The organism is Actinoplanes flavus (assembly GCF_017592555.1).
GTDB lineage: Bacteria > Actinomycetota > Actinomycetes > Mycobacteriales > Micromonosporaceae > Actinoplanes > Actinoplanes flavus.
The window spans coordinates 67,765-123,775 of record NZ_JAGFNS010000026.1; the positions used below are offsets into that span (position 1 = coordinate 67,765).

Annotated in this window: 58 protein-coding genes, 1 tRNA gene and 1 pseudogene (1 of these 60 cut by a window edge); 25 read left to right on the forward strand and 35 right to left on the reverse strand. The window is 72.2% G+C overall.

The window, feature by feature from the left end; genetic code table 11:
* Positions 1-222: 222 nt before the first annotated feature.
* The 9 genes from J5X75_RS32040 to J5X75_RS32080 form a co-directional block, all read right to left on the reverse strand.
* Positions 223-2,973, reverse strand: coding sequence for a DUF5682 family protein (locus J5X75_RS32040; protein ID WP_208471338.1), 2,751 nt, complete (start codon positions 2,971-2,973; stop codon positions 223-225).
* Positions 2,970-4,082: an ATP-binding protein gene (locus J5X75_RS32045; protein ID WP_208471339.1), complete on the reverse strand. Its 1,113-nt coding sequence runs from the start codon at positions 4,080-4,082 to the stop codon at positions 2,970-2,972. The genes J5X75_RS32040 and J5X75_RS32045 overlap by 4 nt, the downstream gene beginning before the upstream one ends.
* Before the next feature lie 17 nt (positions 4,083-4,099).
* The gene (locus J5X75_RS32050; RefSeq protein WP_208471340.1) at positions 4,100-5,422 is read right to left on the reverse strand and encodes a VWA domain-containing protein; all 1,323 of its coding nucleotides are present in this window, start codon (positions 5,420-5,422) and stop codon (positions 4,100-4,102) included.
* Entirely contained in the window at positions 5,419-6,789 is a 1,371-nt protein-coding gene (locus J5X75_RS32055) for a hypothetical protein (protein ID WP_208471341.1), read from the reverse strand. The genes J5X75_RS32050 and J5X75_RS32055 overlap by 4 nt, the downstream gene beginning before the upstream one ends.
* Complete coding sequence (locus J5X75_RS32060) at positions 6,789-7,289, reverse strand: hypothetical protein (RefSeq protein WP_208471342.1); 501 nt, start codon at positions 7,287-7,289, stop codon at positions 6,789-6,791. Before J5X75_RS32060 ends, J5X75_RS32055 begins: the two co-directional genes overlap by 1 nt.
* A gap of 93 nt (positions 7,290-7,382) precedes the next feature.
* On the reverse strand, positions 7,383-7,697 hold the full coding sequence (locus tag J5X75_RS32065; protein ID WP_208471344.1) for a hypothetical protein: 315 nt from the start codon (positions 7,695-7,697) through the stop codon (positions 7,383-7,385).
* On the reverse strand, positions 7,697-8,854 hold the full coding sequence (locus tag J5X75_RS46165; protein ID WP_307798387.1) for a WXG100-like domain-containing protein: 1,158 nt from the start codon (positions 8,852-8,854) through the stop codon (positions 7,697-7,699). The genes J5X75_RS32065 and J5X75_RS46165 overlap by 1 nt, the downstream gene beginning before the upstream one ends.
* Positions 8,851-9,162 (reverse strand): type VII secretion target, encoded by a 312-nt coding sequence (locus J5X75_RS32075; RefSeq protein ID WP_208471345.1) that lies wholly within the window; start codon positions 9,160-9,162, stop codon positions 8,851-8,853. The genes J5X75_RS46165 and J5X75_RS32075 overlap by 4 nt, the downstream gene beginning before the upstream one ends.
* 124 nt (positions 9,163-9,286) lie before the next feature.
* Complete coding sequence (locus J5X75_RS32080) at positions 9,287-10,813, reverse strand: histidine kinase N-terminal 7TM domain-containing diguanylate cyclase (protein ID WP_208471348.1); 1,527 nt, start codon at positions 10,811-10,813, stop codon at positions 9,287-9,289.
* A gap of 295 nt (positions 10,814-11,108) precedes the next feature.
* Between J5X75_RS32080 and J5X75_RS32085 the strand changes: the two genes are divergently transcribed.
* Positions 11,109-12,107, forward strand: coding sequence for a helix-turn-helix domain-containing protein (locus J5X75_RS32085; protein ID WP_208471349.1), 999 nt, complete (start codon positions 11,109-11,111; stop codon positions 12,105-12,107).
* 57 nt (positions 12,108-12,164) lie between these two features.
* Here the strand turns inward: J5X75_RS32085 and J5X75_RS32090 are convergent, their stop codons facing one another.
* On the reverse strand, positions 12,165-12,605 hold the full coding sequence (locus tag J5X75_RS32090; protein ID WP_208471350.1) for a hypothetical protein: 441 nt from the start codon (positions 12,603-12,605) through the stop codon (positions 12,165-12,167).
* Positions 12,606-12,817: 212 nt separating this feature from the next.
* On the opposite strand from J5X75_RS32090, the gene J5X75_RS46170 reads away from it, so the two are divergent.
* Positions 12,818-13,666 carry an NBR1-Ig-like domain-containing protein gene (locus J5X75_RS46170; RefSeq protein ID WP_208471351.1) on the forward strand — a complete coding sequence of 283 codons (849 nt, stop codon included), beginning with the start codon at positions 12,818-12,820 and terminating at the stop codon, positions 13,664-13,666.
* 46 nt (positions 13,667-13,712) lie between these two features.
* Here J5X75_RS46170 and J5X75_RS32100 read toward each other — a convergent pair whose 3' ends face one another.
* The 4 genes from J5X75_RS32100 to J5X75_RS32115 form a co-directional block, all read right to left on the reverse strand.
* Positions 13,713-14,117: a spore-associated protein A gene (locus J5X75_RS32100; RefSeq protein WP_208471352.1), complete on the reverse strand. Its 405-nt coding sequence runs from the start codon at positions 14,115-14,117 to the stop codon at positions 13,713-13,715.
* 12 nt (positions 14,118-14,129) lie between these two features.
* Positions 14,130-14,540 (reverse strand): spore-associated protein, encoded by a 411-nt coding sequence (locus J5X75_RS32105; protein ID WP_208471354.1) that lies wholly within the window; start codon positions 14,538-14,540, stop codon positions 14,130-14,132.
* A 364-nt stretch (positions 14,541-14,904) separates the two neighbouring features.
* A tRNA-Val gene (locus J5X75_RS32110) sits at positions 14,905-14,979 on the reverse strand.
* Positions 14,980-15,031: 52 nt separating this feature from the next.
* Entirely contained in the window at positions 15,032-15,406 is a 375-nt protein-coding gene (locus tag J5X75_RS32115) for a TIGR02611 family protein (RefSeq protein ID WP_208471355.1), read from the reverse strand.
* Positions 15,407-15,715: 309 nt separating this feature from the next.
* Here J5X75_RS32115 and J5X75_RS32120 point away from each other — a divergent pair, with 309 nt between their 5' ends.
* The 4 genes from J5X75_RS32120 (at position 15,716) to J5X75_RS32135 (ending at position 17,982) form a co-directional block, all read left to right on the forward strand.
* Entirely contained in the window at positions 15,716-16,147 is a 432-nt protein-coding gene (locus J5X75_RS32120) for an SsgA family sporulation/cell division regulator (RefSeq protein ID WP_014446635.1), read from the forward strand.
* A gap of 190 nt (positions 16,148-16,337) precedes the next feature.
* Complete coding sequence (locus J5X75_RS32125) at positions 16,338-17,222, forward strand: helix-turn-helix transcriptional regulator (protein ID WP_208471356.1); 885 nt, start codon at positions 16,338-16,340, stop codon at positions 17,220-17,222.
* Positions 17,223-17,288: 66 nt separating this feature from the next.
* A complete protein-coding gene (locus J5X75_RS32130; protein ID WP_183215729.1) occupies positions 17,289-17,744 on the forward strand; it encodes an RrF2 family transcriptional regulator in 456 nt (151 codons plus the stop codon).
* Positions 17,745-17,799: 55 nt separating this feature from the next.
* Positions 17,800-17,982, forward strand: coding sequence for a DUF4236 domain-containing protein (locus J5X75_RS32135; protein ID WP_043522949.1), 183 nt, complete (start codon positions 17,800-17,802; stop codon positions 17,980-17,982).
* On the opposite strand, the gene J5X75_RS32140 is transcribed toward J5X75_RS32135, so the two are convergent.
* Positions 17,979-18,869 carry a hypothetical protein gene (locus J5X75_RS32140; protein WP_307798391.1) on the reverse strand — a complete coding sequence of 297 codons (891 nt, stop codon included), beginning with the start codon at positions 18,867-18,869 and terminating at the stop codon, positions 17,979-17,981. The genes J5X75_RS32135 and J5X75_RS32140 overlap by 4 nt on opposite strands.
* 75 nt (positions 18,870-18,944) lie before the next feature.
* Between J5X75_RS32140 and J5X75_RS32145 the strand changes: the two genes are divergently transcribed.
* From J5X75_RS32145 to J5X75_RS32155, 3 genes are all read left to right on the forward strand, one after another.
* The gene (locus tag J5X75_RS32145; RefSeq protein WP_238490279.1) at positions 18,945-20,516 is read left to right on the forward strand and encodes a fibronectin type III domain-containing protein; all 1,572 of its coding nucleotides are present in this window, start codon (positions 18,945-18,947) and stop codon (positions 20,514-20,516) included.
* A 93-nt stretch (positions 20,517-20,609) separates the two neighbouring features.
* A complete protein-coding gene (locus J5X75_RS46175) occupies positions 20,610-22,184 on the forward strand; it encodes a GGDEF domain-containing protein (protein WP_208471358.1) in 1,575 nt (524 codons plus the stop codon).
* A gap of 565 nt (positions 22,185-22,749) precedes the next feature.
* Positions 22,750-23,271 (forward strand): mycothiol transferase, encoded by a 522-nt coding sequence (locus J5X75_RS32155; protein ID WP_208471359.1) that lies wholly within the window; start codon positions 22,750-22,752, stop codon positions 23,269-23,271.
* A 412-nt stretch (positions 23,272-23,683) separates the two neighbouring features.
* Here the strand turns inward: J5X75_RS32155 and J5X75_RS32160 are convergent, their stop codons facing one another.
* From J5X75_RS32160 to J5X75_RS32175, 4 genes are read right to left on the reverse strand one after another with little or no spacing between them, the layout of a single operon-like run.
* On the reverse strand, positions 23,684-24,697 hold the full coding sequence (locus J5X75_RS32160) for an endonuclease/exonuclease/phosphatase family protein (RefSeq protein WP_208471360.1): 1,014 nt from the start codon (positions 24,695-24,697) through the stop codon (positions 23,684-23,686).
* Positions 24,694-26,169, reverse strand: a complete 1,476-nt coding sequence (locus J5X75_RS32165; protein WP_208471361.1) for a phosphatase PAP2 family protein — start codon at positions 26,167-26,169, stop codon at positions 24,694-24,696. The genes J5X75_RS32160 and J5X75_RS32165 overlap by 4 nt, the downstream gene beginning before the upstream one ends.
* Before the next feature lie 33 nt (positions 26,170-26,202).
* On the reverse strand, positions 26,203-27,219 hold the full coding sequence (locus tag J5X75_RS32170; protein ID WP_208471362.1) for a YihY/virulence factor BrkB family protein: 1,017 nt from the start codon (positions 27,217-27,219) through the stop codon (positions 26,203-26,205).
* Positions 27,216-28,187, reverse strand: coding sequence for a diacylglycerol/lipid kinase family protein (locus tag J5X75_RS32175; RefSeq protein WP_208471364.1), 972 nt, complete (start codon positions 28,185-28,187; stop codon positions 27,216-27,218). The genes J5X75_RS32170 and J5X75_RS32175 overlap by 4 nt, the downstream gene beginning before the upstream one ends.
* 77 nt (positions 28,188-28,264) lie before the next feature.
* On the opposite strand from J5X75_RS32175, the gene J5X75_RS32180 reads away from it, so the two are divergent.
* From J5X75_RS32180 to J5X75_RS32190, 3 genes are read left to right on the forward strand one after another with little or no spacing between them, the layout of a single operon-like run.
* Complete coding sequence (locus tag J5X75_RS32180; RefSeq protein WP_208471366.1) at positions 28,265-28,765, forward strand: DUF1990 domain-containing protein; 501 nt, start codon at positions 28,265-28,267, stop codon at positions 28,763-28,765.
* Positions 28,762-29,538: an MBL fold metallo-hydrolase gene (locus tag J5X75_RS32185; protein ID WP_208471367.1), complete on the forward strand. Its 777-nt coding sequence runs from the start codon at positions 28,762-28,764 to the stop codon at positions 29,536-29,538. The genes J5X75_RS32180 and J5X75_RS32185 overlap by 4 nt, the downstream gene beginning before the upstream one ends.
* A complete protein-coding gene (locus tag J5X75_RS32190) occupies positions 29,535-30,125 on the forward strand; it encodes a DedA family protein (protein WP_208471368.1) in 591 nt (196 codons plus the stop codon). The genes J5X75_RS32185 and J5X75_RS32190 overlap by 4 nt, the downstream gene beginning before the upstream one ends.
* Here J5X75_RS32190 and J5X75_RS32195 read toward each other — a convergent pair.
* Entirely contained in the window at positions 30,103-31,017 is a 915-nt protein-coding gene (locus J5X75_RS32195; RefSeq protein WP_307798393.1) for a serine hydrolase, read from the reverse strand. The genes J5X75_RS32190 and J5X75_RS32195 overlap by 23 nt on opposite strands.
* A gap of 134 nt (positions 31,018-31,151) precedes the next feature.
* On the opposite strand from J5X75_RS32195, the gene J5X75_RS32200 reads away from it, so the two are divergent.
* Complete coding sequence (locus tag J5X75_RS32200) at positions 31,152-31,865, forward strand: hypothetical protein (protein WP_208471369.1); 714 nt, start codon at positions 31,152-31,154, stop codon at positions 31,863-31,865.
* A gap of 8 nt (positions 31,866-31,873) precedes the next feature.
* Here J5X75_RS32200 and J5X75_RS32205 read toward each other — a convergent pair whose 3' ends face one another.
* The 3 genes from J5X75_RS32205 to J5X75_RS32215 form a co-directional block, all read right to left on the reverse strand.
* A complete protein-coding gene (locus J5X75_RS32205) occupies positions 31,874-33,022 on the reverse strand; it encodes a cytochrome P450 (RefSeq protein WP_208471370.1) in 1,149 nt (382 codons plus the stop codon).
* A gap of 113 nt (positions 33,023-33,135) precedes the next feature.
* Positions 33,136-34,176, reverse strand: coding sequence for a S1 family peptidase (locus J5X75_RS32210; RefSeq protein ID WP_208471371.1), 1,041 nt, complete (start codon positions 34,174-34,176; stop codon positions 33,136-33,138).
* Between the two features lie 219 nt (positions 34,177-34,395).
* Positions 34,396-34,920, reverse strand: coding sequence for a winged helix-turn-helix domain-containing protein (locus tag J5X75_RS32215; RefSeq protein ID WP_208471372.1), 525 nt, complete (start codon positions 34,918-34,920; stop codon positions 34,396-34,398).
* A 192-nt stretch (positions 34,921-35,112) separates the two neighbouring features.
* On the opposite strand from J5X75_RS32215, the gene J5X75_RS32220 reads away from it, so the two are divergent.
* A complete protein-coding gene (locus J5X75_RS32220; RefSeq protein ID WP_208471373.1) occupies positions 35,113-35,595 on the forward strand; it encodes an NADPH-dependent FMN reductase in 483 nt (160 codons plus the stop codon).
* A gap of 4 nt (positions 35,596-35,599) precedes the next feature.
* On the opposite strand, the gene J5X75_RS32225 is transcribed toward J5X75_RS32220, so the two are convergent.
* From J5X75_RS32225 to J5X75_RS32240, 4 genes are read right to left on the reverse strand one after another with little or no spacing between them, the layout of a single operon-like run.
* A complete protein-coding gene (locus tag J5X75_RS32225) occupies positions 35,600-36,229 on the reverse strand; it encodes a response regulator transcription factor (RefSeq protein WP_208471374.1) in 630 nt (209 codons plus the stop codon).
* Entirely contained in the window at positions 36,226-37,380 is a 1,155-nt protein-coding gene (locus J5X75_RS32230) for a sensor histidine kinase (RefSeq protein WP_208471375.1), read from the reverse strand. The genes J5X75_RS32225 and J5X75_RS32230 overlap by 4 nt, the downstream gene beginning before the upstream one ends.
* Before the next feature lie 5 nt (positions 37,381-37,385).
* A complete protein-coding gene (locus J5X75_RS32235) occupies positions 37,386-37,811 on the reverse strand; it encodes an ABA4-like family protein (RefSeq protein WP_208471376.1) in 426 nt (141 codons plus the stop codon).
* Entirely contained in the window at positions 37,808-38,707 is a 900-nt protein-coding gene (locus tag J5X75_RS32240; protein ID WP_208471377.1) for a hypothetical protein, read from the reverse strand. Before J5X75_RS32240 ends, J5X75_RS32235 begins: the two co-directional genes overlap by 4 nt.
* 111 nt (positions 38,708-38,818) lie before the next feature.
* On the opposite strand from J5X75_RS32240, the gene J5X75_RS32245 reads away from it, so the two are divergent.
* The 5 genes from J5X75_RS32245 to J5X75_RS32265 all read left to right on the forward strand — a co-directional run bounded on the left by J5X75_RS32245 (position 38,819) and on the right by J5X75_RS32265 (position 44,248).
* A complete protein-coding gene (locus tag J5X75_RS32245) occupies positions 38,819-40,246 on the forward strand; it encodes a hypothetical protein (RefSeq protein WP_307798395.1) in 1,428 nt (475 codons plus the stop codon).
* Positions 40,243-40,788 carry a nucleotidyltransferase family protein gene (locus J5X75_RS32250; protein WP_307798396.1) on the forward strand — a complete coding sequence of 182 codons (546 nt, stop codon included), beginning with the start codon at positions 40,243-40,245 and terminating at the stop codon, positions 40,786-40,788. The genes J5X75_RS32245 and J5X75_RS32250 overlap by 4 nt, the downstream gene beginning before the upstream one ends.
* Before the next feature lie 193 nt (positions 40,789-40,981).
* The gene (locus tag J5X75_RS32255) at positions 40,982-41,785 is read left to right on the forward strand and encodes a pectate lyase (protein ID WP_307798397.1); all 804 of its coding nucleotides are present in this window, start codon (positions 40,982-40,984) and stop codon (positions 41,783-41,785) included.
* Positions 41,786-42,774: 989 nt separating this feature from the next.
* Positions 42,775-43,359 carry an isochorismatase family protein gene (locus J5X75_RS32260; protein WP_208471378.1) on the forward strand — a complete coding sequence of 195 codons (585 nt, stop codon included), beginning with the start codon at positions 42,775-42,777 and terminating at the stop codon, positions 43,357-43,359.
* Positions 43,360-43,366: 7 nt separating this feature from the next.
* Positions 43,367-44,248 (forward strand): GlxA family transcriptional regulator, encoded by an 882-nt coding sequence (locus tag J5X75_RS32265; RefSeq protein ID WP_208471379.1) that lies wholly within the window; start codon positions 43,367-43,369, stop codon positions 44,246-44,248.
* Here the strand turns inward: J5X75_RS32265 and J5X75_RS32270 are convergent.
* Positions 44,245-45,837, reverse strand: coding sequence for a DUF6194 family protein (locus J5X75_RS32270; RefSeq protein ID WP_208471380.1), 1,593 nt, complete (start codon positions 45,835-45,837; stop codon positions 44,245-44,247). The genes J5X75_RS32265 and J5X75_RS32270 overlap by 4 nt on opposite strands.
* Positions 45,838-45,901: 64 nt before the next feature.
* On the opposite strand from J5X75_RS32270, the gene J5X75_RS32275 reads away from it, so the two are divergent.
* Positions 45,902-46,663: a TioE family transcriptional regulator gene (locus J5X75_RS32275; protein ID WP_238490336.1), complete on the forward strand. Its 762-nt coding sequence runs from the start codon at positions 45,902-45,904 to the stop codon at positions 46,661-46,663.
* Here the strand turns inward: J5X75_RS32275 and J5X75_RS32280 are convergent.
* The 4 genes from J5X75_RS32280 to J5X75_RS32295 form a co-directional block, all read right to left on the reverse strand.
* Positions 46,642-47,052 (reverse strand): PRC-barrel domain-containing protein, encoded by a 411-nt coding sequence (locus tag J5X75_RS32280; protein WP_208471382.1) that lies wholly within the window; start codon positions 47,050-47,052, stop codon positions 46,642-46,644. The genes J5X75_RS32275 and J5X75_RS32280 overlap by 22 nt on opposite strands.
* A gap of 65 nt (positions 47,053-47,117) precedes the next feature.
* Positions 47,118-48,044 carry a sugar kinase gene (locus tag J5X75_RS32285; RefSeq protein ID WP_208471383.1) on the reverse strand — a complete coding sequence of 309 codons (927 nt, stop codon included), beginning with the start codon at positions 48,042-48,044 and terminating at the stop codon, positions 47,118-47,120.
* Positions 48,041-48,679, reverse strand: coding sequence for a bifunctional 4-hydroxy-2-oxoglutarate aldolase/2-dehydro-3-deoxy-phosphogluconate aldolase (locus tag J5X75_RS32290; protein WP_208471384.1), 639 nt, complete (start codon positions 48,677-48,679; stop codon positions 48,041-48,043). The genes J5X75_RS32285 and J5X75_RS32290 overlap by 4 nt, the downstream gene beginning before the upstream one ends.
* 56 nt (positions 48,680-48,735) lie before the next feature.
* Positions 48,736-49,581 carry a hypothetical protein gene (locus tag J5X75_RS32295; protein WP_208471385.1) on the reverse strand — a complete coding sequence of 282 codons (846 nt, stop codon included), beginning with the start codon at positions 49,579-49,581 and terminating at the stop codon, positions 48,736-48,738.
* Here J5X75_RS32295 and J5X75_RS45670 point away from each other — a divergent pair.
* Positions 49,529-49,921, forward strand: coding sequence for a DUF1707 SHOCT-like domain-containing protein (locus tag J5X75_RS45670; protein WP_208471386.1), 393 nt, complete (start codon positions 49,529-49,531; stop codon positions 49,919-49,921). The two genes, J5X75_RS32295 and J5X75_RS45670, sit on opposite strands and share 53 nt — an antisense overlap.
* Here J5X75_RS45670 and J5X75_RS32305 read toward each other — a convergent pair.
* Together J5X75_RS32305 and J5X75_RS32310 are read right to left on the reverse strand one after the other, a co-directional pair.
* Complete coding sequence (locus tag J5X75_RS32305) at positions 49,893-50,444, reverse strand: hypothetical protein (protein ID WP_208471387.1); 552 nt, start codon at positions 50,442-50,444, stop codon at positions 49,893-49,895. The genes J5X75_RS45670 and J5X75_RS32305 overlap by 29 nt on opposite strands.
* A 68-nt stretch (positions 50,445-50,512) precedes the next feature.
* Positions 50,513-51,553 (reverse strand): SAM-dependent methyltransferase, encoded by a 1,041-nt coding sequence (locus J5X75_RS32310; RefSeq protein WP_208471388.1) that lies wholly within the window; start codon positions 51,551-51,553, stop codon positions 50,513-50,515.
* Positions 51,554-51,608: 55 nt separating this feature from the next.
* Between J5X75_RS32310 and J5X75_RS32315 the strand changes: the two genes are divergently transcribed.
* Positions 51,609-52,514, forward strand: a complete 906-nt coding sequence (locus tag J5X75_RS32315; protein WP_208471389.1) for an NADP-dependent oxidoreductase — start codon at positions 51,609-51,611, stop codon at positions 52,512-52,514.
* On the opposite strand, the gene J5X75_RS32320 is transcribed toward J5X75_RS32315, so the two are convergent.
* On the reverse strand, positions 52,498-53,388 hold the full coding sequence (locus tag J5X75_RS32320; RefSeq protein ID WP_208471390.1) for a TetR/AcrR family transcriptional regulator C-terminal domain-containing protein: 891 nt from the start codon (positions 53,386-53,388) through the stop codon (positions 52,498-52,500). The genes J5X75_RS32315 and J5X75_RS32320 overlap by 17 nt on opposite strands.
* Positions 53,389-53,490: 102 nt before the next feature.
* Here J5X75_RS32320 and J5X75_RS32325 point away from each other — a divergent pair.
* From J5X75_RS32325 to J5X75_RS32335, 3 genes and pseudogenes are all read left to right on the forward strand, one after another.
* Positions 53,491-53,604, forward strand: a pseudogene (locus tag J5X75_RS32325) (FAD-dependent oxidoreductase); the annotation flags it as partial.
* Between the two features lie 227 nt (positions 53,605-53,831).
* A complete protein-coding gene (locus tag J5X75_RS32330; RefSeq protein WP_208471392.1) occupies positions 53,832-54,158 on the forward strand; it encodes a hypothetical protein in 327 nt (108 codons plus the stop codon).
* An 8-nt stretch (positions 54,159-54,166) separates the two neighbouring features.
* A protein-coding gene (locus J5X75_RS32335; RefSeq protein ID WP_208471393.1) for a tetratricopeptide repeat protein crosses the window boundary here: on the forward strand, positions 54,167-56,011 show its beginning. 1,845 nt of this gene lie beyond the right edge of the window; 1,845 of the gene's 3,690 nt are visible here — the first part of the coding sequence; its start codon is at positions 54,167-54,169; the stop codon falls past the right edge of the window.

The window sequence follows — 56,011 nt, forward strand, 5'->3', positions numbered from 1 at the left end:
GCCCGCCCCCCCCCCCCCCCCCCCAAGGCCCCCCCCCCCCGGGGGGGGGGCGGGGGGGGGCCCCCCCGCCCCCCGCGGCCGCATCTCATCCGCCGTCCCTTTCCTCGCCCTCGCTGCCCGCCCTCTCGCCGGTCAGACGCCGACGTCCCTTTCCTCGCCCTCGCTGCCCGCCCTCTCGCCGGTCAGACCTTTCCTCGCCCTCGCTGCCCGCCCTCTCGCCGGTCAGACGCCGATCAGGCCGGCGACGGCCTCGACCGATTCCGGGTACGCCGTGAGCAGGCCCACCAGCGCCTCGTCCCGCACCGGGCCGGACGGTGTCCACTCCCCCTCGCAGCCGAGAAGGGCCGCCACCGCATCCGCCGACGATCGGCCGGACGCCAGGAGAGCCGCCGCGGCGCCCGCCGGACCCGCCGACACGACCGCCGGCCGGGCCGCCCGGGCCGGCGCCTTCCACGGCGGGATCCACGCGTCGAGAGCGGCGAGTGTGCCCGGGAAGGTGCGGCCCGCCTCCCTGGTCAGCACCGGCACCAACTCGGCGGCCTGCTGCCGCAACGTCATGATCAGCTGGGGCAGCCAGGGCAGCAGCACCGGGTCGGGCAGTTCCCCGAACGCCCGGGACAGGGTCTCCACCACGAACGGCGTCAGCCTCGGCACCGGTTCGAGAGCCTGCACGAAGCCGCTCACATACTGCGGGACGGCCGGCACCACCAGCGGGTTGCCGAGCAGCTCGCCGACCCGGGCCCGCAGGTCGGCCAGCGGCAGCGCGCCCAGCTGATGCAGTGCCGCCCAGAGCAGGGCCACCTTCGCCGGGGACTCCGGATGCGACTGCCGGACCGCGATCTCCAGCTGGGTGCGGTCGCAGCCCAGGGACAGGGCGAGGCTCTCCATGCTGAACAGGAACCCCAGCATCGCCCCGACCTGCCGCACCCCGGTCGCCTCGTCGACGAAGGCGGTGGGCAGCAGGGTGCAGTAGTGCGCGTACCCCGTGGTCACGAAGCGTTCGCACCACGCCGGAAGCACCGGCGCGGTGGCGCGGTAGTGGCCGAGCAGCCGGCGGATCCGGCGGAGCACCGCGGGCGCGTCGTCGACCGTGCGCTCCGCCGACAGCAGCTCGATGGCGCGGGCGCCGAGTTCGTCGGTCAGCCGTGGGCTCTCCAGGAACAGCAGGGAGTCCTCCACCGCCTTCAGCGCGATGGCCGCGGTCGCCTTCGGGTCCCAGGCGTCCCGGCGCAGCCGCTGTTCGAGGACCTGCTCGACGGTGACGCCCTCGTAGCCCAACTCGATGACGGAACGCTGGTGGCGGCCGAGGTCGAGGTCCCAGCTCTCCTGGAAGTGCTTCTCACCGAGCCGGCGGCTGCCCATGATCGGTCGGATCGCCGGGGCGGGCAACAGGTACCGCAGCATCCAGAGCAGCTGGGAGCAGGCGGCCAGCTCGGGCCGGGCGTTCAGATCGAGCAGCGCCCGCTGGATGCTGCGCTGCTCCAGGTTGAGGCCGAGCGGTTCGAGCCGGTCGAACACGTCCCGGGCCAGCGGGGGCATGGCCGCGTAGCCGACCCGGCCGATCCGGTCGCCACCGAGCAGGATCTCGCAGAGCCGCCGCACGTCGCGCCGGCCCGGCACGGTGTCCTTCTCGATGCAGGTGACCGCGGCGTCTTGGAAGTCGTACGGCGTCGGCCGTGCCCGCCCCCGCATGCCGGCCAGCAGGACGGACGTCTCGAAGACCGCGATCGCGTCGGCGGTGCTGGCGAGATAGCCGTTGCGGCGGGCCAGCCGGACGATGTCGACGCACCAGCCGCGCAGCTCCTCCTCGTCCAGCCCGTCCAGTGCGGGCGGGCCGGACAGATAGCCGCTGAGGTGGTCGGTCACCGGGCCGGGCGCCGCCGCGACGGGTAGCGCCTTCCTCCGGCCACTGCTCCTCCGACCCTCCAGCGTGAAGGGGGTGAGCCGGTGCTTCGTGAGCTGCTTGCGCCAGGTGGCGGCCGCGATCGACACCGAGCCGGGAGCCAGCCCGAACTGCGCCTCGATCGCCGAGTGGCTGGACGGGATCAGGCCGTAGAGCCAGGTGGTGCCGGTCCGCGGGCTGATCGCGAAATCCGGCGTGCCCGGGGCGGAACCGGCCTCCGGAACCCGGCTGGCCGCGTGGAAGGCGCCGCAGACGTACAGGCAGTCGGCCGGGTCGGCGCCGGTGGCGGCGAGATGCTCGCGGATCCGGGTCCACATGTAGCGTTCCCGGTCCTCGTCGCTCGCGAAGCGCCGGGTGTCGTGCGGGGCCAGCCTCCGGAACAGACTGCCGACCAGCACCATCACCTGCCGGTAGGTCTCGTGGTCGGCGCCGGCCAGGGGCTGTTCGACATACTGGTCCCACCACTCGGACCAGTGCCGGACCCGGCCGTGGTGCAGCAGGTGCTCCTCCAGCTCGGCGAAACGGGGCCGCAGGTCACCGATCTCCACCCCGACCGCGTCGCCGTGCAGGTCCTCCTCCGGCTCGCCGCCGCCGGCCGACGGCACGTCGGGCTCCCACTGGAAGACGTGGTCGGTGGACCGGTCCACCAGGACCAGCTCCACCCCCGGCGTCTCCAGCGCGTAGGAGATCGCCTGGTACTCGGCCGACGCCTCGGTGATCGGCGCGATCACCGACAGCGGCGCGGACTCCTTCGGGAAGCCCGTGAGCTCCGAGGCGAACGCCTGCAACGCCACCGGCAACCGGCAGTTGCGCAGCTCGGTGAGCAGTGGCTGGAGATCCTCGCACAGCTCCAGGTAGACGACCTTGGGCTGCTTCTCGCGCAGCCGCCGGAGCATGGCCAGACCGGAGGTCGGCGAGTGGTGGCAGACCGGGAAGATCTCCAGCGGCTCCCGCAGCGCGTGGTCGACGTCGTCGACGATCCCGGTGAGGATCTCCGGCAGCGCCGCCGGCCCGCCGCCGAGCGACTCGGCGGCGGAGATCAGCTGTTCACGCAACGCATCGAAGGTCACGACAGGGTCGCAATCGCCTGACGGCCGCCCTCCAGGAAGCCGGTCCACTCGCCGCTCTGCTCCCGGCTGCGCGGCTCGATCACGCCGTGCCAGTACTTGTTGAGAATGGCCAGATCCTCCGGGCTGCGCCGGGCCAGTGAACCGACCAGCGAGCCGGCCAGCGCCTCCGCGGTCAGCGCGCTGGCGCCGAAGAAGGTGCTGTGCAGGATGGCGTCCTCCAGGACGCCGATCTGCTCGGCGGTGGAGAGCGCCGACTCCAGCCGCTCGTCGTCGCTCGCCGCCGAGGCGGAGGCGGCGCGCAGGTCGGCGAAGCTCTGCAACAGCACGTCGAGCAGGGTGGGCGGAACCTCCAGCTCGATGTTGTGCCGGCGCAGCAGTTCCTCGGTCCGGAAGCGGACGATCTCCGCCTCGCTCTTCCGGTTGGTCACCACCGGGATGCGGACGAAGTTGAACCGCCGCTTGAGCGCCGACGACAGATCGTTGACGCCGCGGTCCCGGCTGTTCGCGGTGGCGATGACGCTGAACCCGGGCTTGGCGAAGACGATGTTGTCGTCGTCCAGCTCCGGAATCGACACGTACTTCTCGGAGAGAATGGAGATCAGCGCGTCCTGGACGTCGCTGGTGGCCCGGGTCAGCTCCTCGAAGCGGCCGATCACGCCACCCTCCATGGCCGTCATGATCGGCGACGGGATCATCGAGGCGCGGGACTGGCCCTTCGCGATGACCATCGAGACGTTCCACGAATACTTGATGTGGTCCTCGGTGGTGCCGGCGGTGCCCTGCACGACCAGGGTGGAGTTGCGGCTGATGGCGGCGGCGAGCAGCTCGGCGAGCCAGCTCTTGCCGGTGCCCGGGTCACCGATCAGCAGCAGCCCGCGGTCCGAGGCGAGGGTGACGATCGACCGTTCGACGAAGCTGCGGTCGCCGAACCACTTCGGTGCGATCTCCCGGGCCAGGCCGTCGGCGCGTTCCGAGCCGAGGATGAACAGTCGCACCATCTTCGGGCTGAGGCGCCACGAGAACGGCTTGGGGCCGTCGTCGACGGACTCCAGCCAGTCCAGCTCCTCCGCGTACTTCACCTCGGCCGGGGCACGCAGCATGTCAGACATCGGGAAAGTCCTTAACTCTAGGAGGCGACGAAGTTCTTGAGCTCGGTGACGAGCTTGCGGATGTGACCGGAGATCACCGGCGTGCCCAGGTCCTTGAAGCGCTGCCGGAACCAGGGGTTGACGCTCTCGGAGCCGGAGCTGTTGACCGAGCCGACCGGGATGAACTTGACCCCGGACCGGTGCACCGCCTCGATCCCCTCGAACAGCGGCTGCGACCGGTCGAACTCGTAGAAGTCGGAGATCCAGACCAGCACGGTGTTCCGCGGATCGGCGATCTTGGGCCGGGCCAGGGCCATCGCGACCGGCCCGTCGTTGCCGCCCCCGAGGTTGGTGCGCAGCAGCACCTCGAACGGGTCGTGCACCCACGGGGTGAGGTCGAGCGCCCGGGTGTCGTAGGCGATGAGATGCACGTCGACCTTGGGCAGGCCCGCGAAGATCGAGGCGAGGATGGTGCAGTTGACCATCGAATCGACCATCGACCCGGACTGGTCCACCACCACGATGAGGCGGGCCGGCTCGATCCGTTTCGCGGTCTGCCGGTAATAGAGCCGGTCGACGTAGAGCCGCTCGTCCTCGGGGCTCCAGTTCGGCAGGTTCTTCCAGATCGTGCGGTCCAGGTCGAGGTTGCGGTAGACCCGCTTCGGCGGGACCGAGCGGTCGATCGTGCCGGCGCTGGCCTGGGCGACCTGGGTGCGCAGGACCGCGGCCACCTCGTCGACGAACCGCCGGATCAGCGCCTTGGCGTTGGCCAGCGCCGTGCCGTCCAGATTGTGCTTGTCGCGCAGCAGCTGCTCGATCAGCGACATGCTCGGGGTGAGCTGCCGGGCCAGCCGGTTGTCGGCCAGCACCTCGCGCAGCCGCATCCGGCTGACCAGGTCGCCCTCGATGCCGGCCAGCGCCGCGCCGAGGCCGGAGTCGTCGCCCGCGGACCGGCCGCGCAGCTGCCCCGGCTCACCGCCCATCGCCCGCTCGAACCGGCCGGCGTCGGCCTGCCAGCGCTGCAACTGCTCGGCGGTCACGCTGCCGGTGCCGGTGCCGAAGACGTTCAGCAGCAGTTTCGACGCCAGGGCGGCGCGCCGGACCTCGCCGTCGCGGTCGTCGCCGGGGTCGCTCATCAGCCCGTCGAACTCCGGCTCCAACTCGGGGAACCGCTGGATCACGGTGTCCACCGAGACGGCCGGGTCGAGCAGCGCGGCCGGCAGCCCCAGGTCACCGACGATCGCCATGCTCGCCGACTCCAGAGCGGCCTGCTCCTCCGGGTCGAACAGACGGGACAGCAGCCGCCAGTAGAGGACCTGCCGGCGGGTCTCCTCCGGCGCATCGCTCGTCGCGTCGCTCATTTGCGCAGCAGCCTTCCCGCGCGCTCGCGCAGCACGTCGACCGCGGTGCCGGCGGCCGCCTCGGCCTTCGCCGCCCGGGCGTCGGTGGGGCCGAGCGCCCAGTCGGCGGTGTGCGCGGTGACCGGCTTCTTCCGGACCACCGCCTGGACCGCGAGCGGCTGCACCGCCCAGCGGCCGGCATCCCACCGGAGCAGGCCCAGGCAGGCGGTCGAGGCGGCGACCAGCGCCGGGGTCAGCGGACCGGCTTCGGGCAGGCGGTCCACATCGACGGCGAGGGTGACGCCACCGGCCAGCTCGAACGACTCCGCCCCGGCCGTGTAGCCCTCCAGCAGCACCGGCTCGGCGATGACGGCCGGATGACGGTCCAGGGGGGACACCGGCGCCGCGGTCGCCCCGCCCAGACGGACCCGGGCCGTCGCGAACGGGTCGGCCGGCTCGCCCAGGACGGCCCGTGACTCGTCCCAGAGCAGATCGCCGGACGGGGTGAGCGGCATGCCGGAGATCTCGACCACGCGATGCCCGGCCAGGGCGGCCCGGAACACCGGAAACGCGGTGAGCATGCGCCACGCGGACGGGCCGCTGATCGTGTCGACCTTGGCGGCCGCCACGCTCGCCCGGACCAGCCGCACCTGCCCGCCGGGCGTCTCCAGCAGGCCGTGCGCCTGGGCGCGGAACACCGTGGGGTGCTCGTGCAGGTCAGCGCCGAGCAGCAGGAACCGGCCGTCCGCCGGGGTGGCCGGTGGTGCCGGAAAACCGTCCTGGGACAGCAGCACGGACCTGGTCCACAGGTCGGCCCAGCGGCGCACCGGAACCCGGTCGAGGGTGGCCACCGGTGCGGCGCCGCGCAGCTCGGCGGCGAAACCGTCGAGCAGGACGGCGAGTCGCCGGGTGGCCGGGTCGGCGAGCAGCGCCTGCACGGTCTGGGCGGCGCCGCCGGCCAGCTCGTGGTCGACCCCGCGCCACCCGGCGATGGCCAGCTCGCGAAGCCAGGACCGGCTGCCGGCGAACAGGCCACCGGACGGCGACGCGTCACCGGGGACGGCCCACCGCTCGCGGGACCGGCCGAGCGCCTCGTCGAGGCCGGCGAGCAGGGCGTCGTGTGCGGCGCCGAGCAGGGCGGCACGGCCCCCGGCCAGCACGGCCAGGTGCTCGTCGGTGACCCCACCAGCGATGATCTTGTCGACGGAACCCGCGACCCGGTCGGCGAGCGGCGAGCCGGCGAACGCGGCCGCGAAGGCCTCGCACGCGGCCGCCCGCTCCTCGTCGAGCCGGGCGAGGCCGTGCACCAGGGCGTCGTCGAGGCCGTCGATCAGGCCGAGCGCCTCGGTGAGGCCGGCCGGGACGGCCCGCAGGGCGTCGGCGAGCATCAGCGCACCGCCCCGGCCGCCGGGAACCACTGCAACTCGGGCAGCGGATCGGTGGTCGGGGGCACCTCCAGATAGGCCAGGTGGCGCAGGAAGCCGCTGAACACCTCGGCGGCGCGATGCGGCGCGGTCGTCGTGTGCAGCCCGGCCCAGAGGTCCTCGGTGCCCTCCGGCAGCGTCGCCTTCAGATAGCGGGTGACGCGGGCCAGACCGTACTGTGCGACGGCGGCGTCGGCGAGGGCGCGCAGATGGTTGCAGGCGCGCGACCCGCCGGACAGGCCACCGCACGGCCGGTTGTTGTTGGTGTTGCAGCTCAGGCCGTGGTCACCGGCGGTGATGGAGGAGACGTAGACACGCTCCACATCCGACCCGCTGGACACCACTCCCTGGAGCCGGCCGTCGGCCAGCTCCACGAACGGCACCTTGGCCAGCTTGCGCGGCCGGGCGGGCGCGATGACGGGCACTGCGCTGCGCCGCTCATGGACGGCACCCCCGTTGGTCACAACCAGACCTCCTCAGAAACAGGTGCCGAAGTTGTATCCCACGGGTACGACAAAACCGGGTCGCCTCGGTGCGGCGCCCGGTCGCCGGGGTCGTCAGCCGAGGCGCCCGGCCATGTCGGCCAGCTCGCGGAGCCGGTCGAGCACCGCCGCCTTCCCCTCCCCTCCGGGCAGCTCCCGGTCGCCGGCCGGCACCAGCTGGTCGCGCAGCAGCTCGACGGCCTGGGCACGCGCACCCGGCGGCAGCTCGGCCAGCCACAGCGAACCGAGGTTCTCCTGGGAGATCTCCCGCAGGTAGGCGGCCGCCTCCGGATCGGACACCCGGTCGGCCAGGAAGTCGACGGTCCAGTAGAACAGGCCGCCGCTGACGCTCCAGTCCAGATCCGGTCTCAGCACCAGTAGTCCCGCCATCACTTCCCCACCACGAAGACGCGCGGGCCCAGCCCGCGCTGCTCGATGAACTGCTCCACCCTGGCCTTCTGCTCCGGCGTAAACCTTGACACGTCGACCGGCACCAGGTCGGCTTTGTCCAGATGCCGTTCGATCTGGAACTGCAGTTGGGGCCACTGCCGCTCGAAGTGGCGGCTGTCGAAGTTGCCGACCGCGTCGTACGTCCGCCCGGTCTCGTCGACCCAGTCGGCGGACGAGCCCTTCTCGGCCCGGGTGAGCCGGACGCCGGTCTCCTCCTCGATCCGCCGGGCGCTCTCCGACTCGCCCGGGCGGTGCCTGCCGACGGCCGGATCGTCGCCGAGGTCGTGGATCCGCTGGTCGTCGCCGTCCTTCCCGGGCCGCGGCGGCGGGCCGGCGCCGCCGTCCGGCTGCCGGTCGAGCCGCCGCAACTCCTCGATCAGGTCGTCGAGACGCCGCACCCTGGGCAGGAGATTGCGCAGGCTGGCGATGAGGTCGTGCACCCAGCGGGCGATCCGCGCGGCCCAGGAGGCGACGAGCGTGCCGACCTGCTCGACCACCAGCGGGGTCGCCGCGCCGAAGGTGGCGGCCACCTCCGCGGCGTAGGTGACCAGCCGGGACACCAGGGTGGCGATCGCGTCCCGGACCAGCTCGCGGACCCCGGCGACGAGCAGGCCGGCGCCCTCGGTGAGCGCCGCCATCGTGCCGGACGCCGCGGCCAGCGCGGTCAGGGTGCCGTGCTGCTCCCGGGCGGTCGCGCGGTAGGCCTCCCCGGCCGCGCCGGCCCAGCCGGCCACGTCTCCCCGGACCGCGTGGTCGAGCCGGCCGGCCTCCTCCTCGAGAGCCTCGGCGATGTTGCGCCAGGTTCGCGCGTACGCCGTGATCTGCGCGGGATCACCGGCGAGCCGGTCGAGGGTGTCCCGCAGCGGCTCGACGTGCTCGATGATCCAGGAGACGCCGTACTGGAGGAGCACCCCGACCGGGTCGGAGACCAGGGCCAGGGCGTCGAGACCGGCGCTGACCCCGCCGAGGCCGCCCTCCACCCAGTCCCGGTCGCGGACGCCGGCGGCGATCATCTCGATGTCCTCGACGATCCACACCCCGGCCCACGGGTCGGGCGGCTGGTCGACCCGCTCGGCGACGAGTGTGCCGTCACTCACGACCCGGCCCGCCGGGCCGCGGCCACGTCGGCGGCCGCGTAGCGCTCGCCGGTGGCGCGCACCCGCGCGGCCGATTCGAGCAGTGACTCCTCGGCCGCCCGGATCCCGTCGGCGAGGGCGTCGTGCAGCCCGTTCAGCATCGCTGGGACGAGGGCGCACAACTCGCCGTACGCCTGAGCGCCGAGCCGCACCGCCTCGGACGCCTGGCCCACGTCACCGAGCACGTCGGCGATCACACCGATGTGCCCGGCGTGACTGATCAGATCCGCGGGCGTCACCGACACCACGTCGTTTCCCCGGTCGACCACAGCTTCCCCCATCCCGTACAGATGACATAAAGGAAGCTAGATGTCTGGGGAGGCGCTCCTCAACGCCCTCGTCGAACCTGTGGATAACTCCGGTTTCCGCAGCTCAGCGGACCGGCGGCACGAGTCAGCCCGGGATCGACAGCGTGGGCTCGGCGGCCAGGACCCGGTCGCGGCCCGCCCGCTTGGCCCGGTAGAGCGCCTCGTCGGCGAGGTGCAGCAGGTGGCCGGGGTCGCCGGTGGCGGTCAGCTGCGCCACACCGGCGCTGAACGTGACGTTCAGGGCGCCGAGCGGGGTGTCGACCGTCCGGGCGGCGAACCGCCGGCGCCACCGGTCGGCGCGTTCCGCCGCGGCTCGCGCATCGGTCCCCGGCAGCACGACCACGAACTCCTCGCCGCCGTAGCGGGCCACCAGGTCGCACTCCTGGACCGAGCCGGTCAGCTGCCGGCCCAGGTCGACGAGCACCTGGTCGCCGACGGCGTGCCCGTACCGGTCGTTGATGGTTTTGAAGTGATCGACGTCGATCATCACGATCGACAGGGGGTGGCCTTCGGTGGCCGCGGCACGGGCCTGCCTCTCCAGCACCGTGGTCAGGTGCCGCCGGTTGTGCACCCCGGTCAGTCCGTCCCGAACGGCCTGCTCGGTCAGCTCGGCGCGCAGCCGCTCCAGCTCGGTGATGTCGCGCACCACCACGACGGTGCCGGGACAGCTGCCGTCGCCCGCCTCGATCTTGACGACCCGCAGGTCGTACACGTCACCCGAGGCGCCGTGGATGGTGGTCTGGCCGGCGTCGGCGACCATCGGGGTGAAGTGCGGGCCGGCGATCTCCGGCCAGCGCTTGCCGATCACCGAGCCGCCCGCCGGGTGGACGGTGGCGAGCAGTCTGGTCGCCGCCGGATTGACGTCGAGGAACCGGCCGTTGCCGTCCAGCACCATGACGGCGTCGCTGAGCGCCGAGATGACCTGCGCGTAGGTGACCGGCACCCGTTCGGAGTTCACGCCGGAGCGGTCGGTCCACCACCAGACGACCCCGGAGACCAGGAACAGCACCGGGGTCAGGTCGAGCCCCTGCATGTCCACGAAGAGGAAGACCGTCACCAGGTTCCCCGCCGTCGGCGCGAGCGCGCCGACCAGGAACCACCGGTACACCCGCCGCTGGCCGCGGACCGCCCGGCGCATCGCCCGGATCACCAGCACCGTGCCGGTCCCCATCATGACGTAGCCGTACATGAGGTGTGCCCAGTACGCCGGGCCGTGCTGCACCTCGATACCGAGGGCGGCCACCTCGGCCTGCCGGTAGAAGGCGTGGTGCCACGGATCGGTGGCGATGACGGCGACCAGCAGCACCGGGTGGATCACCATCAGCGGGAGCCGTGGCGGCCGAAATCCCGCGGAGACCGTGGTGTGCCAGAAGAAGCCCACGATGACCAGCGCCACGCCGGGGAAGATCGCGTAGTTGAAGGCGAGCGCCGGCCCGCGCGCCGGCGCCACCAGGACGCCGGCGTTGGCCAGCGCCCATTCCGCCGCACCGGCCATGACGAGGCTGAGCGGAAGGGCCAGCGGCGTCTCGGATCGCCGCCGGTACGTCAGTACGGCGTACAGCAGAGCGATCAGGCCCGCGCCGAGGTAGACGGCGGCCATTGCGAGCGGCATTCTCCGCCCCTTCCCACGGTTGGCGCCGGTACGAATCGGTGCCGCGGTGGGCGAGTTGAGGAGTGGCCCGGGACATCACCTCGCCGCGCGCTCACCGCACGGGACGACCCTCCCCATAGGATTCGGCGGTTTGTGCATGTTGCCCGTCGTTCATCCGTTTGGGGTTCGGCAAGCGAGGAGAGACGCCATGGCCCGCCAGGAGCGCCCGGTCGACCCGGCCGAGGGTCCGCTGCAGTCACTTGCGTATGACCTGCGCAAACTTCGCGTCGAGGGCGGTAGTCCACCGTATCGGACCATGGCGCGGAAGACCGGCTACAGCGCGTCCACCCTGTCCCAGGCGGCCAGCGGGACCCGGAAACCGACACTGGACGTGCTTCTGGCGTACGTCGGCGCCCTCGGCGGTGACCAGGACGCGTGGCGGGAGCGCTGGCAGGCCCTGGACGCCGATGCCGCGCCCGCCGCGGAGGCGCCGGTTCCCGGAGGTGACCCCGGGAGACCCACGTCGCGGGTGACCGGCCGGATCGCGCTGGCCGGCTCGCTGGCGCTCGTGGTGATCGCGGCCGGGGCGACGGCGCTGACGCGGCGCGGCGGATCGGACCCGGCGACGAGCCCGACGGTGGCCGCACCGGGCTGCCCGGCCGTCCCGGAGACCGCCACGTTCACCGCTCGGACGTACGGCAGCGGCGCGAAGGTCCGGCAGGGACCGGCCCGGCTGGAACCGGAGATCCACACCGTCCCGCCCGGTTGCACGATCGGGTTGACCGGATTCTGTCTCGGCGAGCGGATCATCGACGCGACCGCGGGCACGCCCGATGTCCGCTGGTTCATGGTCGCCGGGGGCGGCGTCGTGTCCTCGGCGGTGGTGCACGGCAACCCGCCCGCCGGCATGACGGTCAGCCGTTGCCCCGGTGACCGCGCGGCGCCGAGCGCGATCACCCTGGAGGTCACCGCCGATCCGGACGATCCGGGCCAGGTGGTGCTGAACGCCACGGGCAGCGGGGTCGACATCGTCGGATACGCGGCCTACTACGCGCGGGACGCGCACGGCGCCGCGTCGTGGCATCAGATCGGGCTCACCGGTTCCGGCGACGAGGGCTTCGCCATGCGCTGGCGGATCGATCGGCTGCCCGCCGGGGCGAAGCCGATCGTGGCCGCCGCCGCGTGCCTGGGCGGGGAGGCGCCGACCCCGGTCGTCGACCTCGGCACCGTCCCGGCGGGTGGCGCCACCGGGCCGGCCGCCGGGCACCGGAGCGCCGCGGCGGCGACCGCCTGTCTCTACCCGGTGGCGAAATGACGGCCTGATCCGCCGGGTGGCCGCCGTCGAACGGCGGCCACCCGCAACGGTGACGGATCAGCCGCAGTGCTCCCACGGGCTGTTGTACGAGTGGTTGGTGCCGGAGACCACGGCGAAGCCACCCCACGTGATGCACTTGCCCGCGGCGTTGACGTAGACCGGGCCGGCGTAGTACTCGAAGCTGCCGTAGTCCTCGTCCGGGGTACCGGTCTCGGGGATGATGTACACGTCGGTCAGCGTCTTGACGCCGAGGTTCGTCTGCTTCAGGGTGACCGCGCAGTTCTTGCCGGTGCTGCTGCTGTAGAGCAGGTACATGTAGAACTTGCCCTCTTTCACCGCCTTGTCGATGACGGTGTAGCCCGAGCCGCAGATCGCCGACGCCGAGTACGGGTTGACGTCGCTGGCGAGCGCGGGGCTCGGTCCCATGGCCACGGTGGTCACGCCTGCGGCCACCGCCATCGCCCCGGCGCCGATCCGGCCGATCACACTGCTCTTCACGATCTGTCCTCTCGTCGGGAGCGCCGTGCTGGTCACGACGCCCAACCGAGAACCTTCGTACCGGCGTGATTGATTGATCTCGACGCCCTGAACAGGAAATCAATCAATGCGGCGGCCCTCGGGCCCTGCCCCGGTCCGGCGCGAGCGGGCGGGCCGGTAGGGTGACCGACGCATTTACGGGCATTGTGGACGGTTACAGCGAGGTGGCGAAGGTGCGGACGGAATCGGCGCGGCTGCGGCGGGGGCGGCGGTCGGCGCGGCCCGATCCGGCGTCGGGGCCGGTGGGCGCCTTCGCGGACCGGCTGTGGCGGTTGAAGCAGGAGGCGGGCGACCCCTCCTACGAGGTGATGGCCGCGCGGTTCGGTGCGGCGGCCTCGAAGTCGTCGCTGGCGGCGGCGGCACAGGGACGGGTGCTGCCCAGTTGGGAGACGACGTGGGAGTTCGTCCGGGTGCTCGCCGTGGACCGGCTCGGGCGGGATCCCGTCGCCACCGAGAAGGAGTGGCGCGAGCACTGGTCACGAGCCCAGGCCGGCGAGGCGGAGGATGGCCCGGAGCCCGGCCCGCCGGCGGCCCCCGAGGCGGTCGCGCGGGTCTCGCCGCCGGGTGTGCGAGGGCGGTTCCGGCTGGTGGCGGCCGCCGCGGCGGCCGCGGTGATGGGTGTGGTCCTGGGGTTCGTCGTCTTCGGCCGGGAGGACGCCGAGGCGCCGGCGACGGCCGAACGCGACGACTCGCGGTTCGAGGGCGACATCACCTACCCCGACGGGACGCTGGTGCCGCCGAACTCGTCGTTCACCAAGGTGTGGCGGCTGCGCAACACGGGCACGGTGGTCTGGGCCAACCGGTTCCTGGCGCGCGCCAACGAGCAGCCCTGCGAGGCGCCGGCGCTGGTGCCGATTCCGCAGACGGCGCCGGGCGAGACGGTGGACATCTCGGTGGAGGTGCGCACGCCCGGCACGGCCGGGCCGTGCAAGATCTTCTGGAAGATGGCGGACGAGCAGGGACGGACGTTCTTCCCGCTGAAGAGACCGATCTTCCTGGACGTACGGGTGGGCGCACGGTGAAGCCCCGCGGGCGCGACGCCGCCCACGGGGCTTCACCGGCTGACCGTCAGCCGCAGTTGGTGCCGCGCTTCCCGCCCTCGGTGCCGCTGATCCGGCCCATCCAGTCCACACACTTGTCAGCGGCGGACAGGTAGATCGGCCCGGCGTACGAGGTGTAGTAGCCGCCGTCGAACACGGTCCAGTGCGTGCCGACCGGGTTGATGGCCAGGCCGGCCTCGAGCAGCACCGCCGAACCGGAGCTGTTCCGCTTCGCCACCACACAGTTCTTGCCGGTGGCCGAGCTGTACGTGAGGAACACGGTCCCCTTGGTGCCGATGGCCGCGGAGTTCACGACGCTGTAGCCGGAGCCGCATTCGCCGCCGTAGCTGGCCGCGTAGGCGGGGGCGGCGCCGGCCACGGACACGGCGGCCGTGACGGCGGCGGCGGCCACGGCGGTCTTGACGAGCTTCACAGGGTTCCTCTTTCAGCCACAGTTGGTGCCGGTACGGGTCTTCGAGGCGGTTCCGATGGTGCCGCCCCAGTCGACGCACGAGCCGGCTGCGGACACGTACACCGGGCCGGCGTACGTGGTGAAGTTGCCACTGTCCTTGACCCAGGACGAGGTGCCGGAGCGGCGCAGGTACGCCTCCATGAGGGTGGCGGTGCCGGGGTTCTCCCGGATGGTGACCACGCAGTTCTTCCCGCTGGACGCGTTGTAGGTCAGGTACACCGTGCCCCGGGAGTCGGGCAGGTCGATCAGGTTGACGACGCCGTAGCCGGAGCCGCACTGCCCGCCGTAGAGCGCGGCCTGGGCCGGTGCGGCGCCGACCGTGACGCCGGCCGCGGTGGCGGCGGCCGTCAGCCCGAGCGCGGCGATTTTCTGAGAGATACGCACGAGGTGGATTCCCCTTCGGCGATGGATCATTGCGACCCAGACGCTGGCACGGGCCGCCCGCCGCGCACCAGACGATCTATGTCCACTGGCCGTTTTGGATAAAACAACCGCAGGTCAGCGGCCTTGCGCCGGCGAGGTTTCGGACAATCCACTCGGTCTCCCCGAGCAGTGATCCCGACGTCCACCACCCGGTGGGCGCCCTGCGGCAGCGCGGCGCCGAACTGTTCGGCTTCCGCCAGGCGATGATGATCGAGACGCTGGACCGCGGCCAGGCGACACCGCAGGACTGACCGCCCAACGGCCCATAACGAAAAACCCGTCGTCATGAATCATGACGACGGGTGTTTTTGCGGCTAGATAACTATGGTGGGCGATACTGGGATCGAACCAGTGACCTCTCCGGTGTGAACGGAGCGCTCTCCCGCTGAGCTAATCGCCCTCAACGAGATGGAACTCTACTAGACGGCGCCCGAGGGACGCGACTCAGGGGGTCACCGCCACCCGACGAAGTCGAGTGACCAGGTGAAGAGGTTGAGGTCGAAGCTGAGCAGGACGCTGGCCCAGACCACGAAGCTGATGAAGATCATGCCGACCAGGCCGATCAGCGCGCGCACGCCGAGCGTCTGCCGGCCGACCCAGTGGGTCCAGTTCTGCACGTGCCGTTTGGTGAAGGCGAGCAGCCCCTTGGCCCAGGCGAACTCGACGGCCAGGATGGCGAGCCCGAGGATCACGATCGCCCAGCCGGGGCCGGGGAACGGGATCAGGACGATGCCGACGGCGACCACCAGGCCGCCCACGATGCCCACCCCGACCTTCAGAGCGAGCCGGCCGGTGGAGTTGGACCGGATACGGTCAAGCACACGCACGTCTGAGAACCCCGTCGTCCGGTTTTACACCCATTTCATCCCCCAGTGTCCTGGAGCCCCGTCACTACCCGGGAGGAATGGACGTTACCGGAGTAAGTCAACCGCTGGACCACTGACGCCGGGCGAAACCGAGTACTCAGGCAGAACAGGACAAGATATCGCTTCTCGTCCTGCCCGGAAGGGTTTTCGGAACCGTCTTCCCACTACTGGGTGAGATCAGCGTATGGCGGAGCGTAACGACAGGGATCACCTGAGTATGGGAAACGCGGGGTTCACCAGCCTCGCAGCGGTGCCGGGGGGAGTTCGTCCATGAGTACCATTCGTCCAACGACCGTCGAGGTCGAAACCTCGCTGCGGCTCGTAGCGCCTGACGCGACGGCACTGCCCGTGCGCGCCAGCCTGCGTTACGACCCAGCCGACCCGTACGCGGTCCACGTGTTGTTCCACGCAGAATCAGCCGGTGGGGAAGCCGTGAGCTGGTCCTTCGCGCGGGAACTGCTCGTGACCGGGCTCGACGAGCCGGCCGGGATCGGCGACGTCCGGGTGTGGCCCTGGGCCACGCCGCGTGGCGATTTCGTCGCCCTGGCCCTGTCGTCGCCCGATGGCAACGCGCTGTTCGAAGTGCCGCGCAGCGTCCTGGTCCGCTTCCTGCGGCGCACCTACGTGGTGGTGCCCCGCGGGCGGGAGTCGGACCACCTGGACGTGGACGCCGCGGTCAACCGACTACTGGCGGGCCGATAAGCGACAACGGGGAGACCCGCGCGGACACTGCCGGTCCGTGCGGGTCTCCCTTTATCCGAATTAAATATGGATCTCCGAAAAGAAATCGGAATCGGACGTATAGCGAATACCGAGCTCGAAATCGGACATAACGCCCAGTCGGTGCGCTAGTGGATGCGCGGGCACGCATCGACGACTACCGTCAGGCGCGATGCCAGCACTCATTCATCACACCGAGCCGGCGCCCACCTGTCTTCCACCGGACTGGTCGGGTATCGGTGGCTGCGTCCTGCCGGTGGCCGCCGGCGCCGCCACCGGCCTGCTGAGGTGTCACGCCCTCGTCCTCACCACGACCGGCCCGCTGCTTGCCGAGATCGACTTCGCCGAGCATCTGTGCGGCCCGGGCACCCTGCTCTGGATCCGTCCGGGACAGGCGGCCCGCTTCTCCCGCCCCGGAGACGGCGACGATCCACTGACGATCGTTTTCCGACCGGGGCTGTTCGGCCCGGAGGAATTGCCCGGGCTGAGTCCCGACGATCCGTCCGGCCCGGCCCGGGAGCCACTCACCCCGCCCGGCCCGGCCGTCTTCCGGGACGTCTTCGCCCACCTGGCCGCCGACGCGACCGGCCCGCCCGGCCCGGTCGCCGCCGCGCTGCTGCGGCACGAGCTGGCCGCCCTGCTGTTGCGGATCGCCACCCTCGATCCGGGTTCGGGGCTGCGGGCGCACGTCGAGAGCCGGACGTTCGAGCGGTTCCGGCGCCGCCTCGAGGAGCGCTATCCGCACACCCGCCGGGTCGAGGACTACGCGGCCGAGCTGGGCTGCTCCGTGCGTACCCTGACCCGGGCCAGCCTGGCGCTCACCGGGCGCACCGCGAAGCAGGTGGTCGACGACCGGGTGGCCCTCCAGGCCCGGCGGATGCTCGCGGCGACCGCGATGTCGGTCGCCGAGGTGGGCCGTGGCCTGGGCTTCGGCGAGCCGACGAACTTCGGGCGCTTCTTCCACCGGGAGACCGGCCTGAGCCCCGGACAATTCCGCGGGCGGTTCCTCACCGGCCGGCCGGCCGCCATCCCGGGGCAGAGATCACCGGCCGATTGACCCCTAATTCCCACAATCCCCTGGGGTATGTGCATCCGGGATGCGAGGCCGGGGCATGATAGTCAGGTGCAGATCTCCGCGCGCGGCGACTACGCGGTCCGGGCCGCCCTCAGTTTGGCGCAGGCCTACCCCGCACTGATGTCCGCTCAGGCCATTGCCCAAGACCAGAACATGCCCCGCAAGTTCCTCGAGGCGGTGCTAGCCGACCTGCGCCGCGCCGGGGTGGTGCGGGCGCAGCGGGGCGCCGAGGGCGGCTACACGCTGTCGCACCCCCCACGGGACGTGACCATCGGTCAGATCCTGCGGGCGGTCGACGGACCGCTCGCCGGTGTGCGCGGCCTCCGTCCGGAGGAGACTCAGTACACGGGAGCCGCCGAGAACCTGCCCAACCTGTGGGTGGCGGTGCGCGCGGCGGTCCGTGAGGTGGTCGACGAGGTGAGCCTCGCCGAGCTGATCAGCGGGCGGATGCCGGCGCACGTGCGCAAGCTGACCACCCGCCCGGACGCCTGGCAGCCACGCTGACGTTTGTGGATCCGGCCGATCGGGAACCGATGCGCCATCAGAAAGGAGCTTTCCGATGGGCATCGTCTACCGCAGCCGGAAGAAGATCGGTCCGCTGGTCCTGAACTTCACCGAGAACGGCTACTCGTCCTGGAGCCTCAAGATCGGGCGCTGGTCGTGGAACTCCAAGACCCGCGCGCACCGCGTCGACCTGCCCGGCCCGCTGTCCTGGAAGCAGGACAAGAGCCGCTCCCGCTAGGACGGCGCCCGCTCGATCACCACGTCGCCGCCGAGCCGTCCGTGCGCGGGTTCCCGAGTGACCGTGCCCGCGTCGATCATCGCGTGCAGCACCCGGGTCGCGTCGGCGGCCCGGTAGACGGTCTCGGTGAGGGCGAAGGTGCGCAGCTCGGTCACGGTCGCCCGGCCCACCTCGGACAGGTGGGCCAGCAGTTCACGGCGGAGCGGGCCGGGATCGGGACGGAGCGCGATGTCGATCAGGTGCCGCTCCGGGTCGGCGGGATCGCGTAGGCGTACCCCGGCGAATTCGTCGACCGCCCAGAGTGCCTCCTTGAAGCTCTCCAGGCTCTTCGCGGAGGTGGTGGCGAAAGCCACCACCTCGCCGGGCTCCGGCCCGGTGGCCAACTCGGCCGCCGTCACCAGCGGAAACCCCAGGCCCCGATAGGGGTCGACCGGGCTGCCGGGCGGCAGCGCCAGCAGCACCTCGGCCGGCTTCCCGGCCGCGATCGCGCCGACGGTGGTCACCGCGGGCGGTTCACCCACGGCCGTCGCGTCGAGAAACCCCAGCAGCGGTACGCGCACCGCGCCGGCCGCACGCAACGCCACCGCCAGCCGCTCGTCCGTCCCGCCGCCCACCGGCAGCACCGTGAGCCCGGCCCCCGCGCCGGCGTCGCGTTGCGCCGCGGTGAGCCGCTCCCCCACCCCGGTGACGTCGGCGCCCACCGCCACCATGGACAGTTCCCGCCCCCGGGACAGGCCGGGCAGGTCGGCCAGGACCCGGACCGCCGCCTCGGCAGCCATCCCGTCGTCCGCGTCGGCGTAGCCGTGCACATAGGTCGCCCGCCGGGCGTGATGAAGCGCACCCGCGGCCCATGCCTGCAGGTGGCGGACGAGTAGTTCACGTTTCACAGCGCCGATTGGGGACATACCGCAGTTTCTACCCTGTCCACTTAGCTACCGGAAACTTGTACCCAGGGTGTTCGCATGAGCACTATGGGATACATGGCCCCTCCGCTCGCCGAACTGACCGCCCAGGCGCAGACGCTCACGTCCGCCGGCGACCTGATGGGCGCCCGGGCCGTCCTCGACGACGTCCTCCGCGGCGCCGACGCCGATCCCCGCCGCGCCACCGCCGACCTGGCGGTGGCCGCCGCCCTGCACGCCCGAGTCCTGATCGCCCTCGGCGACCCCGAGTCGGCCCGGCTGTGGGCCGCCTTCGCGCACTCCGCCGAGGAGCGGCTGCACGGCCCGCGCGACGAGCGCACCATCGCGGCCGCCGCCATGCACGCCGCGGTCCTCCAGCGGATCGGCCAGCACGGCCGGGCCGCCTCCGTCTACCACGACCTGATCGGCGAGCTGGCCCTGATGGACGGCCCCGACTCGCCGCGGGTGCTGGCCGCCGAGGCCGACCTGGCCACCGCCGAGCACGCGGCCGGCCACTGCGGCACGGCCCGGGCCCGGCTGGCCCGCGCCTGGCGGCGGCACAGCCGGGTGCACGGCGACGCCGCACCGGCCGGCATCAAGATGCTGGCCCGGCTCGGCGCCATGGAGCGTGAGTGCGGCCGCGACGAGGAGGCCCGCGAGCATCTCGCACTGGCCGGCGAGCTGAGCGCCCGCCACCTGCCGGCCGACCACCCGCTGGCCCGGCAGGCGACCGCGCTGGTCGACGGCACGGCGTCCGGGCGGCACACCTGCGGCACCCGGGACACCTCCGGCGGGCGCCCGTTCAGGCCGTTCCCGCGCCGGCCCACGGTGCCCGACACGACCGGGGCCCGGCCGTCGGTGTTCCCGGCCGTGGCGCCCGGCCAGCCACCGCCCGACGACCGTCCCACCGACCCCAACGGCACGGTCTACCCGGTTCCGGCCGACGAGCTCTACGACGACATGCCACCGGCCGACGACCGCGAGACCGATCCCAACGGCACCGTCTACCAGCAGCCGCTCTATCTCAGCGACGTGCACCGGCTGCCCGGCGACCTGACCGGCCGGCACGCCCGGGCCGACACGCCACCGCCGCTGCCCGGCAACCGTGCGCCCGACTACGGCGAGGACGGCCGGCCCCTGCCTGTCGGCACCGCGCCGACCGGCACCCGCAGCGATCCGCCGAACTCACGGCGCCTCCCGGTCCGCACCGGCCGGCCGGCCGGATCCCGCGTCGCCCACCCGCTGCTGCTGGCCACGGTTCTCGCCGCCGGGGTGGCGGCGGCCGCCGTCGTGGTCATCCTGACCCTGCCCGGCGCGGACGGCGCCACCCAGCCGACCGCCCAGCCGGCCGTCCAGGAGCCGGTCAAGCCCTCCGCCGTGCCGGGCGCCCCACAGAACGTGCGGTCGCGTGACAACGGCGACAGTGTCTCTCTCCAGTGGGTCTACCCCCGCGACGCCACGAAGGCGGTGCTGATCACCGGGGGCCGGGCCGGTCAGCCACCCGTCAAGATCGCGGACCTGCCGGCCGGGGCCGCCGACTACGTCGTCTACAGCCTCAACGAGAAGCTGAACTACTGCTTCACCGTCGCGGTGGGTGACGCCGCCGCCGCGCCGGTGTGCACCAGCCGTTGACATCGCAACCGTTCCGCAACCGATCGGGATCCTCTCTGCCACCGTGGCACCGGACCGTGAACTGTCACGGAGCAACTACAGGAAGTAGGGACAGTGACGACGGAAACGGCGAGCCGGGTTCCCACCGAGCCTCACGACGAGCTCGGTGCCCTCGAAGCCGCCCTCGCGGAACTCGAGTCCCGGCCTCCGTCCCGGTTCCGGTCGATCTGGGGGCCCTCCCTCGAACTGCGGCAGCGGGCCACCGAACTGGGCGCCGAGGAGGTCGCCCAGCGCGCCGTCCTGCTCCAGGCCGGCGTGCTGCTCCGCAAAGGGCGCACCGGCGAGGGCGGGCAGCTGGCCCACCAGGTCCGGGCCTGGGCCGAGCAGAACGAGGCGCGCTATCTGCTGGCCCGCGCGCACCGCGAGCTGTCCGTGTTCTACCGGCACGTGGGCGACTACTCGGACGGGCTGAACCACGCCGTGCAGAGCGTCGCCTACCTCACCGACGACGTGCCACCCCACCTGCGCGCCCGGCACCTGATGACGCTCGCGGTCGCGCTGGACGACACCGGCGCCCACGAGGACGGCAAACGCCGCTCCCAGGAGGCCCTCGCGCTGTCCGCGGCGGCCGGCGACCACGAGATGATGATGTCGCTGCTCAACAACATGGCGTACACCGCGGTGGAGACCGGCGACGAGCCGGAGGCCCGGATGCTGGTCGGGCAGATGCGCGAGGTCCAGACCCGGACCCATGTCCGGTTCACCGCCAACGAGCTGGACACCATGGCCCAGGTCGAGCTGATGGGCGGCTGCTACGCCGCCGTCGAGGAACTGCTCTCCCCGGTCCTGGCCGACCTGGTCGCCGCCACCGAGGGTGACGCGGTCGCCGAGTGCCACCTCACCCTGGCCCAGGCCCGCCGCCTGGCCGGCCGGTACGACGACGCGCAGACCGCTCTGGACGCGACCGGTCGCCTCTGCGCCGAACGCGGGCTGGCCGCCATCGGCGCCCGGGTCCGGCAGGAGCAGGCCGCGCTCTACGCCGCCACCGGGCGGTTTGCCGAGGCGTACGAGGAGCATCGCGCCTTCCACGCCGCCGCCACCGCGCTCCAGTCGGTGCAGCGCGACGCCCGGGCACGTGCGCTGCAGGCCGTCTTCGAGGCCGACGAGGCCCGCCGGGACAGCGAACACTTCCGCGAGATGGCCCACCGGGACGCCCTGACCGGCCTCTACAACCGCCGCTACGTCAACGAGCGGGTGCCGGCCCTGCTGCTGGAGGCGACCGCCCGCCGCCTGCCGCTGTCGATGGCCATCATCGACCTGGACCACTTCAAACGGATCAACGACACCCTCTCGCACACCACCGGCGACATGGTCCTCCAGCACGTCGCCGAGTTGCTGGAGGAGGCCGCCTCCGGCCCGGCCGTCGCCGCGCGTATGGGCGGCGAGGAGTTCCTGCTGGTCCTGCCGGGCGTCGACGCCGAGGAGGCCGCGGTCCGCTGCGAACGCCTCCGCCTGCGCATCCGCGCCCACGGCTGGGAACCCATCACCGGCACCCTCCAGGTGACCACCAGCATCGGCGTCACCACGGTCGCCGAGGGCCGCGACACCTTCTCGGCGCTGCTCTCCACCGCCGACCGCAACCTCTACACCGCCAAACGGGGCGGCCGGGACCGCGTCGTCGCCGACTGACATATTCGGTACGAGCGGCGACCGGTCCCCCGGTCACCACGCGAGCCCCGAGCCGGGTCACGGCCGTAGCGCGCCCACCGGCGTACAGCGCGGCGAGACCTCACCCCGAACCAGCCGCCCACCACCCAGCGACACCGTCTCCACAGCCGGCGGGCGGCCCACCGGCGACCACTCACGGAACGCCCGCGGCCGTTGGCCGCCCGGACACCGAGCCGAAGGTGTCCAGCTGGTCGTGAGCGCTGTCCCAGCCCTCTCGCAACAGCACTGACCGCCAGCCGACCCATCCCGCCAGGCCACAAGAGCCGCCCCCACCCCCTCGCCACAGCACTGACCGCCAGCCGACCCATCCCGCCAGGCCACAAGAGCCGCCCCCACCCCCTCGCCACAGCACTCACCGCCAGCCGACCCGTTCCGGCTGGTCGTGGGAGCTGTTTCGAGCGCTCCGAAACAGCTCGCAGGGCCGGCCGGGCGAGATCGACTACAGCGCGTGGGCACCTTCTGAACGGACATTCCGGACCGGCGGGCGGCGACTGAAAATGTCAGAGGGTGCTGACATCATCGGAGCATGCTCGATGACGCGCCGATCGTCTTTCCGTCGCCCACCGCCCCGGCCGCCGGGCGGGCGGAGGTCTTCGTCCGCTACCTGGACTATTTCCGGGAGAGCCTGCTGTCCAAGGTGTCCGCGCTGCCGGAGGCCGAGTTGCGCACCAGCCGCCTGCCCAGCGGGTGGACGCCGTTGGAGCTGGTCAAGCACCTGCGCTTCGTCGAGCTCCGTTGGATCGAGTGGGGCTTCCAGGGCCGTGACGTCGGCGATCCGTGGGGCGACCGGCGCGACGACCGCTGGCACGTCGAGCCATCGGAGACCCTGACCCACCTGACGGCCGCACTGCGCGCCCAGGGCGAGCACACGACCGCCGTGATCACCGGCAGCGATCTGACCGTGGCCGGGCAGCCGGGCCCTCGTTGGGACGGCGCCGACCCAGCCACCCTGGAGCGGGTCCTCTTCCACCTGCTCCAGGAGTATGCGCGGCATCTCGGCCACCTCGACATCGTCGCCGAACTCGCCGGCGGCCCCACCGGCGAGTAACCCACCCACGCCACGAACGAAGGGCTGGCCGCCGGCAGCGATCTCGCCCAGCCGGCCGCCGGCGCTGCCTCAGCCCTTCGCCAGCCGAGCCCTCCGGCTCGCTGTCAGTGCTGTCCCCGCGCCGTTGAGACGACACCCACGACCAGCCGAGCCACTCCTACCACCGCCAGCATTGCCTCAACACCGTCGGCACGCCCCCGACCGCACCGCTCCGGCTGGCTGCCAGGGCGCTGCCTCAGCGCCCTCGAGGCAGCGCCCACGACCAGCCGAGTCACTGCAGGTCGCCGCACTGGGTACAGCGTTCGGGTGGGGCGGCTCGGCTGGCTGTCAAGGCTGTCCCGGGCGCCTTGAGACAGCGCCCACGACCAGCTAGGCAAGATCGACTGGCGGCCGCGGCGGTGGGTGTGCGGTGTCAGAGGTCGAGGTCGGCCAGGAGGGGGTAGTGGTCGGAGGCCTGGGCGGTCAGGTCGTCGCGGATCACCCGGAGGTGCTGGGCCCGGGCGGCCAGTGGCGGGCTGGCCAGGAGGTAGTCGAGGCGGACGGGGGCGAATTCGTGGCCGGCGTAGGCCGTCGGGACGGTGTGGCCGTCACCGGACCCGACGGTGTGCCACAGGTCGACGAAGCCCTCCTCCCGGAAGGCCGCCAGGGCTCTCGTGTCGGGGCGGCCGTCAGGGCCGAGGTGCCGCTTGCGGTAGAGAGCCGGCAGGCCGGCCAGCGCCGCAGTGTGGTCGCCCGCCGGGTCCAGGCTGTTCGCGACGCCCGCCGGGCTCGGGCCGCTCGCGACGCCCGCCGGGCTCGGGCCGTTCCCGACGCCCGCCGGGCTCGGGCCGCTCGCGACACCCGCCGGGTCCAGGCCGCTCGCGACACCCGCCGGGCTCGGGCCGCTCGCGACGCCCGCCGGTGCCGGGCCGCTCGTGTCGACCGCCGGGGTCGGGGGGTTCGTGTCGACCGCCGAGGCCTGGGGGTTCGGGTTGTGGGGCGGGGCCAGGCCGTTCATGTCGCCGGCTATGAGGGTCAGGCCGTTCGGGGTGGCGTGGCGGGCGGCCAGCCAGCGGGCCTCGCGCATCCGGCGGTAGGGGGAGAACGGGTTGAGATGGGCGCTGACGACCGTCAACGGGCCGGCCGGAGTGGGCACCACCGCCACGGCCGCGGCGTGATGCAACCGCCAGCTGATCCGGGCGCGCCGCACGATCCGCAGCGGCTCGCGGACCAGCACGGCGACCGGCTGGGCGAGGACGGAGGGGGCCAGGTGGGCGGTCATGTCCAGGGCGGCGGCGAGTTCCCGGAGGCGGCGACCGCCGTACCGGTGGAAGCCTTGCAGCTCCTGAAGGGTGACCACGTCGGGGCGCGCCTGATCGATCACCTTGATGATCGATGGCAGGCGGTCGCCGCCGCCGTTCTTGATGTTCCAGGTGAGCACTCTCATCCGACGGTCTCCAGGCGGCGGCCGTGGGTGGCCTGCGCGGCCTCCTCGGCGGCTTCGGCGGCGGTCCCGGCGTGCGCGTTGGGCCGGACCGTCCACCACAGCACGGTGACCCAGGCGGCGGTGAGCAGCACGGCGCCGAGGAAGTCGGTGGGATGGTGCATGCCGCGGTACATGCGGGAGAGCGCCACGCCGAGCGGCATGATCACGGCGAGGGCCGGGAAGATCCAGCGCCACGGCTTGTGGACCCGGGCCATCACGATGATCGCGATGGCGGTCCAGAGGCAGATGGTGGCGGCGATGTGACCGGACGGGAAGGACGAGGTCGGCATCTGGCCGTCGAGTTGTTCGACCGGCGGGCGCGGGCGGTCGACGGCGGCGGCCGCGCAGAGGAAGAGGGTCAGTTCGCCGAACATGGTGAGGGCCAGGAACAGCACCGGCCGCCACTGCCGCCAGAGGGCCAGCGCGATCGGGCAGAAGATCAGCGAGATGATCAGGATGGCGTGTGTGTCGCCGGCTTTGCTCCACATCCAGCTGAGGTGGTCCAGGGACGGGGTGCGGAAGCTCTGCAGCCACGCGGGGACGGCCTCGTCGAAGGCGGGGGTCCAGCGGGTGACGGTGTAGCCGGTCAGGTAGAGCAGGCCGAAGACGAAGACCCAGCCGACCAGGATCTCGGCGCCCTTGGCCCACGGGTGCGGCAGGACGGCGCCCTCGGCGGGGGCCGGGCGCAGGTCGGGGCCGGACTCCGGTTCCAGGCCGTCGGTGATCGGCGGGGTGGGGTGGCCGGCCTCGCGGCGCCAGATCCGGAAGGCGTAGGCGGTCACGCTGATCCAGGCGAGCCCGAGCATCCAGCCGCCGAGCACGTCGGAGAGGAAGTGCACGCCGAGGGCGATGCGGGTGAAGCCGACCGCGACGACCAGCACGGCGGCCAGGCCGACGAACCAGGGCCGCCACCGGCGGCGTACGGCGGGCAGGAGGACCAGCACGATCATGCCGTAGACGACCATCGAGCCGAGCGCGTGCCCGCTCGGGAAGCTGTTGCCGGGGGCCGAGGCGACGGGCACCTCGACGACCGGGCGCAGCCGGCCGATCAGCGCTTTCAGCGACGGGTCGAGGATCAGCGCCCCGGCGCCGGTGACCAGCAGGTAGATCGCCGGGCGGGGGCGGCGGCGGACCATCAGCAGCGCGGCCAGCAGCACGACGAGCGGCACCAGCACACCGCGACCGCCGAACGAGGACACCTGTTGCAGGACCGCGACCAGGGCGTCCGAACCGGACGCCCACCGGTTCAGCCCGTCGGCGACGGCCCGGTCCAGGTCCTGCAACGGCTGCCAGTGGAACCGCACGAGCAGCAGCAGGACACCGAAGGTCAGGCCGATCGCGGCCACCACGAGCAGGCCGAGCACGCTGCGCTCGGCGAAGTGACGCACCGGCGCCCAGCCGGCGCGTTCCACCACACGGTTGTCATCGGTCACGGCGCACTCCAACGGATCGGGGTGCGCCGTTCCTTACCCGGCCGGGTCCGCTGTCACACCGCCGGGCGCCCGCTGGGCGGGGATCTCCGGTTCGGCGTCGGGTTCCCAGCGGTCCTCCAGGGCGGGCCGGCTGACCCCGACCCGGCGGGCCTCCAACTGGGCGGCGAAGGCGAGGCCGAGGAAGAGGGCGATGCCGGTCAGGTTCGCCCACAGCAGCAGCGCCATGATCGCGGTGAGCGGCCCGTACGTCGCCCCGAACCCGTCGCTGACCCGGATGTACCCGGCCAGCAGCAGGCTCGCCAGCCACCAGAGCACGGTCGACACGACGGCGCCGAACAGCAGCCAGGACAGGGCCGGCTGGTTACGCCGGACCGAGTGCCGGAAGAGCAGGCCGACCGCGAAGACGATGAGCGCCAGGCTGAGCGGCCAGCGGATCACGTCCCAGGCCAGCCGGGGGCCGGGTGCCAGCCCGAAATGTCGTTCCGCCGATTCGCCGGCCGCCCGCCCGGCGACCAGCAGCAGGAAGCCGAAGAGCGCGGGCAGCCCGGCGACCAGCGCCAGGATCGCGGCCCGCAGGTACTTGCCCAGCGCCGGCCGGTCGCGTTCCACCCCGTAGATGCGGTTGGCGCCCCGCTCGATCTGGGCCATGGCGCTGGTCAGCGCGAACAGGCCGGTGATCATGCCGAGGGCCAGTGCCAGCTCGCCGGCCTCCTCGGTGCGCTCGTCGTCCATCAGCAGGTCCTTGACCAGCGGTTCGCTGGCGCCGGGGGTGAGGGCGATGACGGTGTCGGCGACCACCTGACCGCCGTCCTCGACGCCGAGGTCGGTGGCGAGCCCGGAGAGGGCGATCAGGAACGGCACGATGGCGAGGCAGAGCTGGAAGGCGAACGCCCGGGAGTGGCTGAACCCGTCGCCGTACCGGAACCGGACGAACGCGTCGTGCAGCAGCGGCCAGCGGCCATAGTGCCGCAGGGCCAGGAACGCGTCGTCGGCCGACAGCTTGTCGCCCGGCATCATCCGGGTCTCGGGTACGGGTTCGGTGCTGCTCAAGCCTTCTCCTCCGCCGCTTCCCGCACCGGTTCGGCGCGGCGCGCGGCCGCACTGGCGTCGTACGCCAGGTCCGGGTCGGCGTCGGGCTGCGGCACACAGAGCAGCAGCGCCTTCGGCCGGACGTGGATCTTCATGACCTTGCCGGGTGCGATGGTGTCACCGTCGAGCTGGCGGGCCCGTGCCCGGTTGCTGTAGATCTCCACGCGCTGTGCGGTATAGGTCTCCATGAGCGGCACCCGCTCCCGCCGGCTGAGCACCGCCCAGGCAAGCGCCGCCCAGTGGGCCAGATTGGTGGGGCTGAGGATGGCCACGTTGAGCCGGCCGTCGTCCGGTTCGGCCTTGCTGAGCAGGCGCACCCCGCCCTGGAGCCGGCCCACGTTGCCGACGATCACGGCGGCCGGCCGGCGCGGCATGGGCGGGCCCCCGTCGAGCCGGATCCGGACCCGCATCGGCCGGTCCAGCAGATGCTTGGCGGCACCGCCGAGGTACGCCAGCCAGCCGATCCGCTTCTTCGCCTTCTCCGAGGTGTCCTCGAGCATCTGGGCGTCGAAGCCCATCCCGGCCATCACCACGAAGCACCGGTCGTCGATGGCGCCGACGTCGATGCGGCGCCGGCCGCCCTCGAGCGCCACCTCCAGCCCGGTGGCCGGATCGTTGCCCAGCCCCAGGTTGGCGGCGAGCAGGTTGCCGGTGCCGGCGGGCAGCACGGCCAGGGCCACGCCGGTGCCGGCCAGCGCGGTGACCACCGCGGTGACGGTGCCGTCGCCGCCGCACGCGAAGACCAGCTCGGCGCCGTCGGCGACGGCGCGTCTCGCCTGGCCGCGGCCGGGGTCCTCGGGAGTCGTCTCGTACCAGGTCGGTTGCGGCCAGCCGGCCCGGCGCAGCCCCTCGTGGAGGGTGCGCCGAAGGTGATCGGGATCGGCCACCTTGGTGGGGTTCACCACGACCGCTGAGCGGGGTCCAGTCACGTCGCTCAGTGTGCCGGAGTCATGTCACGGCGGCGACTCGACGGCCGCTCCCGGGCGAGGAAGGGCACACTGCACGGGTGACCGAACTGACCTACCCGCATGTCGGGTTCACCCGGACCGGGCACCTGCCGTCCGGCTACCACCATCTGCGCTACCGCACCCGGATCGGGACCGGGGAGGAGGTGCTGCGCCGGGCCGGTGAGGCGATCCTCACCTTCCGCATGCACCGGGCCATCGGGACGCGGATCACGGCGGACGCGGACCGGGCCGCCACCGGTGTCCTGCTGACCGTCGGGATCGGGCCGCTGCGGGCGCCGTGCGAGGTGGTCTGGACGGTCGAGGAGAGCGATCGGATCGGGTTCGCCTACGGCACCCGGCCCGGGCATCCGGCGACCGGCGAGGAGGCGTTCCTGGCCGAACGCGACGAGCAGGACCGGGTGTGGTTCACGGTCACCGCGTTCTCCCGTCCGGCGGGCACGTTCATGCGGCTGGCCGGACCGTTCGCGGTGGGATTCCAGCACGCCTACGCGCGGCTGTGCGGCTGGGCGGTGCGCCGCCTGGGTACCGTAGGGCGGTGAGCACGACCGAGGTCACCTGGTGGGGGCACAGCACGGTGTGGCTCGCGGATTCCGGCACGACGCTGCTGACCGATCCGGTGCTCACCGGCCGTCTCGCCCACCTGCGGCGGATGGCCGGCCCGTCGCCGCGACTGCCCGGCACGCCGGACGCGGTCCTGCTCTCCCACCTGCACGCCGATCACTTCCACGTCGGGTCGCTCCGCGCCGTACCGGGAAAGCCGCTCCTGATCGTGCCCCGCGGAGCCGCCGCCTTCACGGCGAGGGTGATGGGCACCGAGGCCGGGGATCGATGTGTCGAGCTGGCGCCCGGTGAGGCGACCGTGGTCGGCGGCGTGCGGATCCGGGCCGTGCCGGCGCGGCACGACGGCGGCCGCGGCCCGTGGTCGAGGGACCGGGCGATCGCGATCGGTTTCGTCGTGGAGGGCGCCGCGCGGACGTGGTTCGCGGGCGACACCGGCCTGTTCGACGGGATGCACGAGCTGGGCCCGCTGGATCTGGCGCTGATCCCGGTCGGCGGCTGGGGTCCCACCCTGGGTTCGCACGGGCATCTGGACGCGTCCGACGGCGCCGAGGCGCTGCGCCGGGTGAAGGCGTCGTGGGCGGTGCCGGTGCACTACGGCACGCTGTGGCCGATCGGGATGGGCCGGGTGCGGCGGCACATGTTCGACCGGCCGGGCGAGAGGTTCGCCGAGCACGCCGCCCGGGTGGCGCCGGAGAGCCGGGTCCGGGTGCTGGCCCACGGCGAGCGGTTCAGCCTGGAGCCGGCCGCGTGATCGACACGCTGGGAGCGCTCGGCTGGCTGTTCCTGGTGGTGGCGTTCGGGGCGATCGTGCCGGTGGTGCCGACCGGGGCGGCGGTCAGCAGCGCCGCGGCGTACGCGTTGCACGAGCACCCGTACGCCATCGGTCTGGTGGTCGCGACCGGCGCGGCCGGCGCCTACACCGGCGACCTGGTGATGTACGCGATGTGCCGGTACGGCGGCGAGCAGCTGGCCCGCCGCCTGCACTGGCTCAACGACGAGGAGCGGCTCACCGCGGTCCGGGCCCGGTTGCAGCGCCGGCAGGTCACGGTGCTGCTGGTGTCCCGGCTGATCCCGGGCGGGCGGGTGCCGGTGCTGCTGGCGGCCGCCTTCGCCGGGGTGTCGTGGCGCACCTTCGTGATCGCCAACATGCCGGCCTGCGTGCTGTGGTCGCTGGTCTACACGACGATCGGGCTGCTCGGGGCGTCGATCTTCCCCGAGCCGTGGCAGGGTGTGCTGGCCGCGATCGTGGTGATCCTGGTGGTGAACCAGTCGATCACCTGGATCTCGCGGTGGTGGGAGCGGCGGGCGGCGCGCGCTAGTACTTCAAGTACGTCCTAGTCATCTTGCCGACCTTCTCGACCAGCGCCATCCCGCCGTTCATGGTCTTGTTGGTGTGCGACAGCACGGCGATCGACACGTCGGTCTCGTCCCCGGTGACCTGGCCGACGGTGTTGATGATCCACAGGTTGCTCTCGGTGGAGCGCTGGAGCCAGCCGTTCTTGACGGTGGCCTCCTCGCCGGTCCTGGCCACCGCGGGCACGCCCCAGTCCTGGTCCGGGGCGACGGTGCTCATCAGCTTGTGCGCGTAGGCGCGGGACGCCTCGGACAGCTCGCTCTCGTCGTCGACCAGCTGGTCCAGCAGTTTCACCTGGTCCTTGACGGTGGTCCGGGTGAGGCCCCAGGAGCTGTTGACCTTGGTCTGGGTGAGGCCGAGACGCTTGTTGCAGGCGGTCAGCCCGGTGTACCGCCCGATCTTGCCGAACAGCGAGGTGGTGGACGCGTTGTCGCTGTACCGGATCATCTTGTCGGCCAGGGACTTCTCGCTGCTGGTCAGCTTGCGGCCGTCGTCCTGGGCGGTGAGCAGCAGGCAGGCGAGCACCTGCACCTTCACGACGCTGGCGGTCTCGTACTTCTCGTCGCCGCGGTAGGCGTACGTCTGGCCGGTCTTGCGGTCGAAGACGGCGACCGAGAATTCCGGTTTGCCGGACGCGTACGTCTTGAGGGCCGCGTCGAGCGCTTTGACCCGCTTGGCTCGTTCGATGGCGGCCAGTTCCTCGGGGGTGGGGCCGGTCGGCGTGGGCGACGCCTTCGGGGCGTCCTGGAACGAGCCGGCGAGCGGGCCGGTCCCGCCGCCCTCGCCGTCGCCCAGCATGCCCTTCGCCACCAGGACGGATCCCCCCAGAATGCCGGCGGCGGCCACCATCAGAATCAGATTTCGGGTACGTCGCACCCATGCATACTGCCGTGCCGGTGCCCTCCATGGCTCACCGGAATCCTGTGGATTCCCGACTTTCGACGCTCGGCTGCCATACCGGCACGGTCCGTCACCATTCGGCGGGTGCGCCCGCGGCGCACAATGGAGACATGGCCTCTCTCGTGTCCTCCGCTCTCCAGGCGACCGTGGCAGCCGCCGGCAAAGTGATCGAGACGGCGGCGACGGCCGCGACCATTCCGGTGCGGGCGATCGGGCTGATCGGCCAGGCCGAGCTGCTGGTCAACCGGATGACCCTGGCCGTCGCCCAGGCCGAGGACCTGATCAAGCGGGTGACCGCGGTGGCCGCCGCGGCCGAGCGGACGGTGGCCGAGGTGCGGGCCCTCACCACCGCGGCGACCCTGGCCGTGGAGGAGGCGGCGACGGTCGCGACCACCGCCGATGACCTGATCCGGCGGGCGTCGGTGACCGCCGAGGCGGCCGGCGTGGTGGTCGGCGACGCGGCCACCGCCCTGGGCGAGGTCACCGCCATCGCGGCCCGGGCGAAGAGCGTCGCGGGCGAGGTCGAGGTGCTCGTCGGCGACTACTCCCCCACGCTGCGTGACGCCGCCCCGCTGGCCGCCCATTTCGTCGCCGAGCTCACGCCGGACGAGGTGACCGCCGCGATCCGGATGGTCGACGAGCTGCCGGCCCTCCAGCGGCACCTGGTCCAGGACGTGATGCCGCTGCTCGGCAAGCTCGACCAGGTCGGGCCGGACCTGCACAAGCTGCTCGAGGTGACCGAGGACCTGCACCTCGCCATCGCCGGGCTGCCCGGTCTCAAGATGCTGCGCCGCCGCGGCGAGGAGAAGACCCACGACGCCTGACGACAGGTCTACACCGCCAGGATCATCCCTTTCAATTCGTAGGAGGCGATGTCCGGGCGGATCGTCACGGTCGGCTCCTGGATCATGCGCAGGCCGGGCATGGCGAAGAGCTTGCTGAGGAAGATGTCGGTCTCTTGGATGGCGATGTGGGCCCCGGGGCACTTGTGGGCGCCGTCGCCGAAGGAGAGACCGGCCCCGATCTGCCGTCCCGGGCACACCGCGCCGGGCTGTGCGCCGGCCTCGGCGGCGTCCAGGTTGGCCGCGGCCACGCCGACGTCGACGCGCGCCCCGGACGGGATGGTGACGTCGCCGAGTTCGACGTCGGCCGTGGTCCACCGCAGCAGGTCGGCGACCACCGGTTCGAGCCGGAGGATCTCGTGCAGGATCGCGGCCCGTTCGTTCTGGTCACCGGTGGTGTACCGCTCGCGCAGCATCTCGTCGGTGAGCAGGTGCCAGGCCGCGACGGTGATGAACTCGCGGGTGGTGACCATGCCGGCGGCCGCGAAGGTGACGCACTCGCCGAGGATCTCGGCGGTGTTGCAGCCCTCGTCGATCAGATGCGAGATGAGGTCGTCGCGGCGGGCCTTGCGACGGGCGGCGACGGCCGGGCGGACGTCGCGCCAGAGGAACGACATCAGGACGAAGTTGTTGAAGGCCTTCTGCCGGACGGCGGACAGCCCGCGTGCGTTCGGGTCGGGGATGGCGAAGAACCGGTCGAGCCGCTGGGGCATCCCGGGCGGGCTCTCGGTGAGGCCGACGACCTCGGCGGCGACGGCGACGGCGAGCTGGAAGGAGAGCGCCGACAGGTCGGCGGCGCCGCGCCGCCGCAGCACCTCGCACTGCTGGTCGGCGAGGCGGTGCATCAGATCCCGGTACGCCGTCTCGACCCGTTTCGGGGTGAAGTACCGGGCGGTCTGCCGGCGCTGTTCCCGGTGTTCCGGCCCGTCCCGGTAGAGCATCGGAAGCCGCATCCGGCCGGCGTGCCGCAGCGCGTTCTCGATGCCGAGCCCGGCCTGCCGGGTGTCGGTGTGCCGCAGGAACGCCCGGGCCGTGGGGTAGTCCTGGATGTGCCAGACGCCGTCGGCGCCGGCCCGCACCGGACAACCCGGCGCCCGCTCGCCCCGGTCCACCTTGCGGCTGTTGTCGACTGTGGTCATCCATGGATTGTGATACACGACACCCGCCCCCGATCAAGTGATCGGAGGCGGGCGCCCGTTCCGGCCCGGCTCTGTTCGGAGAGCGAACGGTCGCTTCACGCCGGGCCGTGGGATCAGAAGACCGAGACCCCGTACGCGCTGAGGGCCTCGACCACCGGCTGGAAGTAGGTGACGCCGCCGCTGGTGCAGTTGCCGCTACCGCCCGAGGTCAGGCCGTGCGCGGTGGTGCCGGAGTAGAGCGAGCCGCCGCTGTCACCGGGCTGCGCGCACACGGTGGTGCGGATCAGGCCGGAGACCGAGCCCTCGGCGTAGTTCACCGTGCTGTTGAGCGCGGTGACCCGGCCGGAGCGGGTGCCGGTGGTGGAGCCACGGCGGTAGACGGTGGCACCGACCGCCGGGGTGGCGGCCGAGGTGATGTCGACCGAGGTGCCGACGCCGCCGGTCTTGGTGATGCTCGTGTTGGTGTAGCGGACGATGCCGTAGTCGTTGCCGGGGAAGCTGCTGCCGGCGGTGGTGCCGAGCGTCACCGAGCCGTTGTTCCAGGACGACGTGCCGCGGGTGCAGTGACCGGCGGTGAGGAAGTAGTACGTGCCGGCGCTGTTGCGCACGTTGAAGCCGAGCGAGCAGCGGCCGCCGCCGGAGTAGATGGCGTCGCCACCGGAGATCTTGATGGTCATCTTGCCCGGGACGGACTCGATGCGGGCCGCGTCACCGAGCTTGGCGACGGTGGCCTGGACGGCGGCCAGCTTGGCGCCGGTGACCGTCTCGTCGACGCTGACCACGACCTGGTTGCTGACCGGGTCGATGGCGAACGCCGTACCGGGGGTCTTGAGGTTGACCTTGAGGTTCTCGTCGGCGGCCGCCAGGGTGGCGCCGCTGCGGGCCACGTAGCGCGCGGTGGCGCCGGCCGCGGTCACCTCGGCGGCGGTCGCCGCGTCGGTCACGTTGACCACGATCTTGCCGGAGGCGTCGATGTATGAGCCGGCGTCGCGGGCGCCCAGTCGGGCGTCGAGGCCGCTCGCGAGGGCGGAGGGGGCGAAGGACGGGTCACCGGTGACCGGGGCGGCCGTCGCGGGTGAGGCGGCGAGTCCACTGGCGACGAGGATGCCCGCGGCGAGGCCGACGATCGGCCGGCGCAGCTTGGGGTTGAGCACGGTTCCTCCCTGGGGGAACGGGGGTGGCACGCCGGTCCGGCGCGCCCGTGCTCGCAAGTATTTAAATCGATCTATCTAATTGCAAGATGTGTGAACGATCACCGATTGCCGGTCAACGGCACTCTGAGCAGGCGAAACGATGGCGTCATACCGTGGGCCTATAACCCTTTCGGGATGAACGCCGCTGACCGGCACGGCACCTACATCGACACACGGGCGTCACCCGTGGTCGACGACGGTGATCCCGGCGTCGTCGGCGAGGCGGTAGCCCAGGCCGTACACCGTGGTGATCAGCTCCGGGTCGTCGAGCTTGGTGCGCAGCCGGCTGACGTGCACGTCGACCGTGCGGTTGGTGGTGTGCCGGTGACCCCAGACGTGGGTCAGCAACTGGGCGCGGCTGAACACCTGACGGGGGTGCCGGGCCAGGAAGAGCAGCAGGTCGTACTCCAGGCGGCTGAGCTCGAGCGGACGGGCGCCACGGAACGCGGTACGGGCGAGCGGGTCGAGCCGGATCCCACCGGCGGGCGCGGTGACGGACTCGCCCACCTCCACGGCGGCGGCCGCGTGCACCAGCTCGCGCAGCGCGGCGAGCACCCGCTCCCGGCCGCCGGCGCCGCCCGCGATGCTGATCGTCACGGTCACCGGCTCGTCGGCGCCGGCCTCCGGCGGCGGGTCGGGCACCGGGCGGAGCAGGACCGGGCGGGAGTACGTCGTGTGCGGGTGTGCGACGGCGAGAGCTGACATGACTGTCTCCTTCTCAGGGGGAGCACCTCGCGATTGCGGGTGGCGCTCCGCAAGGATACATTTCCTATCTGTTAGATAGGCATCCGGGCAAGCAGTGTCGGGCGTCATATTCGCGATGGTGAAAATTCCCTACTATTTCTCTAGGATATGTGGGGAGCTTGTACAGGCCAGATTCGAGAGAGGTGCACCGACATGGCGGGAATCGTGGTGATCTCCGGCAACCCCCGGGCCGGGTCCCGGACATCCACATTGGCCATCACGGTCGGCCAGGCGATCGCCGGTCAGCTCGGGTCACCCGAGCCGCACGTGATCGAGGTCGGCTCGCTCGGCGCCGGCCTGCTCACCCCCGGTGACGAGGCGACCGCGGCCGCGCTCGCGGTGATCACCGAGGCGAACCTCCTGGTCGTCGCCACACCCACCTACAAGGGCAGCTACACCGGCGTGCTCAAGGTGCTGCTCGACCGGCTGCCGGCACAGGCGCTGGCCGGAAAACTGAGCGTCCCGGTGGTCACCGCGGGCGTCGCGCCGCAGGCCGCCGCGGCCGAGGCGATCCTGCGACAGCTGCTGGTCGAGCTCGGCGCCATCGTGGTCCGGCCGGGCCTGCCGGTGCTGGAGGCCGACCTGGCCGAGTCCGCCGTGATCGCTCAGAAGTACGCGGCCGCGCTGGACTGGTGACCGGTCAGGACCGGTGGGCGAGCAGGGCCAGGCGTACCCGGTTCGGACTACCGGTCTTCGTCATCAGCGCGGTGATGTGCGTCTTCACCGTGGTCACCCCGATGTGCATGCGCTCGGCGATCTCGGCGTTGCTCAGCCCCTCACCCACCAGGCCGAGCACCTCCTCCTCCCGGGTGGTCAGCCCGGCCGCCCGGGGGCGGGGCGCCTCCGGGCGGGCCTCGACCGCACGCCGCACCAGCCGCCGCAGCACCTCCCCGCTGAACGGGCTCTCCCCGGCGGCCGCCTGCCGGATCCCGTTCAGCAGCTCGTCCGGTGGGGCGTCCTTCAGCAGGAAACCGCAGGCCCCGGCCTGGAGAGCCGGGTAGAGGTGGTCGTCGTCGCCGAAGGTGGTCAGCACCAGGACCCGGGCCGCCGGCCGGGCGCCGATGATCCGGCTGGTGGCGGTGATCCCGTCGACACCGGGCATCCGCAGGTCCATGACGATCACGTCGGGCCGGAGGCGGGCGGCCAGCTCGACCGCCTGCCGGCCGTCCCCGGCCTCGCCGACCACCTCCATGCCGTCCGCCGCGTCGCACAGCATCCGCAGGCCGGCCCGCACGAGCTGCTGATCGTCCACGAGCAACACCCGGATCATGACGCCTCCCCGGGCAGCACCGTACCCACCCGCCAGCCGGGCCCGGACGGCCCGGCCGTCAGCACCCCGCCGAGCACCTCGACCCGCTCCCGCATCCCGGTCAGCCCGTGCCCACCGCCGGGCGGCGTCTCCGGCCGCGCGACCCGGGCGCCACCGTCGTCGGCGACCTCCCAGTCCACGTCGGCGCCGGACACCGACACCCGCAGCCGGGCGGTGGCCGCCGGGCCGGCGTGCTTGGCGACGTTGGTGAGCGCCTCCTGGGTGAGCCGGAGCACGGCGAGACCGCGGACCGCGTCCAGGCCGCCGACCGCCGGATCGATCTCCGCCTCCACGATCACCCCGGCCCGGCGGGCCGTCTCCACGGCGCCGTCCAGCGCGGCGGGCAGGGCGGACGGCTCGATCGCGGTCAGGGCGGCGTCTCCCCGTACGCCATCGGGGTCTCGCAGCACCGCGACCAGCCGCCGCAGATCCGCCAAGGCCGCCGTCCCGGTCCGATGGACGTCGTCGAAGACGGCGGCCGTCTCCGGGTCGATCCCGGGCAGCACGTGACGCGCCACCCCGACCCGCAGCACCATCGACGCGACATGATGGGCCACCACGTCGTGCAGCTCCCGGGCGATGGCGCTCCGCTCGTCGGCGCGGGCGGCCCGCTGCTCCGACTCGGCCCGGCGCATCGCCTGCACGGCCAGCTGCTGGTTGGTCCGCCCGACCGTGCCGAGCAGGATCGGCAGGCCCAGGTTGGTGCCCAGCCCGACGATCGCCTCGGTCACCGAGTCGCCCGACCCGGGCAGCCCGAAGAGCAGATAGACGGCGGCGACCGCCCCGGCGCCGGCCCACACGACGGCGAACCGGGGCGCCCAGAAGGCCAGCTCGCCGAGCGCCCACGCGGTGCCGACCTGGTTGATCGTCGAGTCGTCGAGAACGCTCAGCGCCACCGCGAACAGCACGGTCTGCACCGCCAGGTTGACCGGCTGCCGGTTGTGCAGCAGCAGGCCGACCCCGAACGCGACGATCGCCAGCGTCCACTGCGGACCGGTCGGCGGGTGGTCGGTCTGGCAGGTCACCAGCAGGTACGACACCCCGCTGAGCTCCAGCAGGACCATCCGCGGCAGCGTGTCCCGCACGTTGAGGAGACGACCCGCCCAGCCCATGCCGGTCAGCCTAGGCGCTTCGGCCACCCGGTGCGCACCGCCAGATAGGCGGCCAGCCCGAGCGGCCCGAGCATGATGGTGAGCAGCAGGATCGGCGCCATCACCAGGGCCGGCACGCCACGCTCCCGGCTGTCCAGGTAGGACCAGCGGCCGACGAACAGGTCGAAGGCGATCATGTGGGCCCAGCCGGCGGCCGCGCCGTCCGCGGAACCCAGCAGCTCGCGCACCCCGCTCAGGGTCGGGTCGCTGACCCCGGCCCACACCTCGCGGAGATTCGACACGACCAGCACCGCGTAGATCGCCACGATCGGCAGGACGATCAGCGGGCTCCGGACGACCCGGTGCGTCCACGACCATCGCGGCAGCAGGATCATCAGCGCCCAGAACGGCACGGCCAGCAGAAACGTCAGGTCGAACAGCAGCTCGGTCACGTCGTCCTCCGGACCACGGCGATACTCGCGACGGTGGTCACCGCCGCCACGGCGGCCAGCGCGGCCAGGGTGATCCCGTCCGGCTGCAGCAGCGGTTGCGCTCGCAGCGCCTGCCAGGTCAACACCATCACGAGTACGGCGTACGCGCACCCGAGGATCAGCATGAGGCGAGCCCGCGCGCGCGGCACCCAGCCGGTCCACCGCCCCATCGCGTAGGCCAGCAACGGCAGCGCCTGGAGGGCGTGCAGCCCGACGAAGTGGCTGATCCGCAGGTCGCCGCCGGTGGTGCTCCAGCCGGTGATCGGCATGCCCGGCCCGCCGTCCTCGACACCGACCGCGTGCGCCCCGATCGCGCCGCCGTCGGTCACCTGCGAGGTCATCAGGAAGCCGAGCGCCATGCCGAGCAGCGAGACGGCCAGGCCCAGCCGGATCGCGTAGGCGGCCACCCGGTCCGGGATCCGCTGGCGCAGCGTCACCACCCCGATCACCACCTGGGCGAAGAACAGCACCATGATCGAGGTGCCCATCGCCGACCAGAGGATCGCGTCGAACGGCGTGGCCACGTTGTAGTGGCTGGTCGTGCCGCGGGCCACCTGGGTCACGATGATCGCGAGCTCCACCACGGCGACGCCGACGATGACGATCCCGGACCATTCGGCCGCCCGGCTGCGGCGGGGCAGGACCGCCAGCATCCAGGCCAGCGTCCACGAGTAGAGGACGAACGAGACGGCGAACTTGAACGGCTTCAGCCAGATCGGTACGCCGGTGAGGATCCGGTCGTCGGCGACGATCCCGACGGCCGAGACGAGAGCCAGCACCGCGGCGCCCGCGGTGAGCCAGAGCAGCGGCCGGTTCCAGCGGACCGGGCTGCGCAGGAGCGAATCGACGGTGGTCATACCCTCAGGCTCGTCCCGGGAACGGCCCGGGTCGCCCGACCGGCGGCCGTCGTGACGGCCCCTGGTCGGAGCTCTTCTCCTACCCGGGTAGGAGGCGGTAATACTGGCGCGGTGGATCACAGCCCCGGCCTGACCGACTTCCCCGCCGACGACAACGGACGGCGCAGCAGCATCGCGTTCGGCCGCTCCGTCGTCGCCGACGCCCTGCGCCATGTCGACCCGGCGGCCGCCGCGGCCGCCGAGCGGGAGAGCGACTGGCGGCGCGGCTACCTCCGGCACTTCCGGTCCCTGGTGGAGACCGGTCTGGCCGCCGACGGGTCGGTCGGCTACGAGATCGCCGAGGCCGGACTGGCGTCGGTGCAGGCCCGCGTCCGGTACCGCCGCGACGACGGCGACTTCACCCTGGCCCAGGCGCTGCTGGCGACGCCGGACCGGCCCCTGGACACGGTCGAGGTGAAGGGCTCCGGGCAGCCGGACCGGGAGGTGGTCCTGCCGTACCGGGGTGAACTGCTGCGCGGCGACGGGCTGCGCCGCCGGCTGGACGCGTGGGTGGCCGCCGGCGTCATCGAGGAGTCGTGCGCCGAAGCGGTCCGCGAGGTGGCCGCCTCCCCCGACTGGCTGGACCTCAGCGACCAGACCCTGGTCGCGCTCGGCGCCGGCACCGAGATGGGCCCGGTCGCCTCGGTGCTCGGCTGGGGCGGCACCGTCGTCGCCGTCGACCTGCCCCGCCCGCACCTGTGGGAACGGGTCGAAGGGGTCGCCGCGCAGAGCGCCGGACGGCTGCTCGCCCCGGCGTCCGGCCCCACCCCCGGGGCGGACCTGCTCCGGGACCTGGCCGCGGTGGCGCAGTGGCTGCTCGGCATCGAGGGACGGCTCGTCGTCGGCAACTACGTGTACGCGCCGGGCTCGGCCTACCCGCTGCTGGCCGCCGCCGTGGACGCGCTCGGCACCCACCTGCGGCAGCACCGGCCGGACACCGCGCTCGCCTTCCTGGCCACCCCGACCGACGTCTACGCGGTCCCGGCCGGCGCCGTCACCCACGCCCGCGAGCGGTACGCCGCCCGGTCCCGCCGCGCCCGGGTCACCGCCGCCCTCTCCGGTGGCCGTCTGCTGCGCCCCAACTACCCGTGCGACGTGGCCCCCGGCCTCAACGACAGCCTGGTCCCGCAACAGGGGCCGAACTACGCGCTGGCCAAACGCATCCACCGCTGGCGGGCCACGGTGACCCGGCGGGACGGGGTGGTGAGCTTCGCGGTGGCGCCGCCCACCCGTACCCGGTCGGTGCTGCAGAACCGTCTGCTGGCCGCCGCGTACGCCGGAGCGCACCTCTTCGACGTGGAGACGTTCGAACCGGCCACCGCGAGCCGGCTCATGGCGCTGCTGCTGGTGCACCAGCTCCGCAAACCCCGGGCGGCCTCCCCGGCGGCCTGGCAGGACGAGGCCGTCGCCGCGGCGCACGGTGGACTGTGGCGGGCCGCCTACCATCCGCGGACCGCGCTGCCGCTGGCCGCGGTCCGTGGCCTGGTGCCGCCCCGGTGATCGCCGGGCTGCTGCTGGCGGCCGGCGCCGGCCGCCGCTACGGCATGCCCAAGGCCCTGGTCCGGCATGGTGACCGGCGGCTCGTGCAGCACGCCGCCGGGGTGCTGCGGGCGGCCGGCTGCGACCGGGTCCTGGTGGTGCTCGGCGCGGCCGCCGACGAGGTCCGGGCGGCCGCGCCGGACCTGCCGTCGACGGTGGTCAATCCGGATTGGGAGTCCGGGATGGGCTCCTCCCTGCGGACCGGGCTCCGGGTTCTGGCAGAAACCGATGCGACGGCCGCCGTGGTGCTGCTCGTGGACATGCCCGGGGTCAGCGCCGAGGCGGTCCGGCGGGTGCTGGCGCACGCGTCGCCGTCCGCCCTCGTCCAGGGCGGCTACGGTGCCCGTCGCGGGCATCCGGTGCTGCTCGGGCGCGACCACTGGGCCGGGGTGTCGGCGAGCGCGGTCGGGGACCGGGGCGCCCGGGACTATCTGCGCGCCCACGACGTGCTGGTGGTGCCGGTCGGGGACGTCGCGGACGACACCGACATCGACGTCGAGTGACCGCACCGTTGCCCAAAATTACCGGCAACCTTTCCGGGCCCTCCGCACACTTAGACAGTAGAAAGCAATTCTGTATTCGCATTGATGGACGGTTACTTAATTGATTTCCTCCCGTTGACAAATGGCGCCGGAGCAATTCAGGATGGGTGCGCTCCCAATCCCCGGGGAGCGATTCCCCGACGAAAGGCTTCGCGTGTTCAACAATCTGCGGAAGCGGTGGCGGGCCGGCGTGGTGGCCATCGCCGCCCTCGGACTGGGACTCGGCGCCGTGGTCCACACGCAGGGCGCCTCGGCCGCGACGTGGCCGTCCGCCACCGGCTCGGTCGCGCTCACCGCCAGCAAGTCGGTGTCCGGCACGCTGGACGGCGGCCTGAAACGCTACTACGGCAGCGGCGCACTCGGCACCGGTGACCAGGACGAAGGCCAGGACCCGCTGTTCATCCTGGCGGACGGCGCCACCCTGAAGAACGTCATCATCGGCTCCCCGGCCGCCGACGGCGTGCACTGCCTCGGCTCCTGCACCATCTCCAACGTGTGGTGGGAGAACGTGGGCGAGGACGCCGCCACGTTCAAGGGCGGCTCCAGCGCCAAGTACACGGTCACCGGCGGCGGCGCGAAAGGCGCCGACGACAAGGTGTTCCAGCACAATGGCGGCGGCACCCTGACCATCAGCGGTTTCGCGGTCAGCGATTTCGGCAAGCTGTACCGTTCCTGCGGCAACTGCAAAACGCAGTACAAGCGGGCCGTCGTCGTGAAGAACGTGGCCGTCACCTACCCCGGCTCCAGCCTGGTCGGCATCAATTCCAACTACGGCGACACGGCGACCTTCTCCGGCATCACCATCACCGGTGACAGCAGCAAGAAGATCTCCATCTGCGTCACCTACAAGGGCAACAACACCGGCGCCGAACCGACCAAGCTGGCCACCTACAAGGGCAGCACCGGCGGCGACGGCACCTACTGCAAGTTCACCACCTCGAACATCACCTACAAGTAGGGCGGCTCCCGCGGCCGCCACGCCGAAGCGCTCCCCCGCGTTTCCCCCGGCGCGAGCAGGCGCGGAGCCACGGTGAAACGGCCGGACCCGGTGCCAGACGGGTCCGGCCGTTCCCTTCCCTTCCTGTACGGACGCGCCGAGCCCTGTGACATCAACGCGACCCCAGCCGCGACACCCAACGGCCGAAACACCTGTCACTCACCGCGCCCCGGCACCCTGAGGCAAGCCAGGCACCCATCGCTCGCCTCACTGCCGTAACGCCACTCCCGCACCCGACCCACTGCAGCTGGCACCACCCCCGCCCGACGCGATCTTGAACGATCAGCCACCCTTAACGGTGGAGAATCGCCCAAGATCGCGACCGGCGCGACCGGCGCGACCAGGTAGCGCCCGACATCGCCCCCGCCAGGCGCGATCTTGGACGATCAACCACCCCCAGCGGTGGGAAAGCGTCCAAGATCTGCGAGAGGAGCGGGAAACGCGGGTGTTCAGCCGGTGACACCACCCTCCGCCCGGAGCGATCTTGGACGATAAGCCACCCCTAACGGTGGAGAATCGCCCAAGATCGCGGAGGGCGCGACCGGCGCGATCAGGTAGCGCCCGACATCGCGCCCGTCCAGCGCGATCTTGGACGATCGACCACCCTCAGCGGTGGGAAAACGTCCAAGATCGCGGAAGGGCGCGGGCGCGGGTGCGGGGCGGGCGCGGGTGCGGGCGTAGGCGCGGGCGCGGGTGCGGGGGCGGGCGGGTGCGGGGGCGGGCGCGGGAGCGCGGGGTCTTGTCTTGGCTGTGGCTTGTTGGTGGCTGCCCTGAGGTCTCGCGGCAGGAACGCCCGGCGGCGGACGACGGATCGGACCTGGGGCCTGGCCGCTCCTGTCGCCGCCGGTGTTTCTCCAGGACCGTACCGTCGCTTCAGCTTGACCGGATCGTTCCGGCCTGGGGCGGGATGGTGTCTGCCGCGCGGCGTGCCGGCGGCGTTGGATCGGGGTATGACCAACGCGCTCGTCGTGATCGACGTTCAGGAATCGTTTCGTGCCCGGCCGCTGTGGGCGACGGTGAGCAACCCCGACGTGGTGAAGAAGACGGGGCAGCTCGTGGACGCCGCCCGGGCCGCCGGTGACCGGGTGATCTGGGTGATCCACGCCGAACCGGGAACGGGCGACGTCTTCGACCCGGAGAGCGGCTACGTGCGGGTGGTCGACGATCTCACGCCCGCCGCCGGTGAGCCGGTGCTCACGAAGACCGTGCACAACGCGTTCACCACGACGAACCTGCAACATCTGCTCACCGTGGCCGGGGTCCGCTCGATCACGGTCTGCGGGCTGCGCACCGAACAGTGTGTGGAGACCACCGCGCGGGTCGCCTCCGATCTGGGGTACGAGGTGACGTTCGCGATCGACGCCACCGCCACCTTCCCGATCCCGCACCGCGACGCCCCCGCCGACCGACGCGTCGAGGAGTTGCTGGCCGACCCGCGTACGCTGGCCGCCGAGGACGTGGTGACCCGCACCGAGTACGCGCTGGCTGGCCGTTTCGCCACCGTCCGGACCGTCGCGGAGATCATCGGGGAGTGACCGGATCGTGAGTACGGTGCTGTTCGTCCTGACTCCGCAGGTGCACCTGCTCGACCTGGCCGGCCCGGCGCAGGTGTTCTCCACCGCGCCGGGCTACCGGCTCCGCTACGTGGCCGACGAGACTCCCGTGCCGACCTGGCAGGGTGTGCCGCTCGGCGCCGACCTTGCCTGGCCCGCTCTCACCGCCGACGACCTCCTGCTGGTGCCGGGCTGGCGGGACGGTCACGGCTGGTTCAGCGCCGCGACCCTGTCCCGGATCGCCGGCCACCACGCCCGCGGCGGCACGGTGGCCAGCGTCTGTGCCGGCGCCGACGCGCTCGGCCGGGCGGGTCTGCTCGACGGCCGCCGCTGCACCACCCACCACGATCTTCAGGACCGGCTGGCCCGCCGCTATCCGGAGGCCTCCGTGGTGCGGGACGTCCTGTACGTCTGCGACGACCGGGTGGTCACCTCGGCCGGTATCGCCAGCGGCATCGACCTCGCCCTGCACCTGGTCGCCCAGCGTCACGGCCCGGCGGTCGCGGCCCGGGTCGCCCGCGAGATGGTGGTGTACGGCCGCCGCAACGGCGACGAACGCCAGCACAGCGTGATGCTGCGGCACCGGGCCCACCTGAGCGACGTGGTGCACCGGGTTCAGGACCGCATCGACGCCGACTTCGCCGCGCCGCTGCCGTTGGCCGGCCTGGCCGCCGCGGCGGGCGTCAGCGAGCGCACCCTGACGCGGTTGTTCACCGCGGCGACCGGTCGTACCCCGCTGCGCTACCAGCAGCTGCTCCGGGTGGAACGCGCCGAGTACCTGATCGGCCACGGCGCGACGGCCGAGTCGGCGGCCCGCGCCGTGGGCTTCGCCGACGGCCGCATGCTGCGCCGCCTGCGCTCCCGTCCCTAGGAGTCTGCGCCTCGGCGCCGCTCGCGGGCGGCGGACCGCGTTCGGGCCCGGCTGATCAGGCGCTCGACCTCGTCCGCGGTGGCCGGACCGGGGTCGACGACGCTGACCCAGCCCTGTACGGCGTAGGCCGGATGCGGGATCAGGGTGTCCACCTCCGCGAAGTCGATCTTCTCGCGGTGTGCGGCGAACTCCTCCGGGCCGTAGCCGAACAGGGCGCGGAACTCGTCCCGCCCGACCTCGATGTTGAGCCGGTGGCGGCCGTCCGTGGAGAGCCGGGACCGTTCGTCGAAGTCGGGCACGTCGGCGTGGACGATCGTGGCGAACGGGCGCATCCGGTCCTCGCCGGCGAAGAAGAACCGGTCGCCCCAGGTGAAGGGCGGCATCTCGGAGCCGGGTTCGATCCGGGTCTCGGTCACGCCGGGCATCCCGCTGATCCGGGCGGCGACGGCCGCGCCGGGCCCGTGTCCGATGTGCAGGATCGCGTCGCTCGCCGCGACGATTCCGGCGGTCAGCGGGAAATGGCCGAGCAGGCCGGTCCGCCGTTCCCGCAGGTCCTGGCCGGCCGGTGGCGGGAGTAGTGCGGTCTCGGCGCCGAGCCGTTCCTCGTAGGTGCCGGCCTCCGGGAGCCCGAGCCCGGCGGGGGCGCTGGCGCCGAGGCTGCCGGCGACGAACACGTACCGGTCGCCGAGCAGCGCCGAGACGATCGAGCCGGCGCCGGACCACTCGGCGGCGTAGTCGGCGCCCTCCCAGTGGGTCTCCCAGCTGCTCGGTCCGCGTTGGAGGTGGGTGTTGTGGGCGGCGACCAGGACCGGGCCGCGGTCGCGTTCGACGGCGAGGATGTCGAGCAGGTTCTGCGCCATGATCACGTCACGGGCCCCGAGCAGGCGGCCGATCCGCTCTGACGGGGTGCCGGGCACGGCCATCGCCGCGTGGTAGCCGAGCAGGCCGATGGCTGTGGTGGCGAGCACCTTCGCCCGGTGCCAGGCGGCCGTGGAGGTGTCCTCGACGAGGCGGGGCGCGTTGGCGTACAGGAGATTCTTGAAGTCCTCGGCGATGCCGCGAAGCGCGGCGGCCTCGGGTGACCCGCCGGGTGATCGCGCCGCGTCGTACATGATCTCCGGAGCGGTCCAGCGGGCGTCGTCGCCGATCAGGCGGTCCAGGTCGGGCGCCGGGACGCCGAGGTATTCGCGCAGTTCGCGAAGGTATCGTCCGGGGCTGGGGGCGGCCTCGATCTCGGTCGGGGCGTCGAAGCCGTGGAAGGCGACGCGCTCGTGCGGCGGCAGGTCCCGGTTGTGGGCGCGCAACCAGTCGATCAGTTCGCGGGTGGCCGGGTGCTCACCCCAGCCGTGGCTGATGCCGGTGTTCAGGTCGAGGTCGTCGCGGCGCCCCCGCACGTAGTCGTCGACCGCGAGCCCGGCGGCCCGGTCCGACTCGATCGCGATGGACCGGAACCCGTGCGCCACGAGCGTCTCCAGGATCCGGTTGCGCAGGCGCGGGAAGGCCGGTTCGCCGTGGTAGGGCTCGCCGAGCGCGAGCAGATGCGGCCGGCGCTCGGAGATCAGGGACTGCAGCTCGGTGTCGAAAGCCATGACCTCAACCGTATCGTTGAACCAGCGGTTGAAACTTTTCGTCGATCGAGCTGGAGAGAGTCTTCTGAAGTCTCAAAACGGGGTTCACCGGCCGGTGGATCTGGCGCGGGCGCACGGGCTGTCCGCGCAGGCGATCCGCAACTACGAACGGGCCGGGGTGATGCCGCCGGCCGCCCGCACGGCGAACGGGTACCGGGTCTACACCGACGATCACGTGGGCGCGCTGGCCGCCTATCTCGCGCTGATTCCGGGGTACGGCCATCCCGTGGCCGGCGAGATCATGCGGGCGGTGCTGCGGGACGACGTCGACGCCGCCCTGGCTCTGATCGACGCGGCGCACGTCCAGTCGCGCCGTGACCGGGACACCGTGGCCGCCGTCGCAACAGCCCTGGCCGAGGCCCCGGCCGGGCCGCTCTCCGATCGGCCGCTCCCGGTCGGCGCGCTCGCCCACCGGCTCGGCGTCACGCCGGCCACGCTGCGCAAGTGGGAGCGGGCCGGGATCCTCGCCCCGGAGCGGTCGAAGGGTGCCCGCGTCTACTCCCCCGACGACGTCCGCGACGCCGAACTGGCACATCTGCTGCGCCGCGGCGGCTACCCGTTGGCTCACATCGCGACGGTGATCGAGCAGGTCCGCGCGGCGGGCGGGCCGGGCCCGCTGGCGGCGTCGATCGAGCAGTGGCGGGAGCGGCTCACCGCCCGCGGCCGGGCCATGCTGACCGGCTCGGCGCGGCTGGCGGCGTTCCTGGAGCGGACGGACGCCGCCCCGCCCGTGGGGGTTACGGGCGGGGCGGCGGATCGCGGCGATCAGTACGGGAAGTCGCGGTAACTACCGGTGTAGTAGTCACCGACCTGCCGGCGGTACTCCGGGGTCTCGAAGGTCTCCTTGTCGTACTCCGGAGAGTCCTTGATCTGCTCCTTAGTACGGTCCACGTAGACCTTCCGCTCCGTGTGATCGAAGCTCTGCACCGTGCCGGCCGGGAGGATGACCTTCCGTCCGAAGATCCACGGTCCGGTGTCGACCACGAGGAACGCGTCACCGACGTCGTAGCTGGCCTTGTCGATCGAGCCGATGTGGCCATCGGTCGCCTCGACTCGGTATCCGACCAGGTCCACGCCGGTCCGCCCGGTTTCTTCGGTGCTCTCCACGGTCACCGGGTCGTTGCCCAGTGCCGACGGCTCGCGCCAGGCCCACGGGGTGAACGGCGTAGGTTGCATCACGGCCTCCTCACATCGATGAATTCGCCGTTGTTCATCTGCTACCCACCGCACCCGCGGGCTAATCACCGCACGATGTCACTTCCGTTCAGCGCGGCCAGTTCGGCACGGTCGGGCAGGCCCTCGCAGTCGCCCGGGACGGTGACGGCGAAGGCGCCCGCGGCGATCGCGGTCCGCAGCCGCCGGGCCGGGTCCGCCCCGGCCAGCCGGTCGGCCAGGTAGCCGGCCACGAACGCGTCCCCGGCCCCGACCGGGTCGATCGCCGTCACCCGTAGCGCCGGCACGTCGAACCGCTCCCCGGCGATCGAGGCGGTGCAGCCGCGTGCCCCGTCCTTGACGACCACTTCGGACGGCCCGAGCTTCGCCAGACCGTCCAGCGGGTCGCCGTCCACGAACAGGGCCGCCTCGTCCGGGCCGGCGAACACCACGTCGGCCCGGCTCACCAGGTCGCGCAGCACCGGGGCGGCGTCCGGCCGGGACCACAGCTTGCCGCGGTAGTTGACGTCCACCGACACCGTGACACCGGCGGCGCGGGCCTCCTCGACGGCGTGGAAGACGGCCGCCCGGGCGGTGTCGCTCAGCGCCGGGGTGATGCCGGTGACGTGCAGGATCCCGGCCGCCGCCACCTCGTCGCGCGGGATGTCGGCGGGCGACAGGCGGGAGCCCGCGCTGCCGGCCCGGTGGTAGTCGGCCTGGATGAACTCGCCGGACCTGCGGTAGCGGATCATCAGGCCGGTGTGCGCCCGGTCCGAGACGGCCAGCACCCGGACCCCCGATGCCCGGAGGCGGGCGGCGACGAGGGCGCCGGTCGCGTCCGGGCCGAGACGTCCCAGCCAGGTCGCGGAACCGCCGAGGCGGGCCACGCCGATGGCGACGTTGCTCTCCGCGCCGGCGACACCGAGGGTGAAGCCGCGGGCGTGCTCCAGCGGGCCGATCCCGTCGGCCACGAAGATGCCCATCGACTCGCCGAGGGTGAGAAGGCCGCCGGTCATGAGCGGGCGAAGGCGACGGCGTCGACCGCGTGGCGGGCGCGGGCGGCCAGCGCGGTGAGGCTGCCACCGGTGGCGGCGTCGCCGATCAGCGGGCCGCCGAGGCCGACCGCGACGGCGCCGGCGGTGAGCCACTTGGCGATGTCGTCGAGGCCGATCCCGCCGGTCGGCATGATCCGCACGTCGGGCAGCGGGCCGCGCACGTCCTTGAGGTAGCCGGGGCCGAGGCCGCCGGCCGGGAACAGTTTGATCAGTGGGGCGCCGGCCTGGAACGCGGCGTGGATCTCGGTGGGGCTGAAGGTGCCCGGGTAGAACGGGACGGACTGCGGGCCGAGGCCGCTGACCGGCGCGACCAGGAAGGCCGCGCCGGCGTCGACCGCGGCCTTCGCGTCGTCGTCGGTGAGGACGGTGCCCGCGCCGACCACGACGGTGTCCGGCAGTTGCCGGCGCAGGCCGGAGATCGCCTCCAGGGCGCCCCGTGAGGTGAGGGTGACCTCCAGGGCGGTGATGCCGGCGGCGACCAGAACGTCGGCGACAGCGGCGAAACCGTCGGCGGTCGGGGCCCGGAGAACCGCGACGAGACCGCTGTCGACGATGGCGGCGGAGACAGGATCGAGGGGAGCGCGTTGATCGGTCACGTTCTCGATCCTGCCCGATGCAAACGTTTGCAGCCAGATCTCTTCGATCGCTGGGATCAGCCGCCCAGCAGGCGGCCGATCGTGTCGAAGACGTCGGCGTAGAAGGTGCCGCCGATGCTGCGGAAGAGCTGGAAGTCCTTGCCCGGGCTGCCGAAGAAGGGCCGCAGCGTCCAGGCGAGCTGGGTGCCGACGAAGCCGAACAGCAGGATCCAGATGTAGAGCAGGGTCATGCTGGTCGAGCCGTCGGCGGCGGGACGCTGCGGCGGGCCGGCGGCGAAGTCCGGGATCCGCACCTGGACCGGGGCGGGCGCGGTGAGCACGGCGCCGTTCTCCTTGGCTCCCTCCACCACCACGGGCTCGGCGGGCGGGATGGCCACCTTCTCCGCGGCCCGGCGGGCGGCGAGCGTCTTGGCCTCCTGGTGCTCGTTGAGGGCCCGCATGCCGGCGGTCAGGAAGCGCAGCCCGACCATCGCGGTCAGCATCAGGATCCCGACGTTGAGCAGCTTGAAGAACGCGTAGCTCTGGGCCGTGATCAGGAAGAACAGGCTGATCGGCGCGAACGCCAGGGTGAGCACGGCGGTCACCGTGATGGTCACCATGATCAGGGTGAGCGCCTGGAGCACCGACAGCTTCGCACCGAACACCAGGTTGAACAGGTACAGCGTCGGCAGGCAGATGGCCAGGGTGGCGAGGAACAGCAGCGGAAGCTTCACGAAGGACGCGGCGGCCTGCACGGCGCCGTTGGAGAAGCCGAGAACCGCGCCGTACAGCGCCAGGCTCAGCGCCGAACTGACCAGCATCTGCCCGGTGAGCTGCTTGAGGTCGCGCTCCTCGTTGATCTGGTCCCAGATGCCGTCCCGGTCTCGGAGCAGGCGTTCTATCACCAGCAAACTGTTGGCCATCTCGATCTCCCGTTCAGGTGGGGGGAAAGTTCGCGGAGGTTACCCTGTCGCCGTGACTGACCCAACCCTCAGGGCCTCCGACGCGGAACGGTACCGTGTCGTCGCAATGCTCGAAAAGCATGCAGCCGCAGGTCGTTTGACACTTGATGAATTCACCGAGCGCGTCGACCGCGCCCTCGCCTGCCGCACCCACGGCGATCTGGCCGCGGTCACGGCCGATCTACCGGTCGCCGACCCCGGCCCGGATCCGCAGACCGACAACCGTCATCTGCTGTGGGCGTTCCTGGCCGCGGCCCTGGTGCTGGTCGTCTTCAGCGTCGTTCTCGGTCTGGCTCGCTGAGCGACCGCACCCGCCCGTTCAGCGACGGCAACGGCTTCGGCGGAGTGTCCACGATGCCCAACTCGTCGCGGACCGCCGCCTCGAACTGCTGCATGACCAGCGGAACCTGGGCCAGCAGCTCGCGGAAGTGGGTGTGCGGGTGCACCCCGACCACCCCGGCCGGATTCATCTCCCCGTGCAGGCGTTCCAGCTGGAGATGGACGGCGAGGGCCGCGCTGCGCACCGGGCCGGAGGCGAGCAGCCGCACCGGCATGAGGGCCGGGCCGACCTGGTCCACGTACGCCAGCGGGGGCGGCGGCTTCTCACCCGCCTCGTACGCGGCCCGCAGCTTGTGGGTGGCCCGGTCGAAGGCGGCCAGCAACCGGCAGTAGGCGTCCTTGCGTTCCTCGTACCACTGCCGGTCCCGGCGTTCCCGGGTCAGCAGCACCTTGTTGCGGGCGGCGACCAGGTGCGCCGCCGCGGCACCGGCGAACGCGAACACGACGGCCACCAGGGGCAGTCCCCACCACGGGATCTGAGACACCCGTTCACCGTATCGAGCCCCGCGCCGGGCGGTCTGTCAACCACTCCCCCGCGGGGACCGGCCGGCGGTCACCGCAGCCGGTAGAAGCGCCAGAAGTCGTTTTCGATGTCCAGCACCTCGGGCGTGGTGAATCCGGCCTCGCGTGCCCAGCCGAGCAGGGTCGGCGTACGCAGGACCGTCCCGTTGGCGAGCACCGGGTCCGCGGCCCGGGTGGCGGGCAGGCAGTGCAGGACACTGAACGCGTACTGCAACCGCTCCACCTCCCCGGCCGGCGCGGTGAACTCGTCGGCGACCCGCTCGTCGGCGATGAACACGCTGCCGCCGGGGGCGAGCAGCTCGCGGGCGTTGCGCAGCACCCCGACCGGGTCGCCCATGTCGTGCAGCGCCTCGAACACGGTGATCAGGTCGTACGTGCCGGCGGCGGCGACCGCGTCCCCGGTGGTGAAGCCGACCCGGTCGGCGACCCCGGCCTCGGCCGCGACCCGCCGGGCCTCGCTGATCGAGTGCTCGTCCAGGTCGACGCCGTGGACCGTGATCGCGGGGTAGGCGCGGGCCATGGCCACCGACGAGTGCCCCATGCCGCAGCCCAGGTCGAGCACCCGGGCGCCGGGCCGGTCGCGCAGGCGGCGGTCGATGCCGGGCACGGCGGGCAGCCACTCGCCGCCGAGCAGGTGGGTGAACAGCGGGCGGTTGAAGCCGGCGATGCCGTGGCGCACGTGGCCGTACTCGGTGAACGGCACTCCGGCGCCGCTCCGGAAGGCGTCGACGACCCGCGGGGTGAGCAGGGCGATGCCGAGGGCGAACTCGCCGGCGGCGCCCGCGTACGCCGGCCCGTCCTCGTCGAGCAGCACCTCGGCCACACCGGGGGCGAGCGCGAACCCGTCGTCGCCGGGGATCAGGAATCCGGCCGCGGCCTGCTGTTCCAGCCATTCACGGGCGTACCGTTCGTCGATGCCGGCGGCCTCGGCGAGACCGGCCGGGGTGCGCGGGCCGGCCCGCAGCACGGTGTAGAGGCCGAGCTGGCGGCCGAGTTCGACGGTGCAGAGTTCGAGGGCGCCGGTGAGGGCGCTGAGCAGGCGCCCACCCAGGACGGCGGTCGGTGATGTCATACCGTCCAGCCTGCCCGCTTGACCTCAACCTTCGTTGAGCTTGCAGGCTGGGTTCATGCGAGCTGCCGTCTTCGACCATTTCGGTCCGCCCGAGGTTCTCCACGTCGCCGAGCTGCCGGATCCGGTGCCCGGGCCCGGCGAGGTGCTGGTCCGGGTGCGGGCCGCCGGTGTCCAACCGTTCGACGTCGCGGTACGCCGTGGCGTGATGCCCTGGGTGCGGGCCGAGTTCCCGCAGCAGATCGGCCAGGAGTACGCCGGTGTCGTCGAACGGACCGGCCCGGGGGTGGAGAACGTCCGCGCCGGCGACCCGGTCCTCGGCTCGACCATGCTGAACGCCGTCGCCGAGCTGCTCACCGTCCCGGCCGCGAACCTGGTCGCCAAACCGGACGGCCTGTCCTTCCCGGAGGCGGCCGGCCTGGTCGCCGCGTCGCAGACGGCGAGCGGCGCCCTGCTGGAACTGGACGTGACCGCCGGTGACGTGCTGCTGGTGCACGCCGGCGCGGGCAGTGTCGGGTCGATCGCGACCCAGCTGGCGGTCCGCGCCGGGGCCACCGTGATCGGCACGGCGAGTCCCGGCAATCACGACCGGCTGCGGGCCATGGGCGCGACGCCCGTGCCGTACGGAAATGATCTGATCGAAGCCGTGCTGGCCACCGGCCTGAAGCCGACCGTGGCGCTGGACGCCGGAGGCGGCGAGGCGATCGCGCAGTCGATCGCTCTGGGTGTGGCGCCGGAGCGGGTCGGCACGATCGTCGACGACCGCGCGGCCGCCGAGCACGGCGCCCGGGTGGTGCGCGCGGGCCGGTCCCCGCAGCGGCTGGCCGAGGTGGTGGCGCTGGCCGCCGCGGGCGGGATCACCCTGCCGGTGCTGCCGTTCGCGTTCGAGGAGGTGGTGGCGGCGCACGCGGCCGTGGAGTCCCGGCACGCCCGCGGCAAGGTGGTCGTCACGTTCGGGAGCTGATCCACACGCCGAGCCCGTCGAGGAATCGGGCCAGCCCGAACTCGAAGAGGACGTCCAGGTCGAAGTCGAAGTCGGCGTCGCCCGCGAACAACTGCCGGTAGTGCGGTGCGGGATGCCGCTCGGCGAACCGCTCGAACGTGGCGCCCTGCTGGGCCATCCACTCGTCGTCGGTCATGCCGGTGTCCCGCATCGCCTGCGCCTCCGGTTCGAGCGCGCTCGCCACCCCGCGCACGAAGCTGAACAGCAGCACCTGCACCAGGAACCGGTCGGTGACGGCCAGCCCGGTCGGCGGCAGGGTTCCCATGATCCACTCGCCGAGGCGCAGCGCGTTGGGCGCCGGCTGCGGGCGGGTCAGCGACATGGACAGGGCCAGCCAGGGGTGCCGCTGGAAGATCTGCCACACGGCGCGGGCACAGGACGAGAGATCCGCCCGCCAGTCGCCGGTGTACCGGGCCGGCACCCGCAGTTCGCCGAGCGCCCCGTCGATCATGGCGACGATCAGCTCGTCGCGGCCCGGCACGTGCCGGTAGAGCGACATGGTCGCCACGTCCAGTTCGGCGGCGATCCGGCGCATGGACAGCTCGGCCATCCCGTCGCGGTCGGCGAGAGCGATGGCCGCGGCCACGATCCGGTCCCGGCTCAGGTCGGTGTCGCGTGGCGGGACCGGCCCGGCCACGACCGTGCCGACACCGGGCCGGGCCACGGTCAGGCCCTCGTCGCGCAGCGCGGCGTGCGCCTTGGTGGCGGTGGCGATGGCGACGCCCCACTCGCGGGTGATGGCCCGGGCCGACGGCACGCGGTCGCCGGGACGTAGTACACCGGCCTCGATGCGGTCGCGGATGTCGGCGACGATCCGGCGGTAGGGCGCGTCCACGGTAGTACACCAGCCTCCCCGTACTAGTGCGGCTTGGCCGATCCTGAACGCGGCCCTAGCGTCTAGTACATCGATGTACAGAGTACGCAGAGGAGCGGGGAAATGCGTGTACTGATCTCCGGCGCCGGGATCGCCGGGCCGGCGTGCGCGTTCTGGCTGCACCGGGCCGGCGCCGAGGTGACCGTGGTGGAACGGACGGCGGAGCCGCGGCCCGGCGTGTTGAGCGCCAGGTAAATGTCCTGAGAGACGCCGCCAAGATGTCCGGACAAGCGCCGGATAAGTGTCCATTCCTACGTGTGGGTCGGTATGGCGGCCGCCATACGGGTGATACCACGGTGGTGGCATCAGTCCACGATGGTGTGATGACGCGACATGGGCAACGGCGTGGGTGGATGGCCGCGGGTGGGGCGCTACTGGTGGCCGGGGTGATCGGGTTCCTAGCTGTGCAGAACTTGGACGACGCGGACAAGTGGGCCAGCGTGTTCTCGGCGGTCGTGGCGGTGCTCGGGTTGGTGGTCAGTGTCGTGACCATGATCGGAGGCCGACAGGGGCCGGGGAGCGGTGGGCATTCGCTGGAGCACCCGGATGCCGAACCTGAGCTGGAGGCCCTGCCAGCGGAACTGAACACGCACCCGCCAGCCGCGCAGACGAGCTACGAGCAGAACGTCACCGCCCAGAACGGTGGGCAGGCGTTCGGCGCCCAAGGCCCTAACAGCCGGGTCGTCGTCCATCAGGAACCGCCGACGTCGGACACTGACCGGAAGAGGTGACCAGTCACATGACACCAGCCGATGGCACAGGCTCCGGCGGGAACGATGAAGACAGCAACAACCGTATCCCGGCCAAGGACGGCGACGCCTCGGCCGGCGTCGGCCAGACAGGCGAGCCTGAGCTGCTGTCTCCCGATAGCGACGGAAGGACGGTTTACGCTCAGCAAGTCACCGCAGTCAACGGGTTCGCCTACGGAGTGCAGCACGCCGACATTCACGTATTCGGCAACGGCCAACCGCTGTACCTGTTGGCGAACTGGCCGGCCGAGCCCGCTTCCGACCCGGCCTGGCTGGGGCAGCTACCCAGCCGGATGCTCAATGCCCGCCGGGCGGTGGTGCCGTTCATCGGCCGTGACGCCGACCTCACCAAACTGCGGCAGTGGCGCGACACCGGGCCGCGACTGGGCGTGCGGTGGTTGTACGGCCCGGGTGGGCAGGGCAAGACCCGTCTGGCCGCCCAACTGGCCGCCGAGTCTCTGGCTGCGGGATGGAAGGTGATCGCCGCGTCCCACGGCTCCGACGCTGATTGGCCGCAGCCGGGGAGCCAGGATATGACCTTGGCTGGCACCACCGGCCTGTTGCTGATCCTCGATTACGCCGACCGGTGGCTGCTAAGCAACCTGACATGGCTTTTTAAGAACGCCCTGCTGCACCAGGTCGGTGTCCGGACCCGAATCCTGATGATCGGCCGCAGCCTCGACGCGTGGCCGGCGGTCAAGGGCATCCTCGACACCCATCAAGCCGACACCAGCGGACACCGGCTGCCGGACCTGCCCCCCGACCACGGCCGCACCGCTATGTTCACCGTCGCCCGGGACAAATTCGCCGCCATCTACCAGCAGGTGCCGGGCACCCGTCCGGTCGACCCGGCCCACCTTTACACACCCTCACAGCTCGATGACCCCGACTCGGAGTTCGGGCTCACCCTTGCCGTGCACATGGTCGCGCTGGTCGCCGTCGATGCCGCCGCCTACGGTGAACGCCCACCCGAAGGCATAGACGCGCTGACCCAATACCTTCTCAATCGAGAACGACTTCACTGGGCCCGGCTCTACCACGACGGCACCACCGACACCGGCAGCGGCTACCAGACCCCGCCAGCAGACATGAACCAGGCCGTGTTCACCGCCGCGCTGACCGGTGCGATGGACCGACCCACAGGCGTAGCCCTGCTGCAACGACTCACCACGGGGACAGACCCCGAACAACTCGCCACCGACCACACCGTCTGCTACCCGCCCACCGCCGACCACAGCGACCCCATTGCAGCCACCGTGCTGGAACCGTTGTACCCCGACCGGCTCACCGAGGACTTCCTTGCCCTCACCATCCCCGGCCACACCCTGGACTACCCCACACCCGACTGGGCCCCGACCACAGCCACCGCCCTACTCATCCAAGGCCCCGATGAACAGAACTACACCGGCTACCTGGCCCGCGCGGTCACCTTCCTCGCCGCCGCCGCCGACCGCTGGCCGCACCTCGGCGATAACTACCTTTACCCGCTTCTGCACCAACACCCTGACCTTGCCATCCGTGCGGGCGGCACCGCCCTGATGACGCTCGCCGCGATACGGGACATCGACATCGGACTTCTCGAAACCCTTGAACCGCTGCTGCCCGACGGTCCGCATGTAGACCTCGACATCGCCGCCGCAGCGATCAGCACTGCGCTCACTCCGCACCGCCTGGCCGACACCACCGACCCCGCTCAGCAAGCCCTTCTCCATCACAACCACGCCTGCCGCCTCGACAACGCCGGGCGTCGGGAGCAGATCCTGGGTCCGGCCGAGGAAGCCGCACGCATCTATCGGCGGCTGGCCGAGGCGAACCCAGACGCCCACCTACCCGCC

Bases quoted from the DNA above. Each gene is read 5' to 3' on its own strand.
- J5X75_RS32225 (WP_208471374.1), bottom strand. From the start codon at position 36,229: ATGATCCGGGTGTTGCTCGTGGACGATCAGCAGCTCGTGCGGGCCGGC.
- J5X75_RS32230 (WP_208471375.1), bottom strand. From the start codon at position 37,380: ATGGGCTGGGCGGGTCGTCTCCTCAACGTGCGGGACACGCTGCCGCGG.
- J5X75_RS32240 (WP_208471377.1), bottom strand. From the start codon at position 38,707: ATGACCACCGTCGATTCGCTCCTGCGCAGCCCGGTCCGCTGGAACCGG.
- J5X75_RS32280 (WP_208471382.1), bottom strand. From the start codon at position 47,052: ATGCAACCTACGCCGTTCACCCCGTGGGCCTGGCGCGAGCCGTCGGCA.
- J5X75_RS32155 (WP_208471359.1), top strand. From the start codon at position 22,750: ATGCTCGATGACGCGCCGATCGTCTTTCCGTCGCCCACCGCCCCGGCC.
- J5X75_RS32310 (WP_208471388.1), bottom strand. From the start codon at position 51,553: ATGACATCACCGACCGCCGTCCTGGGTGGGCGCCTGCTCAGCGCCCTC.
- J5X75_RS32080 (WP_208471348.1), bottom strand. From the start codon at position 10,813: ATGCCGCTCGCAATGGCCGCCGTCTACCTCGGCGCGGGCCTGATCGCT.
- J5X75_RS32205 (WP_208471370.1), bottom strand. From the start codon at position 33,022: ATGACCACAGTCGACAACAGCCGCAAGGTGGACCGGGGCGAGCGGGCG.
- J5X75_RS45670 (WP_208471386.1), top strand. From the start codon at position 49,529: ATGCCGTCCCGGTCTCGGAGCAGGCGTTCTATCACCAGCAAACTGTTG.
- J5X75_RS32220 (WP_208471373.1), top strand. From the start codon at position 35,113: ATGGCGGGAATCGTGGTGATCTCCGGCAACCCCCGGGCCGGGTCCCGG.
- J5X75_RS32285 (WP_208471383.1), bottom strand. From the start codon at position 48,044: ATGACCGGCGGCCTTCTCACCCTCGGCGAGTCGATGGGCATCTTCGTG.
- J5X75_RS32215 (WP_208471372.1), bottom strand. From the start codon at position 34,920: ATGTCAGCTCTCGCCGTCGCACACCCGCACACGACGTACTCCCGCCCG.
- J5X75_RS32145 (WP_238490279.1), top strand. From the start codon at position 18,945: ATGAGCACTATGGGATACATGGCCCCTCCGCTCGCCGAACTGACCGCC.
- J5X75_RS32125 (WP_208471356.1), top strand. From the start codon at position 16,338: ATGCCAGCACTCATTCATCACACCGAGCCGGCGCCCACCTGTCTTCCA.
- J5X75_RS32270 (WP_208471380.1), bottom strand. From the start codon at position 45,837: ATGGCTTTCGACACCGAGCTGCAGTCCCTGATCTCCGAGCGCCGGCCG.
- J5X75_RS32295 (WP_208471385.1), bottom strand. From the start codon at position 49,581: ATGGCCAACAGTTTGCTGGTGATAGAACGCCTGCTCCGAGACCGGGAC.
- J5X75_RS32085 (WP_208471349.1), top strand. From the start codon at position 11,109: ATGGCGCGGAAGACCGGCTACAGCGCGTCCACCCTGTCCCAGGCGGCC.
- J5X75_RS32200 (WP_208471369.1), top strand. From the start codon at position 31,152: ATGGCCTCTCTCGTGTCCTCCGCTCTCCAGGCGACCGTGGCAGCCGCC.
- J5X75_RS32065 (WP_208471344.1), bottom strand. From the start codon at position 7,697: ATGGCGGGACTACTGGTGCTGAGACCGGATCTGGACTGGAGCGTCAGC.
- J5X75_RS32315 (WP_208471389.1), top strand. From the start codon at position 51,609: ATGCGAGCTGCCGTCTTCGACCATTTCGGTCCGCCCGAGGTTCTCCAC.
- J5X75_RS32120 (WP_014446635.1), top strand. From the start codon at position 15,716: ATGAGTACCATTCGTCCAACGACCGTCGAGGTCGAAACCTCGCTGCGG.
- J5X75_RS32160 (WP_208471360.1), bottom strand. From the start codon at position 24,697: ATGAGAGTGCTCACCTGGAACATCAAGAACGGCGGCGGCGACCGCCTG.
- J5X75_RS32055 (WP_208471341.1), bottom strand. From the start codon at position 6,789: ATGCTCGCCGACGCCCTGCGGGCCGTCCCGGCCGGCCTCACCGAGGCG.
- J5X75_RS32045 (WP_208471339.1), bottom strand. From the start codon at position 4,082: ATGTCTGACATGCTGCGTGCCCCGGCCGAGGTGAAGTACGCGGAGGAG.
- J5X75_RS32050 (WP_208471340.1), bottom strand. From the start codon at position 5,422: ATGAGCGACGCGACGAGCGATGCGCCGGAGGAGACCCGCCGGCAGGTC.
- J5X75_RS32135 (WP_043522949.1), top strand. From the start codon at position 17,800: ATGGGCATCGTCTACCGCAGCCGGAAGAAGATCGGTCCGCTGGTCCTG.
- J5X75_RS32260 (WP_208471378.1), top strand. From the start codon at position 42,775: ATGACCAACGCGCTCGTCGTGATCGACGTTCAGGAATCGTTTCGTGCC.